Raw genomic sequence first — 43,685 nt, forward strand, 5'->3', positions numbered from 1 at the left:
CCTCGCACGGGGGGCCGGCCCGGTCCTGTGGTGCGGGGAGCTCACTGGTTGATGGTGTAGCTGTCCCCGTAGACCTTCCACTTCAGCGGAGGGGTGAGGTCGAAGTTGCCGTTGTTGAGGAAGACGCGCTGCTCCGTGTCGACCCGGGAGGTGTCGCTGTGCGCCTCTTCGGTCTTCATGGCCGCCTTGCGGGCGTCGAGGAAGGCGTTGATGTACGCCTTCTCGTCGCCGCCCTGCGCCGGGCTCTTGGCCTTGGACAGGGCGGTCCTGCGGATGCCGCCGAAGCTGACCTTGTCGTCGCCGGGGCCGTGCATCACTATCGCGTCGTAGTACGCGAACTGGCCGAGCGCGCGCAGCCCGTCGGCCTTGGCCTGCTGGACCGAGGGGTTGAAGTACACGCGGTCGCGCTCGTCGTTCTGGGCCTGCTGGAAGGCCGTGTCGGCGGCGGCGGTCCGCCAGGCGCTCTCGAAGCCGGAGCCGAGGCCGCTGTGCGAGTCGGTGCCGTTGACGTTGCGGAGCGCCGGGAGGTAGCGGGCGAGGACGTTGCCCGGCTTGCGGTCGGTGTAGAGCTGGACGAGGTCGAGCATGTCACCGGTGCCGGAGCAGAAGCCGATGATGCCGGCGGTGTAGCCGCGGCCGTCGCCGATGTCCTCGATGTACTTGTACTGGGCCTTCCAGTCCAGCGAGGAGTTCTCGGCACTGGACACCAGCTGCATCGCGATGTCCTTCTTGTGCGGGTCGTCGAGACCGGTCGCGGCGGCCTTGGCCGCCGTGGCGGCGTGTGCGGTCGCGGGAGCGGCGGCCGGGGCGGGGGCGGCGGACGCGAGCGAGCCGACGCCCACGGCGAGCACGCCCGCCGAGAGGACGGCGGTCGCGCAGAGCGCCACGCGCTTGCCGTTGACGGTGCGTGCATGACGGTGTGGGGGGATCTGCACGGGGGTCTCCGGAAGTCAGAGGTTAGGAAACCTTCCTAACAGCGCCACATTGAAGCATCGCTTCCTTCGAACGCCAAGAGGTCGAACAAAAACGCAGTGCGCCATCTGTGCGATGGGATAAGGCAGTTGACCCCGCACTGGGTCCACCGCGCCGGGCCGGCCGGCCGGATCCCCGCGGGCTCCCCGGCCGGTCCTGGTGGGGCCGGGCTGCCTGCCTCCCTCGGACCGCGCGGCTCCAAGCGGCTCCCGCATGCGCCGGGCGCCGCTCGGAGGCAGGCTGGACCGAGAGAGCCCGAGGAGGTGGTCCCCGTGCCCGACGGGATGCCTCCCGGCCTGCCGGGCCCGGACGACGGGGGGCCGGCCGGCGGTGCCCTGCTCTCCCTCGCCCTGGCCTCGATGATGGACGACGTCCACGCCCACGCAGGCGCGGTCTACCTGCTCGCACCCGACGAACCGGTCCTGGAGATGGCCGTCACCGCGGGACTGCCGCGCGCCTTCGCCGCCCCCTGGGAACGCATCGGGCTCGCCTCCCGGCTCCCCGTGGCCGACGCCCTGCGCGAGCGCCGCCTGGTCTGGATCGGCGGCGAGGACGAGATGGCGCGCGTCTACCCGCGGATCGCGCTGGTGCTGCCGTATCCGTACACCATGGCGGCGATGCCGGTCGCCACCGACGAGACCCCCTACGGCGCGATCTTCGTCACCCTGGCCGCCGCGCACCCGCCGGAACTCGGCGGCCTGGAACGCGACCTGCTCACCGCCGCCTGCCGCCGGCTGGCCCTGCGCCTGGAACGCGAGGCCGCGGCCGGCCGGCCGGTGCGCCGCGAGCCCGCCAGTCCGGACGCGGGGGAGATCGCCCCACGGACCGCGGCGACGGCCCTCGTCCAGGCCGAGCACATGGTCGCCCGCTTGCCGGAGGGGCTCTGCGCCCTCGACGTGCACGGCCGCGTCACGTTCGCCAACGCCGCCGCGGCCGCACTCCTCGGCGTCCCCCTCAAGGCACTGAACGGAGTCCAGCTCTGGACGGCGATGCCGTGGCTCAACGACCCGGCGTACGAGGACCGCTTCCGCGGGGCCCTGATCAGCCAGCGGCCCATGTCCTTCGTGGCGCTGCGCCCGCCGAACGACTGGCTCGGCTTCGGCCTCCACCCCGGTACCGACGGCGTGACCGTCCGGATCACCCCCGCCCCGACCGTCTCGTCCGACGTCCCCGGTGAGCGCGGTGAGCACGTTGGCCCCGGTGACCGGACAGGCCCCGGGCCGGACGGCCCGGCGCGGCTGGTGACCATCTCCCACCTGCTGAACCTGGCCGGCGCGCTGACCGAGGCGGCCGGGGTACAGGACGTCGTGGACCTGCTGGCCGGCGAGATCGTGCCCGCCATCGGCGGCCGCACGGTCGCCCTGCTGGCCTCGGAGGGCGGACGGCTGCGGGTGCTGGGGCACCGCGGCTATCCGGACCCGCGGATGCTCGACCACTTCGAGGGGCTGCCGCTGACCGCGCCCACCGCCACCGCGCAGGTGCTGGTGCGCGGGGCGCCGTCGTTCGTGGAGTCCCCGCAGCGCCTGGCGCAGCTCTATCCCAACCGGCCGGCCGTCAGTGACGGCATGGCCTCGTGGGCGTTCCTGCCGCTGATCGCCTCGGGGCGGGCGGTGGGCACCTGCGTGCTGGGCTACCCCGAGCCGCACGCCTTCTCCGCCGACGAGCGCGCCGTGCTGACCGCCCTCGGGGGCCTGATCGCGCAGGCGGCGGAGCGCGCCCGGCTGTACGACATCAAGCACCGGCTCGCCCACGGGCTGCAGGCGGCGCTCCTGCCGCACACGCTCCCGTCGCCACGCGGCCTGGAGAGCGCCGCCCGCTATCTGCCGGGCACCGAGGGCATGGACATCGGGGGCGACTTCTACGACATGACCGGCGTCGGTGACCGGGTGGCCGCGGTCGTCGGCGACGTCGAGGGCCACAACGTCAGGGCGGCGGGGCTGATGGGCCAGGTGCGCACCGCGGTGCGGGCCTACAGTGCGGCCGGGCAGTCGCCGGGCCGGGTCATGGAGTCCACCAACCGGCTGCTGGTCGACCTGGACGCCGGGCTGTTCGCCAGTTGTGTGCACCTCCACCTGGACCTGCCCGGGCAGCGCGCCCTGGTCGCCCGCGCCGGCCACCCGCACCCCCTGCTGCGCGAACCGGACGGCCGGGTGAGCGTGCTCGATGTCGCCGGCGGCCCGTTGCTGGGGGTGGAGGGGGACGCGTGCTACCCCACCACCGAGGTGCCCTTCCCGCCGGGCTCGGTGCTGGCCCTCTACACCGACGGCCTGGTCGAGGCCCCGGGCACGGACATCGACGACGCGCTCGCCGGCCTCGCCGGGCACCTCGCCCTCACCGGGCACCTGCCGCTGGAGGACGTCGCCGAGGGCCTGCTCGCGCACACCGCGGAGCGGCGCGGTCACACGGACGACGTCGTGCTGCTCCTGTTGCGCGCGCGGACTCCCGTGGCGTGACCGGCCCGGACACGCGGACGGGCGCCGCGCCGCCATGAGGCGGCTCGCGGCGCCCGTTCCCGGAGCGGCGGCTCAGCCCTGGCGGGCCTTGAACCGCGGGTCCCTCTTGTTGATCACGAACACCCGCCCGCGGCGGCGGACGATCTGCGAGCCGGGCGCCTTCTTCAGGGAGCGCAGTGAAGCACGTACCTTCACGGTGACTCCTTCCGTTGTCGGTGGCAGCGGATCCACCGGATCCACCCGATACGGGCATGTCAACGCATGCCGGGTCCCGCTTCTTCCCGAGCCCCCGACACGACGGGCTTCGCGTACGCGCGCGACACCATCCGGGCGGACCGGATGTCTGATCGACGCGCATGCTGCGGGCGCTCGGGCCGGCCCCCGCCGAGATCGAGCGGGACGCCCGGCGGCTCATCACCGAAAGCCGGGCCGTGATGGCCGGCGGGACGTCAGAGCCCGCTGGTTGAGGCGGTGTTGTCCTCGTCGGCCTCGTCGGCGTCGTCGCCGAGCGGGCCGGGACCGCTGAAGTCGGGACTCGAGAAGCCGGGCGACGCGAAGCCCGGGGACTCGAACGCGGGCGACGCGAAGCCGGGGCCGTGCGCGTCCGTCGGTCCGGGCTCCGGCAGTTCGGGCTCCGGCACCTCGTACTCCGGGACCGGCGGGGCCGGTGGCACGCGGCCCTCCCCCTCCTGGTCGGGTGACGTGGAGAAGCCAGGACTGGAGAAGCCCGGCCGGTGCCGGCCGTTCTCCTCCGGCGCGGGCTCCTCAGGGCGCTCGGTCATCGTCCCCTCCCTCTTCCCTCTTCCCTCTTCCTCGCGCTCCGCGCGGTCTCAGCGCCGCCGGCCGCGGTAGCCGGACCAGCGGGCACTGGTGCCCAGGCCACCGAGGTGGGCGGCGACCAGCGCGAGCCCGACCAGGAGCAGACTCGTCGGCGTGAACACCGCCTCGGTTTCGGTCCCGGTGGCGTTGATGATGAATGCGATCGCGAAGACGACGCTCGCGATGATGGCCAACATGGCTGACTCCCCAGGGGTTTCCGGGCGCCACGTCGCGCCCTGTCCTCCACCGGCTTCCCCGGGAGGGCGTCTCCAGTCGGCCGGGACCGGACAGCCGGTGCTCCGCGCCGTGACCGTGGGAGCGCGCACACCCTAAGATCCCGCGTTGACCCGACGATGAGCCAGCGCCGTCTCATCCCGCCGCACCCACGTGCTCCCGGAGTCCCCGCATGGCGTCGCCGCACGGCCCGCTCGACCACCGCTACCGCGGTGAACACCCGATCCGCACCCTCGCCTACCTCTTCCGCCACGACCGCGGCCGGCTCACCGTGGCGGTCCTGGCCTTCATGGTCAAGCACACGCCGATCTGGCTGACCCCGCTGGTCACCGCCCAGGTCATCGACGTCATCGTGCAGCACCGCCCGCTGTCCGGCATGATGCTGGGCACCGCCGTCCTGCTGCTGATGCTGCTCCTCAACTATCCCTTCCACCTGCTCTATGTGCGCTGCTGGTACGGCAGCGCACGGCGGATGGGCATGCGGCTGCGCTCGGCGCTCTGCCAGCGGATGCAGCAGCTGTCCATCGGCTACCACTCCCGGGTCAACTCCGCGGTCCTGCAGACCAAGGTGATACGGGACGTCGAGGCGATCGAGACGGCCGTGCAGCAGACCGGCGACATGGGCCTGTCGGCGCTCGCCACCCTCAGCGGGGCGCTCGTGGTCATCGCGGTGCAGACCCCGTCCTTCCTGCCCGTCTTCCTGGTCGTGGTGCCCGCGACCTCCGCGCTGGTGATGTGGCTGCGCGGGCGGCTGCGCGAGTCCAACGAGTCCTTCCGCCAGGAGGTCGAGCAACTCTCCTCCCGGGTGACCGAGATGACGACCCTGATCCCCATCACCCGCGCGCACGGACTGGAGTCCACGGCGCTGCGCCGCGTCGACGGCACCCTCAGCCAGGTGCTCACCGCCGGACTGCGCCTGGACCGGCTCAACGGCCGCTTCGGCTCGCTCGCCTGGATCATCCTCAACGTCCTGGGCACCTGCTGCCTGCTCGGCTCCGCCCTGGCCGCGTACCACGGCTGGCTCGGCGTGACCCCGGGCGACGTCGTCATGCTCACCACGTACTTCTCCTCGCTCACGGCCGCCGTGACCACCCTGCTCAGCCTCACCCCGGTGGTCAGCAAGGGCCTGGAGTCGGTGCGTTCGGCCGGCGAGGTGCTCCAGGCACCCGACCTGGAGCACAACGCGGGCAAGACCGGGGTGGACGCGGTCCGCGGCCGGATCGACTTCCAGGGCGTCGGCCACGTCTACGAGGACGCGGGGCGGCACTCCGTACGGGACTTCACGCTCTCCGTCCGGCCCGGGGAGACCGTCGCGCTGGTGGGTGCCTCGGGGGCGGGCAAGTCGACCGTGCTCAACCTCGTGATCGGCTTCCTGCGGCCCACCGAGGGCCGCATCCTGCTCGACGGGGCCGACATGGAGAGCCTGGACCTGCGCAGCTACCGCCGCTTCGTCTCCGTCGTGCCCCAGGAGTCGATCCTCTTCGAGGGCACCATCCGCGACAACGTCGCCTACGGCATGCCCGGCGTGGCCGAGGAGACGGTGCGGGAGGCGCTGCGTGCCGCCAACGCCATGGAGTTCGTGGAGCGGCTGCCGGCCGGGCTCGACACGGTCGTCGGCGAGCGGGGGGCCCGGCTCTCGGGCGGGCAGAAGCAGCGGCTGGCGATCGCCCGGGCGCTCATCCGGGACCCCCGTGTCCTCGTGCTGGACGAGGCGACCTCGGCGCTGGACTCGCGGTCCGAGGCGCTGGTGCAGCAGGCCCTGGAGCGGCTGGTGCGCAACCGGACGGTCTTCGTCGTCGCACACCGGCTGTCCACGATCAGGAACGCCGACCGGATCGTCGTCATGGAGGACGGCCGGATCACCGAGATCGGGACCCACGACCAACTGCTGGGCTCCGGCGGCTCGTACGCGGCGCTGCGCAGCGCCCAGACGGCCTGACGCGGCGGCGGCAGGCACCCGCCGGTGCCCGCCGCCGCAGGGTGTGCCGCCGAGGGTCAGCGGTGGTGGTGGTGCTTGGCGAAGGAGTGGTGGTGACGGTGGCTGTCGCGGTGGTGCCGGTGGCCGTGCCACTTCGGCAGGTGGCGGTTGTGGTGCCGGGCGTGGTGCCCGTGGCGGCCGTGGCCGTCGTGCGTGGAGTGCGAGGCGTGGGCGGCGTGGGTGCCCACCAGCTCCGGGGTGGCGGCGCCGGCACCGGCGGCACCACCCATGACGACGACGACGGCCACACCGACCGCGGTCGCGAAACGGGGAAGACGCATGGGGACCTCCTGTCTCTGCGGGTGCCGGGGGCACCCGCCGGGTTGGACAGGGCAAGCCTCGGCCCCGACGGTGCGGCAGCGAGAGCGGCACGCCCGTGATGACACTCGATCTGCTGGAATGTGGCGATTTCTGCAACCGGCGGCCGTCGGCCACGCGTGGCCCTCCCGCCGGCCCGCGGTCCGGGCGCCGGGAGCGTTTTCGTCTCGCAGGACGGGGCAGGCGCGACAGTGGCGGGCGTTGCCCTCCGGGCGGGTTCTCGCGACCGAGAATGCCCCTGCTCCGCCGTTGACCGTAGCGCGTCGTGGCATCTCGGCGAAGGCCCGTCACGCAGTGTGCCCGGACGGGGGCGAGGTCGTTCGTGTATGTACTATTTAAGTGGGTATGTCGTCACTTGAGAGGAATCGAGGAGGCACCGGACCGTGGACAACAGGAACGGCCATCCCATCAGCACCCGAATACCGCGTGACCAGCAGATACGTACCTGCCGGCCGGCCGTCGTGAAGGCGGGCAAGCGCGCCGACAAGCCGGAGCGGGAACAGGAGAGCAGCACGGACTGGAACATCGTCCGGGGCGAGGACTGATCTGACTCGGCCTACGCGCCCTATCCCGCCGACCAGGCGATACGCGGTGGACGAACGGCGGCGCACACGGGGTGCCCGCCGCCGTCCGTGAGGCCGAGTGTGCCGACGAGCAGCCCGGAACGGGCGGATCGTGCGAGCACGTCGCGGTCGACGGCGTCCAGCATCAGCTTCGCCCGGCGGAACATCGTGAAGCCGCCGGCAGCGTCCACGGCGCCCCACGACAGATAGACGAACCGACCGCCCGGCCCACCCTGCACATGCGGGCCCTTGAGGTCGACACCCTCCGGGGCGGGGGCGGTGACGCAGTCCAGGTTCCACGCGACCGACGCGGCGTCCGCGGGCTGGAGATCCAGCAACTCCGCGGGGCGATTGCGCCGTTGGATCCCGACATGGACGTCCGTGTACACGGAGCCCTGCGGGCCGCATGCCTGCGTCCGCCCGGGCAGGTCGTGGCCCTCGATCCTGATCCGCATCGCTTCTCGCCTCCCGCGCGGTCGTGGGCCGGGCCGGTGGCCGGACGGGCCACCGGGCGCGGTCATCCTACGGCGGCGGCCCGCGTCACCTCCTCCAGGGACGGTGGATCGGCGCCCCGGCGCGTGCACGTCAGCTCCGCCACCCGCGCGGCGAGCCCGAGGGCGGCCGCCACATCGGGGAACGCCGGGCCCCCGCGGGTGGCCGCGCACAGCCGGTGCCTGCCCGCGCGGTCACCGAGCAGCCCGGCGGAGAGCAGCCCCGCGAGCAGCCCCGCCATGAAGGCGTCACCGGCGCCGATGGTGTCGGCCACCGGGACCCGGCGCCCGGGCACACGGTGCCGGCCGTCCGGTGAGCAGTAGGCCTCGGCCCCGCTCGCGCCCCGGGTCAGTACGACCAGGCACGGTCCGCGCCGCGCCCAGTCCGCCGCGACGTCCTCCGGCGCCCGGCCGGGGCAGAGCCAGGCCAGGTCCTCCTCGCTCGCCTTCACGACGTCGGACAGGGTCACCAGCCGCTCCACACGCGGTCGTTCGGCCTCGGGCGGCCCGAGCAGCGCGGGCCTGAGGTTGGGGTCGTACGAGACGGTGTGGCCCGCCGCGCGGGCGGCCTCGACGAGTGCCAGGACCCGGGACGCGCCCGGCTCCAGGGCGGCGGCGATCGAGCCGGTGTGGACGTGGCCGGGGACGGCGGGCAGCCGGGGCGGCGCCGGATCCCAGGTGATGTCGAACCGGTACGCGGCGCTGCCGTGCCCGTCGAGGAAGGCGCGGGCCGTGGAGGTGGGGCCGTCCGCCGCCGACCCCGGGGCCAGTACGACCCCGGAGCCGGTCAGGTGCCGCCGCAGCAGTTCGCCGTACGCGTCCCGGCCGAACCGCGTGGCGAGTTCCACGCGGTGGCCGAGGCGGGCCAGGCCCAGGGCGGCGTTGGCGGGGCTGCCGCCGGGGTGGGCGTGCTCGCCGTCGGCGCCCACCACCACGTCCGCCAGCGCCGCGCCGACGACGAGCGTCGCGGGCGCGGCACGCGTGGCGGGCACGGTCACGGCTGCACCAGGATCTTGCGGCCCCGGCCCGCCGCGAACCGCTCGATGGCGTGGGCGTAGTCGCCCAGCGGGAAGCGGTCGCTGATGAACACCCCGGGGTCCAGCACCCCGGCCGCGAACAGTTCCGCGGCCCGTTCGTAGCTGTGCAGAACGGCCATCGAGCCGGTGATGGTGATCTCCTGGTTGTAGATCCGGTACGGCTCGATGACGGCTCGGGCCGCGTAGTCCGCGACGCCGAACTGCAGGAAGGTGCCGCCCCTGCCGACCCGTTCCAGGCCGTCCTGGATGGCGGCGGCGTTGCCGGTGGCGTCGATCACCACGTCCCAGCCGCGCGGGCGCATGATCTCTTCCGCCGACGCCGCCGTGTTGTCGCACCCCAGCAACCGCGCCGTGACGAGCCGTTCGGGATTGATGTCCACGACGTCGACGCTGGCGGCCCCGGTGCGCTTGGCCAGCTCCAGCATCATCAGGCCCATCGTGCCGGAGCCGTAGATCAGCACATGGGCGCCGAGCCGGCCGCGCAGCACGTCGTAGCCGCGCACCGCGCACGACAGGGGCTCGATCAGCGCCGCGTCGGCGGTCGCCACGTGCTCGGGCAGGACCACGCAGTTGGCGACCGGAGCGACCGCGAACTCCGCGGCGCCGCCCGGCTCGGTGACGCCGATCGCGGCCCACCGCTCGCAGAGGTTGCCCCGGCCCTGGCGGCAGTAGTGGCATTCACCGCAGTGCAGCGAGGGGTCGACCGCCACCCGCGCGCCGACCGCCACCTCCGTGACGGCCGACCCGACCGCGACCACCTCGCCGGCGAACTCATGTCCCGGGACGATCGGCAGCGTGGGGGCGAACTCGCCCTGCAGGATGTGCAGATCGGTGCCGCACAGCCCGCACGCCGACACGGCGACGACCACGTCCCGCGGCCCGGGCACCGGGTCCTCGACCGTGGCGAGCTCGATCTTTCCGGGCTCGGCGATGACCACTGCCTTCACTTGACGGCTCCCAGGGACAGGCCCTGGACCAGGCGGTCCTGGGCGGCGAATCCGGCGACGAGGACGGGCAGGGACACCACGACGGCCGCGGCGCAGACCTTGGCGAGGAAGAGTCCCTGACTGGTGACGAAGGAGGTGAGGAAGACCGGCGCGGTCACCGAGCGGACGCCGGTCAGCACCCGCGCGAAGAGCATCTCGTTCCAGCTGAAGATGAAGCAGATCAGCGAGGTGGCGGCGATGCCCGGCGCGGAGAGCGGGAGCACGATGCGGCGGAAGACGGTCGGCAGCCCGGCGCCGTCGATCGACGCGGCCTCCAGGATCGCCACCGGGATCTCGGCGAGGAAGGACCGCATCATCCAGACCGCGATCGGCAGGTTCATGGACGTGTAGAGCAGGACCATCAGCCAGATGTTGTCCAGCAGGCCCAGGTTCTGCGCCACGAGGTAGACCGGCAGCAGACCGGCGACCGCGGGCAGCATCTTGGTGGACAGGAAGAAGAACAGCACGTCGGACCACTTGCGCACGGGCCGGATCGACAGCGCGTACGCGGCGGGCACGGCCAGCGCCAGTACCAGCAGGGTGGAAACCAGGCTCGCGGTCAGCGAGTTGATCAGCGCGGGCCACGGGCTTGCGCCGGTGGAGGCGCCGAAGAACTCCCGGTAGCCGTCCAGGGTGAGCCCGGCCCCCAGTGAGGGCGGGTTCGTCGCGGCGTCCGTCTCGTGGTGCAGCGAGGTCAGCACCATCCAGACGATCGGCAGGACGAAGAGCAGCCCGGCGGCCCAGGCGACCAGCCCCCACAGGGAGCCGGAACGCCGCCTGGGGGCCGGCGGCGCGACGACGGCGCTCATGAGGACTCCTCCTTGAGCAGTGTCGACACCAGGCGCAGGGCGAGGGTGGCGACGACGATGGTCCCTGCCACCACGACCACGCCCGCGGCCGACGCCCGGCCGTAGTCGTGCGCCTTGTAGAAGGACTCGTAGATCGTGTACGGCAGGTTGGCGGTGCCGAGGCCGCCCGAGGTGAGGGTGAAGACCGCGTCGAAGTTCTGCACGACGTAGATCGAGCCGAGAAGGGCGGCCAGTTCGAGGTAGCGGCGCAGATGAGGCAGCGTCAGGTGACGGAAGACCTGCCAGGCGTTCGCGCCGTCCACCCGGGCCGCCTCCACCGCCTCCGTGGAGCGGCTCTGCAGCCCGGCGAGCAGGATCAGCATCATGAACGGGGTCCACTGCCACACCAACGAGGCCGTGATCGCGCCCAGCGGCATGGAGGTGATCCAGTCCGGCTGCGGCGGGCTGTCGCTGCCGAAGAGCTTCCACAGCCAGGTCAGCGCGCCGTTGAACAGCCCGTACTCCGGGTTGTAGAGCGCGTGCTTCCACAGCAGCGCGGAGGCCACCGGGACCAGCAGGAAGGGCGCGATGAGCAGGGTGCGCACCAGCCCACGGCCCCGGAAGCGGCGGTCCAGCAGCAGGGCGAGGAGCAGCCCCAGCAGCAGGCTGACCAGGACGACGCCGGCCGTCAGCCACACCGTGGTCAGTACGGAGTTCCGCAGATCGGCGTCGCCGAACACGTCGGCGTAGTTGCTCAGTCCCGTGAAGCCGCGGCGGTCGGGGTAGAGGGCGTTCCAGTTCATGAAGGAGATCACCAGCGTGGCCACGAAGGGCAGTTGCGTGACGATCACCATGAACACCAGGGCCGGCATGAGCGGTGCGCGGCGGCCCCAGGCCGCGGCCCGCTCCAGGCCGGGCGGCCGGGTGGCCGCCGGCCGCGCCGGGGCCCGGCTGCGCGCCTTCTCCGTGATGGTGCCGGATGTACCGGTCATGTCCGAATCACCCGTTCCGGTACTGCGCCGCGACCTTCTCGGCCAGTTGCTGGGACTTGTTCAGCGCGGCGTCCACCGAGGTGCGTCCGGCGATGGCGGAGGCGATCTCCTGGGAGACCTTGGTGCCGAGGTCGGGGAACTCCGGGATGTCGACGAACTGGATGCCCAGGGTCGGCCGGGGCTGGGTGCCCGGGTCGCGCGGGTCGGCGCCCGCGATGGCCTCCTCCGTGGCCTTGGCGAACGGCCCCGCGACCTTCAGGTAGTCGGCGTTCGCGTACGTCGAGGTGCGCTTGCCGGCCGGGACGCGAGCCCAGCCGAGCTTCTTGCCGACCAGTTCCTCGTACCCCTTGCCCGAGGCCCAGGCGACGAACTTCGCGGCGTCGTCCTGGTGCTTGCTCGCCTTCTGGATGCCCCACGCCCAGGTGTACAGCCAGCCGGAGTTGTCGGTTTTCACCACGGGCGCCGGCGCGTAGCCGACCTTGCCGGCGACGGGGGAGTCGGCGCTGTCGAGGATGCCGGCCGCCGAGGTGGCGTCGTACCACATGGCCGTCTTGCCCTGCTGGAAGGCGCCCAGGCACTCGGCGAAACCGGCCTGCGGGGCGCCCGCCTCGCCGTGCGAGCGGACCAGGTCGACATAGAACTTCGTCGCCTCCTTGAAGGCCGGCGCGTTCACCTGCGCCTGCCAGTCCTTGGTGAACCACGTCCCGCCGAAGGTGTTGACCACGGTCGTCAGCGGCGCCATCACCTCGCCCCAGCCGGGCAGTCCGCGCAGGCAGATGCCCTTCATGCCGGGCTCGGCCCCGTCCGCCTTCGCCGCGAGGTCCGCGACCTGCTGCCAGGTGGGGTGGGCGGGCATGGTGAGGCCCTTGGACTCCAGCACGTCCTTGCGGTACATCAGGAACGACGACTCGCCGTAGAACGGCTCGGCGTACAGCTTGCCGTCGGCGCCGGTCAGGCTCTCCTTCATGGACGGCAGGATGTCCGCCTGGTCGAAGTCCGGGTCCTTGGCGACGGTGTCGTCCAGCGGCGCCAGCCAGCCGTTCTTGCCGTAGATCGGCGCCTCGTAGTTGCTGATGGAGGCGACGTCGTAGGTGCCGGCCTGGCTGGAGAACTCCTGGCTGATCTTGTCCCGGACGTCGTTCTCGGGCAGCACCGTGAAGTTGACCTTGATGCCGGTGCTCTTGGTGAAGTCGGAGGCGGTCAGTTTCTGCAGGTCCAGCATCTGCGGGTTGTTGACCATCAGGACGTTCACCGAGCCGCCGCCGGATCCGTCGTCGGAGCTGCCGCTGCCGCCCGCGCCGGCGCAGCCGGTGGCCAGCAGGGCGGCGCACGCCGCGACGGCGGTGAGGCGGGGGACTGCGGTGCGGGCGACGGCGGGGCGCCGTCGTGTCGTTCCGGGGTCGAAGGCACGCATCGGGGAGGCCTTTCTCTGGATGGGTCCCGGCGGCGCGCGCCGTGTCCGGGGCGCGCGAGGGTGTGCCGGGCCGGCCCGCGGCGGCTCGCACACGGGCTGGGGTGGGGAACGGATCGATCAGACGCGGATGACGCTGGGTCCGAGCAGTGAGTAGCGGTGGGCCTCCGCGGCCGGCAGGCCCGTGTCGGTCACGACGGTCTCGAAGTCGCCGATCTCCGCGAACCGGCAGAAGCTCGAGACGCCGAACTTGGTGTGGATCCCGACCAGTACGCGCCGCCGCGCGGAGCGCACCGCCTGCGCCTTGACGTCGGCGACGACCGGGTCGGGGGTGGTCAGCCCGAAGTCGCGGGAGATGCCGTTGGCCCCCATGATCGCCAGGTCGATGACGAACGAGGACAGCATCTGGGTCGCCCAGGAGCCGACGGTGGCCAGGGTGCGGCCCCGTACCCGGCCCCCGAGCAGCAGCACGGTGGTCTCGGAGGACTGGGCGATCGCCGCCGCGGTCGGGAGCGAGGCGGTCACCACCGTCAGCGGCCGGTCGGTGGGGAGCAGGGCGGCCAGCAACTGCTGTGTGTAGCCCTCGTCGACGAACACGGTCTCGGCCTCGCCGAGCAGTTTCACCGCGGCCGCGGCGATCCGGCGCTTGCTCTCCACCTGATGGGTCTCGCGCCGGGCCAGATCGGTCTCGAAGCCCGCGCTCTCCACGGGGTAGGCGCCGCCGTGGGTGCGGCGGACCAGCCCCCTGCGCTCCAGTTCGCTGAGGTCGCGCCGGATGGTCTCCGGCGCCACTTTGAAGTCCGAGGCCAGCGCGGTGACCTCCACCTGGCCGGACTGCCGCACCAGGGCCAGGATCCGGTGCTGCCGTTCGTCGCCCCGCATGTCCCGCACCTCCCTGGTCCGCCGGTCCCGCCGGTCGCGTGCGCCCTTCGCCGACGCCCCACAACCCTTCGGGCAACTTCGGGCATCCGGTGCCCGTTTCGGCCCGCCTGAGATTTATACCGCCGCGGGGCGCGGGCCGGTCAGCCCGTACAAGGGCAGACTCTGCCCGGATCTGCCCGTTTCCCGGTACGGTGAACCCCAGCTCAGAGGGCGTCCGGCGGCATCCGGGCAGTGAGTTTGCCGGTTTTTCTGCGTTTGACTCGCCGCCGGGACCCTGGTGGCCGGACGAACGGAGCGGCAGGACGATGACTACGTGGCGGCACACCCTGGACCGGGCGGGCATCGCCGACCCGGCGCTGCGCGACGCCTACACCGCCCAGCGCCGCCTGGTCGCCCGCTTCGACCGCGCCGCCTCCGCCGGGATCCGGCTCCTGCTGCCGGCGGACCTCGTGCCCGACGTCGTCGCCGCCACCGCGTTCATGCACCACACGGACAACCTGCTCGACCGGGGACCGGACGGCCGGGCGGCCTTCACCGCGTGGGAGCGCCGCGTGCGCGAGGCCCTGACGGGCGACGGCGGCGATAGCGACAGCGACAGCGGCAGTGATGGCGAGTTGCTGCTGCGGGCGCTCGCCCACACCGTCTCCCGGCGGCCCGTGCTCGGTGACGTCGTGGCCGAGTACCTCGTCGCCGCCCCGGCCGACGCCGGCTGGCGTGGCTTCGCCACCGAGGCCGACTTCCAGGCCTACGTGGACGCGTACTCCCTGCCCGCGTTCCTCCTCGTCGCCCGCCTGCTCGCGCCGCCCACCGGATACGCCGGCTACCGCGCCGCCTGCCGTACCTTCGTCGAGGCCGCCCAGCGCCTGGACTTCCTCGAGGACGTCGCCGAGGACCTGCGCGCCGGCCGCCTCGGCATCCCCGAGGACGCTCTCGCCCGCCACGGGCTGACCCGTGCCGCCCTCGAACGCGGCGAGCGGGCGGGCGACTTCGCGGGCCTCGTGCACGAGGTCGCCGCGGCCACCCGGCGCGGCCTCGCCGACGCCCGCCGTCTGATCGACCTCGTCCCCCGGCCCCACCGGCCCATGACGCGCGCCCTCGTCGACCTTCAGGGCCACCGGCTGCGCGCCGCGGAACGCAGCGGCGCCGCGTTGCTCGAGGGACCCGCCCGGCGCCCGGTCGCCAGCGCACTGGGCACCCTCGCCGGGGCCTACGCGAGCACACTCCGCCGTCCCGCGGGACGCTGAACGGGCCTCCCCCTCGCGGGCGGGCGGCCCGCGCCGTCCATTCGGTCCGCCGGCCGATGAATTTCCCGTCGGTGAGAATTACCCATATGGGAACGGCGTGTTTCCTATTCCGTCGGCGTGCCACATCTCCCGGCACTTACTATAAGGTTCAAGCATCGGAGGCCGGGCGGCGGGGGAGCCGCCCCGGCCATGCCCCGTGGACCGGCAAGGGCGCCGCCGTCGCGGGAGCCCCGATTCCGAATTGCAGGCGGTACGCCGGCGAGGTTTGTGGGCACAGGTGCCGGGTGACCGGCGGGCCGTACCCCTCCATTCCCGTCGCCGGCGGATCGCGCGTACCGTCTTTGCCAGGTGGGGAGTTCCTTCGTGGGGCAGCATCAGCATCTCTATTCGCATGGCGTCTATCCCTTGCTCGCCTACCTCATGGCGGCCGTGGGTTCCGGACTCGGGCTCGCCTGTGCGGCCCGTTTCCACGCCCGCGGTCTCGCCCGGGGCTGGTCGTGGCTCGCCGCCGGGGCGCTGACCCTCGGGTCGGGCATCTGGGGCATGCACTTCATCGCCATGCTCGGCTTCGCCGTCGACGACATCGAGTTCCACTACGACGTGCCGCTGACCATCGTCAGCCTGATCGTCGCCATCGTGATCGTCGGCCTCGGGATGTTCGTCGCCGGAGTGTGGCGTTCGTGGACCGGGCTGCTCATCGGCGGTGTCGGCGCCGGGCTCGGTGTCGCCGCGATGCACTACATGGGCATGGCGGCCCTGCTGTTCCCGGGCGATGTCGTCTACACCACCTGGCTCGTGGTGCTCTCCGTGGTGATCGCCGTCGCCGCCGCGACCGTGGCGCTGTGGTTCACGCTGCGGGTGGAGGGGACCTGGGCGACGACCGGCGCGGCCCTGGTGATGGCCGTCGCGATCAGCGGCATGCACTACACGGGGATGGCGGCCGTGAACGTGCGGAATGTGTCGGGCGTCGTGAGTGACGGCGGTGTCAGGGGCCTGGTTCTCGTCGCACCGCTCATCATCGGCCTCGGTCTCGAGCTCATGCTGATCACCTTCGCCGTTCTCATGAGCCCCGTCAGGGAGACGCAGAACGGCGCGGCGGCCTCCGCTGAGGAATTCGCGGGAGTGCGCCGGAATGGCGGACCCGTTTCCCAGCCTGTCCCGTCGGCGGCTTCGGCGGCGCACCACGGCCCGGGTTCCGGTCCGGGTACGTACGACCAATTCGGCGACGCCCGGCATGACCCGTACCGCGAATCCCGGGAATTCGGGGGCTGAAAGCGAACAGAGGCGGGATAGGCGGGATCGAGCAGTTGATGGCCTGTCAAATTTTTCCGGTCCGTCGCCACTCGGTCCCGCCGATGGCCTCCGCCAGTTCGCCGAGGGCCGTGAAGTCATGGCCGCTGACGAAGGCGTCGCAATGGGGGAGGGCCGCGGCCATGCCACCCGCCAGTGGGAGGTAACCCGGCGCCGCCTTACGGGGGTTGACCCAGACGACGCGATGGGCGAGCCGGCGCAGCCGGGCGGTCTCGCGGCCCACGGCGGCCGGGTCCTCGCCCTCCCAGCCGTCGGAGAAGATGACGACCACCGCCCCCCGGGCCATCCCGCGGCGGCCGAAGAGGCGGATGAACTCGGCCAGCGCGTGGCCGATGCGGGTGCCGCCCGACCAGTCGGGCGCAGCCGTGCCGGCCCGGCGCAGCGCCGCGTCCACCCCGTGCCGGCCGGCCCGCCGGAGCACCGGGGTGAGCCGGGTCAGCCGGGTGGCGAAGACGAAGACCTCCGCGGCCACGCCCACGGCCGCCGCGCGGGGGAAGAGCCGCACGTACGCGCGGGCGTACGGCTCCATCGAGCCCGAGACGTCGCAGAGCATCACCAGCGGCCGGCGCCGCGAACGGTTGCGGGACCTGGCGAGGCGCACGGGCTCGAGTCCCGTGGAGCGGATCGCCCGCAGCGTGCGGCGCGGGTCCACGCGCGGGCCGTGCGGGTCGGCGTCCCGCCGCCGGGTGCGGCGCAGCGGGGTGCGCAGCACGATGAGCTCCATCAGGCGGTCGAGTGCTTCCAGTTCGCCCGGGTCGAGGGCGGCGAAGTCCTTGTGGGCCAGGGTCTCGGCGATGCTGCCGAGGGTGGGCAGCACCCCGGCCGCCCGGTCGGGGCCGCTGCCGCCGGCGGTGCCGGCCGCGCGCGCCCGGGCGGCACCGGCGGGCGTCGTGCCGGGCGCGTCACGGACGCCGGGGGAGGGGGCCCGTACCTCTTCCGCCGCGTCGGGCGGCGGCGCGGGGGACCGGCCGGGAGGGACGGCGGCCGGGCCGCCGAGGCCGCCGAAGACGGCGTCGAAGACCCGCTCGAACGGCGCGACCTGCTCCCGCCCGGTGACGAACGCCAGCCGCGCCGCCCAGTACAGCGCCTCGCGGTCGACGGGCGGCACGAGTCGCAGCGCCCGCAGGAAGCACACCGCCCGGTCGGGGGTGACCGGGACGCCCCCGCGCCGCAGGGCGGCGCCGAGCCGGCCGCCGAACTCGGCGGTGTCGAAGAGCGGGAGCGGCGCCGCGTGCGGCTCAGCTGTCACGGCCGCTGCCGACCAGCCAGTCCAGACCGCGCTCGCGCACCAGTTCCTGGTCCTCGCGGTACTTCAGCAGGGTGCCCAGGGTCGCCGCCGCGGCCTCCGGCTCCAGCCGGCGCACGCCCAGCAGGGCGAGGGCCGAGAGCCAGTCGATGGTCTCGGCGATGCCCGGCGACTTCTGGATCTCCGCAGTGCGCAGCCGCCGTACCGCCGCGGACACCTCGTCCGCGAGCCCGGCCGATGTGCCCGGCACCCGGCGGCGCACGATCCGCACCAGCCGCTCGGGCTCCGGGTAGTCGATCCAGTGGTACAGGCAGCGCCGTTTGAGGGCGTCGTGCAGGTCCCTGGTCCGGTTGGAGGTGAGCACCACGACCGGTGGCACCAGGGCACGCACGGTGCCGATCTCCGGGATGGTGACGGCGGCCTCCGCCAGCACTTCCAGCAGGAAGGCCTCGAAGTCGTCGTCGGCGCGGTCGATCTCGTCGATCAGCAGGACGGCCGGCTCCGGGCCGGGGTGGGTCAGCGCGGTCAGCACCGGGCGGCGCAGCAGGTACTCCTCGGTGAACAGATCGGTCTCGGCGAGGCGTTCGCCGCGCACCTCCGCGAGGCGGATGCCGAGGAGCTGGCGCGCGTGGTTCCACTCGTACAGCGCCTCCGCCGCGTCCAGGCCGTCGTGGCACTGCAGGCGGACCAGCGGTCCGCCCAGGACGCCGGCGAGGGCCTTGGCCGCCTCGGTCTTGCCGACGCCGGACTCGCCCTCCAGCAGCAGCGGCTGCGGCAGCCGCAGCGCCAGGAAGAGCGCCGTGACGAGTCCGGGGTCGGCGAGGTAGCCGCGTTCGTCGAGGGCATGGCGCAGGCTGCCGGTGTCCGGGACGCGTGCCTCGGCGAATCCGCTCACCGTGCCTCCGCATAGCGGCCGGGCGCGGCCTCGAACGCGGTGCGGCAGCCCTCGCAGCAGAACCAGCGGCGCTCGCCGCCCGCGTCGGTGTGCGGGGTGTCCGCGGTGGCGGCCACGGACATCCCGCACACCGGGTCCGTCGCCGTGGGCACGGCGGGTTCCGGTGGCTCGACGGCCTCGGCCGCCTCGGCCGCCTCGGCCGGGGCCGGCCCGCGCACCGAGGCGACCACCTCGGCGAGGATGGACAGCGCCACCTCGCCGGGCGTGCGCGCGCCGATCCACAGCCCGGCGGGGGTGCGGACCCGGCCCCGCTGCTCCCGCGTCAGCTCCAGGCCCGCCAGGACCGCCGCCCCGCGCCGGGGGCTCGCCACGAGGCCCACGTACGGAACTCCCGCGCGGACCGCGGCCGTCAGGGCCGCGTCCTCGTCGCGGCCGTGGGAGGCCACCACGACGGCCCGCACCCCGGTCAGTGCCTCCTCGGTGAGCCCGTCGCCGGCGGGCCCGGCGATCTCGTAGCCGAGGGCCGGCCCGAACGCGAGGAGCGCCCGGGCGATGGGCGTGCCGCCCAGCACGACGACGCGCGGGACGGGGCGCCGCGGCTCCAGGAAGATCTCCAGCTCGCCGCCCGACAGGCAGGGGTTGCGCAGGCTCAGCGCCCCCTCGTCGGCCTCCGGCTGTCCGGGGGCGCCGTCCTCCGGCGCCTCCGGGGAGATGCGCAGCAGGAGCGCCTCGCCGCTCGCCAGCGTCCGCAGCGCCTGCGCGCGGACCGTGGCCTCCGCGCAGACGCCGCCGACGAACCCCTCGATGCGGCCGTCCGCCAGGACCACCGCCGTGTCCCCGGGACGCGCGCTCGCCGGCCGGCGGGCGCGCACCACGGTCGCGCGGACGAACGGGACATGGCGGGCGGTGAGTTCGGCGATCCGCTCGTCCAGCACGGGTGTGCCGCTCACTGCGGTGCCTCCACCTCGCCGTGCCGCATCGCCTGCCAGACCCGGCCCGGGGTCAGCGGCATGTCGGCGTGGCGCACGCCGATCGCGTCGAGCACCGCGTTGACCACGGCCGGGGGCGAGCCGACGGTGGCGGACTCGCCGATGCCCTTGGCCCCGATGGGGTGGTGGGGCGACGGGGTGACCGTGTGGCCCAGCTCCCAGGCGGGCACCTCCAGCGCGGTCGGCAGCAGGTAGTCCATGAAGGAGCCCGACAGGCAGTTGCCGTCCTCGTCGAAGCCGATGAACTCCATCAGCGCCATGCCGACGCCGTCCGCCAGCCCGCCGTGCACCTGCCCCTCGATGATCATGGGGTTGATGCGCGTGCCGCAGTCGTCCACGGCGATGAAGCGCCGCACCTTCACCGCGCCCGTTCCCCGGTCCACGTCCACCACGCAGATGTACGCGCCGAACGGGTACGTCAGATTGGGCGGGTTGTAGACGGTGGTGGCCTCCAGGTGGCCCTCGACGCCCTCCGGCAGCTCCAGCGCGCCGTGCGCGGCCAGGGCGATCTCCTGGATCGTCCGGGTCATCGACGGATCGCCCTTGACCGACCAGTGGCCCTTGCCCCACTCCAGGTCGTCGGGGGACACCTCCATCATCGCCCCGGCGATGATCCGCGCCTTGTCCCGCACCTTCCGCGCCACCAGCGCCGCGGCGGCGCCCGACACCGGGGTCGAGCGGGAGCCGTAGGTGCCCAGGCCGAAGGGCGTCTGGTCGGTGTCGCCGTGCACGACGTCGATGTCCTCGGGCGGGATGCCCAGTTCCTCGGCGACGATCTGGGCGAACGTCGTCTCGTGGCCCTGCCCCTGGGTCTGCACGCTGAGCCGCACCACCGCCTTGCCGGTGGGGTGGACGCGCAGTTCGCAGCCGTCGGCCATGCCCAGGCCCAGGATGTCCATGTGCTTGCGCGGGCCCGCGCCGACCGTCTCGGTGAAGAACGACAGCCCGATGCCCATGAGTTCGCCGCGCTCGCGCCTGTCGGCCTGCTCCTTCCGCAGCTCCTCGTAGCCCGCGAGGTCCATGGCCTTGCGCAGGCACGCCGGGTAGTCGCCGGAGTCGTACTCCCAGCCGGTCTTGTTCTGGTACGGGAACTGCTCCGGCCGCAGCAGATTGCGCATCCGCAGGTCCGCCGGGTCGGTGCCCAGTTCGGCCGCCAGGCAGTCCACCATGCGCTCGATCAGGTACACCGCCTCGGTGACGCGGAAGGAGCAGGCGTAGGCGACGCCGCCCGGGGCCTTGTTGGTGTAGACGCCGGTTACCTCGCAGTGCGCGGCCTCGATGTCGTACGAGCCGGTGAAGATGTGGAAGAAGCCCGCGGGGTACTTCGTCGGCTGGGCCGTGGAGTTGAAGGCGCCGTGGTCGGCGAGGACCTTGACCCGCACGCCCAGGATGCGGCCCTCGCGGGTCGCCGCGATCTCCCCGGTCATGTGGTAGTCGCGGGCGAAGGAGGTGCTCATCAGGTTCTCGGAGCGGTCCTCCACCCATTTCACCGGCTTGCCGGTGACGATGGAGCCGACCACCGCGCACACATAGCCCGGGTAGATGCCCACCTTGTTGCCGAAGCCGCCGCCGATGTCCGGGGCGATCACCCGGATCTTGTGCTCGGGCAGCCCCGCGACCATCGCGTACAGCGTGCGGTGCGCGTGCGGGGCCTGGGTGGTCGTCCAGAGCGTCAGCTTCCCGTCCACCGGGTCCATCGAGGCGACCGCGCCGCAGGTCTCCAGCGGCGCCGGGTGCACGCGCGGGTAGAGCATGGTCTGCTCGACGACGACGTCGGCGCGGGCGAACACCTCCTCGGTGGCGGCCCGGTCGCCGGCCTCCCAGTCGAAGATGTGGTTCCCGGTGCGGCCCTCGATGTCGTCACGGATGACCGGTGCGCCCGGATCGAGGGCGCGGCGGGCGTCGATGACGGGGGCGAGCGGCTCGTACTCGACGTCGATCAGCTCGATCGCGTCCCTGGCCGCGTAGTGGTCCTCGGCGACGACGAAGGCGACCTCCTGGCCCTGGAAGCGCACCTTGTCGGTGGCCAGCACGGCCTGGGTGTCCATCGACAGCGTCGGCATCCACGCCAGCCCGAGCCCGGCCAGCGTCTCGCCGGTGATCACGGCCTTCACCTTGGGGTGCGCCTCGGCGGCGGACGTGTCGATGGACACGATCCGGGCGTGCGCGAACGGGCTGCGCAGCACCGCGCCGTGGAGCATGCCCGGCAGCTTCACGTCGTCCACGTACCGGCCCTTGCCGCGGACGAACCGCGGGTCCTCCTTGCGCTTCAGGCGGCCGTACCCGATGGGCCGCTCCTCGGCAGCGGGGGCGGCGGGCGTGGCGGGCGTGGTGGGCTCCTCGACGGTGGTCATGCCTGGCTCCCCGCTTCCTCGCGCCGGCCGGACTCGTCCGCGGCGGCCCACCGGATGGCCTTGACGATGTTGAGGTAGCCGGTGCAGCGGCACAGCTGCCCCGCGATGGCCTCGCGGATCTCCTGCTCGGAGGGGTCCGGGTTGCGGTCAAGCAGCGCGCGGCCGCTGAGCATCATCCCCGGGGTGCAGAAGCCGCACTGCAGCCCGTGCTCCTCGATGAAGCCCTGCTGCACGGGGTCCAGCCCGTCCGCGTTCGCCAGACCCTCGACGGTGCGGATCGCGTGGCCCTCGGCCATGGCGGCCAGGACCGTGCAGCTCTTGACCGGCTCGCCGTCCATCAGCACCACGCAGGTTCCGCAGTTGCTGGTGTCGCAGCCCCAGTGCGTCCCGGTCAGCTCAAGGTCGTCGCGCAGGAAACGGACCAGCAGATGACGGGCCTCCACCTCGCGGGTGTGGTCCTCGCCGTTGACGTTGACGGTGATCCGCACGTGCGTCACCCCTTCTCCGGAGCCGTGGGCGCGGCGGCCCGCTCGACGGCGCGCCGCAGGGCCCGCCTGGTCAGTTCGCCGGCCAGATGCCGCTTGTACTCGGCCGACCCGCGGCTGTCGGTGACCGGCGAGCAACTCGCCGACGCCACCCGGCCGGCCTCCTCGAACAGCTCCGGCGAGGGCGCGCGGCCCTCGAGGAGTTCCTGCACGGCCACCGCGTGCAGTCCGTCGGCGCCGACGGCCGCCAGGCCCACGCCCACGTGCGCCATGCGCCCGTCGTGCAGGGTGAGCGCGACCCCGGAGGCCGCCACCGCCCAGTCCCCGGCCTTGCGTTCCAGCTTCTCGTAGGCGCTGCCGCCCCCGGCACGGACCGGGAACCGCACCTGGGTCAGCATCTCCCCGGCGCCGACCGCGGTCTCGTACGGTCCCCGGTGGAACTCGGCCATCGGCACGACCCGTTCGCCGTCGGGCCCGCGGACCACGGCGACCGCGTGCAGGGCCGCGCACACCGCCGACAGGTCCTCCGACGGATCCGCCTGGCACAGCGATCCGCCGATCGTGCCGCGGTTGCGCACCGGCGGGTCGGCGATCACCCGCTCGGCGTCCTGGACGATGGGGAAGTACCGGGCGATCAGCGGCGACTCCAGCAGCGTCCGGTGCCGGGTCAGGGCACCGACCCGCAGCTCACCGCCGACTTCGTCGATGTGGTCGAGTTCGGTGAGGTCGTTGATGTCGACCAGCACCTCCGGACCGGCCAGCCGCAGCTTCATCATCGGGAGCAGGCTGTGGCCCCCGGCGAGGACCCTGGCCTCCTCGCCGAAGCGTCCCAGCAGCTCCAGGGCCTCCTCGACGCTCCGTGCACGTTGGTACTCGAACGACGCGGGTACCTGCACGGCACCCTCCCTCCCTGCCCGGACGGACCGGGTCGCTACGGGTCCTGTGGGGTCGACGACGGGTCGATGACGGGTCGATGTGGGGGGAACCCTGGCCCCGCGCGGGACGGCGGTCAACGGCGTCTGAAGAGAATGGTTAATCCGGAGGGGGAACAGTTGACGCTCGAACAGATGTAATGGCTCCCATGACGCTTACGCAGCTCCGGGCTTTCGTCGCGGTGGCCCGTCTGGGGTCCGTCAAGGCCGCGGCCGCGTCGCTGGGCGTCACCGAGCCGGCGGTGTCGGGCGCGGTCGCGGCGCTCCGCCGCGAACTGGGCGACGTCCTGTTCATCCGCGCGGCGGGCGGCATCAGCCTCACCCCGGGAGGGCAGCGGCTCGCGGCGGGCGCCGCCGAGATCGTCGGCCTGGCCGAGGAGACCAGGCACCGGGTGCGGCAGGCCGGTACGGGTACCGCACAGTTAAGGGTCGCCGCCACCGAGACCGGCGCCGAGCAGGTACTCCCGGCCCTGCTCGCCGCCTTCGGGCGGCGGCAGCCGGAACTGGACGCCGACACCCTCGCCGTGCCCGTCGGGGTGTTCGGCGAACTCCTCAGGGACCGCAGGGCCGACGTCACCATCGGGCCCGCGCCCGCGCCGCACCCGTCGATCGAGTCGGTGCCGTTCCTCCGCTTCCAACTCGTCGTCGTCGCGGCGCCGGACCACCCGCTGGGCAGGCGGAGCACGCTCCCGCCCACGCTGCTCGGGCGCGAGCCGTGGCTCCTGGGCCCGGCCGGGATGGACCCCGACACCCTCGCGGGCGCGTTCCTCGGCCGCGTCGGCGTCGAACCGGCCAGGGCGACGGCCTTTCCCAGCGTCACCGCGGCCCTCAACGCCGTCGCCTCGGGCGACGGGGTGACCGTCGCCCTGCTGCACGTGGTCCGCGACGACCTGCGGCGGGGCAATCTGGTGGTCCTCGACGTCGCCGGCATGCCCGTCAACGGCATGTTGTACGCGAGCACCCTCGCGGCCGACCGCCGTTCGGCGGTCGCCGCCGCCCTGTGCCGCTTCGTCACCACGCCCGCCGCCACCCAGGCCGTGCTCGCCCGTTCCAACGGCGTGCCGCTGACGGAGTTCCGGCCGCCCGTGCACGTCACGTTGTGGAGCTGACCCCCCCCTCGGTCCGGCGGCTCTTAAGCGAACACTGAACTGCGCGTTGACGCACCGGGGTGCCGGGCCGAAGGTGTGGGCACCCGCCACGGGACCGGGCGGAGCAGCCACCGGAAGAGAGGCCCTGCCGCGATGGACTTCACCAACGCGTTCCGAGTGAGTCTGCCGCCGGCCCAGGCGTGGGAGCTGCTCACCGACGTCGAGCGGATCGCCCCCTGCATGCCGGGCGCCCAGCTGACCGGCCGGGACGGCGAGGCGTACCAGGGCGTGGTCAAGGTGAAGGTCGGCCCTATGACGATCCAGTACAAGGGCGTCGCCGAGTTCGAGGAACTGGACGAGGAAGGCCGCACCGCAGTGCTGCGGGCGCGCGGCCGGGACAGCCGGGGCCAGGGCAACGCCGACGCGCGGATCACGGCCCGGCTGGCCGCCGACGGTGAGGCGGCCACCGCCGTCACGGTGGAGACCCGGCTCACGGTCACCGGCAAGGTCGCCCAGTTCGGCAAGGGGATGATCGAGGAGATCAGCCGGAAACTGCTCGCGCAGTTCGTGGACGCGCTGGAACGGCAACTGGCCGCCGAGCGCGCACCCGCGGCGGTCGGCGCGGCCGCCGCCCCTGCCCCCGCAGTTGCCGGCGCTGCACCGGTCGAGGCTCCTCCCGTGGACACGGCCGGCGAGGACGCCGCCGCCGCGGGACCGGCCCCCGGCTCCACGCCCGCGCCGCGGGCACCCGCCGCATCCGCCCCGGACCAGGGCACCCCCGCCCCCGCCCCGGTGCCACCCGCCGCCGAACCCGAGCCGCTGGACCTGCTGGGCGTCGCCCGGGGAGCGGTGGTCAAACGGGTCGTGCCGCTGGTCGTGGCGCTCGCCGTGCTGGTCGTCCTCGTCGTCTGGCTCACCCGATAAGGACCGCGATGCGTGAGCTGATCGGCCCCTTGCGGGCCTGGTACACGGAGGGCGGCACCATCGGACTGGCCACCGTGGTGGCCGCCTACCGCAGCGCCCCGCGCCCACCGGGTGCGGTGATGGCCGTGGCGGAATCCGGGGAGGTCGCCGGGAGCGTGTCGGGCGGCTGCGTCGAGGCGGCGGTGTACGAGGTGGCGCGGGAGGTGCTGCGGACGGGCACTGCGCAGTTGGAGCAGTACGGGATCAGCGACGACGAGGCGTTCGCCGTCGGCCTGACCTGCGGCGGCACGATCGAGGTCTTCGTCGAGCCGGTCTCCGCGGCCACCTTCCCCGAACTCCCGGGCGTCCTGGACGCCGTGGCGGCCGGCCGGCCCGTCGCCGTGGCCACCACCGTCTCCGGTGCGGACGCCGGCGCCCGGCTGGTCGTGCGCCCCGGGGACCGGGCGGGCGGTCTCGGCGACGCGGAACTCGACGCCGTCGTCGCCGCGGACGTCCGTACGATGCTCGCGCGCGGTGCCAACGGGCTGCGAAGGTACGGGGAGCGGCGGGTCTTCGTCCGGTCGTTCGCCCCGCCGCCGCGGTTGCTCGTGTTCGGCGCCACGGACTTCGCGTCCGCCCTCGCCCGACAGGGCGCCCTGCTGGGCCACCGGGTGACGGTGTGCGACGCGCGTCCGGTGTTCACCACGGCGGCCCGCTTCCCCGACGCCCACGAGGTGGCCGTCGAGTGGCCGCACCGCTACCTCGCCGCCGAGGCCGCCGCGGGGCGGACCGACACCCGCACGATGGTCGCCGTCCTCACCCACGACCCCAAGTTCGACGTGCCGCTGCTGGAGGTCGCCCTGCGGCTCCCCGCACTGGGCTTCGTCGGGGCGATGGGCTCCCGCCGCACGCACGAGGACCGCCTCGAACGCCTGCGCCGGGCGGGGCTGACACCGGCCGAACTCGCCCGGCTCTGCTCGCCGATCGGGCTGGACATCGGTGCGCTGACCCCGCAGGAGACGGCCGTCTCGATCGCCGCCGAGATCATCGCGGGGCGCCGCGGCGGCAGCGGCGGCCCGCTCAGCGCCACCGAGGGCCCGATCCACGCCGCCGCCCACCGCGCCCCTGCGGCGGTGGGCGGCGGCGCGGGGCCGGGTCAGCTCCCGGGCACGGTGTCGGTGAAGGCCGTGCCCGCCGAGCGGTAGGCGGCGACCCGGGCGGCGACCTGCGCCGGGGTCAGGACCTGGTCCTTGACGAAGTAGACCCAGTCGACCTGCTGGTCGTACGAGCGCGCGGTGCTGCCGGTCTGGCCGGTGAGGTCGATCAGCCAGTGGTTGAAGTCGATCCACTGACTGGTCTCGGGCAGGTACGGCTCGCCGTGCGTGCCGAAGACCTGGCCGTCGATGGAGTAGGTGATGGCGCTGTTGTCGATGGTGACCTGCAGGTCGTGCCAGCCGTCGTAGGAGGCGCGGTTCTCCGAGTGCGTGTTGACGGCGTTCCAGGGGTCCGGGTTGTAGGTCTCCCAGGACGTCGTGTACATGATGTTGCCCGGCTCGCCCCAGCCGCCGTTGGGCAGGTACTCGAAGTCCTGCTCGCTGTAGTCGGGGTCCATGGGCGCGTTCAGCGGGGTGAAGGCGAAGAACGTCTGGACGATGTGGTCCCCGTCCGGGCCGCCGGCCGCGGTGTCGTCGAAGCGGACCCGCGCCGCGTAGGTGCCGTTGCGGAACTTGCGGGCGCTGGTCTGGAGCTCGGTCTCCTTGGTGCCGGCGGCGGTGCCGTCGGTGGTGAGGCGGAGATTCATGACCTTGTCGGCGCCGGTGCCCGCGACGAAGGTGACGTCCTGCGGCGACCACGTGGCGCCGGGCACGCCCGGCCCGCCCTGGCCGGACTTGACGGTCCAGCCGTGGCTCTGCAGGGCCGGGTCGCTGCTGGAGGCGTAGCGGAAGTCGTCGAAGAGGGCGGGCGCGTTGGGGTCGGTCGGCGGCGTGGTCGGCGGGTCGGTCGGGGGATCGGTGGGGTTGTTGCCGGCCGGGGCGGTGCCCCAGACGACGGAGCCGCCGCGCTGCAGGGTGACCTTGGTCCAGTCGGCGTACGCGGTCTGCGCGCCGTTGAAGGAGTAGTCGTCGGACTGCGTGAGCCGCTGCCAGTCCGCGCGGTAGAAACGCAGCTGCATGTCGCCGGTGTTCTGACCCGGGGCGAGCGTGCCCGCGCCGGAGGTGAAGCCGATCTCCAGGTAACGGTCGGCGGTCGCGGTGGGGTTGGCGAGGGTGCCGAAGGTGCCGGTGATGTTGGCACAGCCCTTGACCGCCCAGGAGCAGGCGAAGCGGTACGCGGTGCCGGCGCTTTCGGCCTTGAAGTAGTAGCGCAGCGTCACCTCGCTGAGCGGGACACCGGTGCTCCCGGTGTTGGTGATCTCGAACCAGGGCTCGGCCTGGTCGGCGGTCGCCCCGGCGGCGCTCGTGCGGTACTGGGCGCTGAGGGTGCCCACCGCGGCGGACGCGGGCAGGGCGGTCAGCCCGGCACAGGCCAGACCGGCCGCGGCGACGACGGCCATGGCGGTGCGGACCCGGACGGATCTGCGCCCAGGGCCGGTGGTGCGGGACGTTCCTGACATGGTGATCCCTTCCAGTCGGTGGAGTGCGTGGGGCTTACCACTTGGCAACTGGTCTTCCACTGGTAAGGGAAAATGGCATAGACCTGATGGGGGGTCAAGAGCCCCGAACGCGGGGAACTGGCGCCCTACGTGGATGGGTTGGACCGGAACCACTGGTGAACTGGTCAGCAACTGGCTAGCCTCGCACCGTGCGGCGCCGCGCCGTACGTCCGGGTACCGGACAGGGAACGGGGGCTGATTCATGACGGGCGAGGCGCCGCGGTCGCCGCTCAAGCGGGAGAAGGTCCGTGACCATCTGCTGGAACTCGTCGAGTCCCAGGCGCCCGGCACGCCGATCCCGTCCGAACGCGCTCTGTGCGAGCGGCTGGACGTCTCGCGCCCCACGGTGCGCTCCGCCGTCGACGAACTCGTCAACACCGGCCTGCTGGTGCGCCGGCACGGAAGTGGCATGTACGTCGCCCCCGCGAAGATCACCCAGGAACTCGCCCAGGGCGAAGCCGCCTTCACCCTGTCGCAGGCCGGGGGCGACTGGCTCAGCCGTGTGCTGGAGTTCGCCACCGTACGGGCGGGCGCGCGGGTCGGCCGCAAACTGCGCATCTCCCCGGCCGCAGAGATCGTCTACATCGCGCGGCTGCGGCTGGTCGACGGCGAGCCCATGGCCGTGGAGTACCTGCACGTGCCCGCCGTCCTGGTGCCCGGACTGCGCGCCGCCGACATGGAGTCGGGGGACTTCTACGCCTTCCTGCGCGACCGGCACGGCGTCCACGTCCACGAGGCCGTCCAGTCCATCGAGCCCACGGTCGCCAACGAGGAGGAGGCGCGGCTGCTCGCGGTGCCCGTGCTCTCCCCGGCCCTGCTCTTCGACCGCCTCACCTGCGACGCGCAGGGGCAGCCCGTGGAGTACGTCCACTCGCTCTACCGCGGCGACCGCTACCGCATCGTGTCCCGGCTCGCGCTGGCCGGCACGGTGCCCCCGGGGCCCGCGCCGGCCGGGCACCACCCCGGAATGCCCCCGGACGAGCGCGCCGCCCCGGCCGGCACGCTCGCCTCCCTCGTCGGGGACGTCCAGCCCCGGTCTAGCTGAAGGGGTCCAGGGTGATGTACGCCTGCTGCGGATTGCCGTCGTTGACCAGCGACTCGTGGTTGCCGACGTCGTCGAAGGCGAAGGCGTACGCCTTGCCGTCGGCCATCCGGTCGTGGATGGCGCGGGCGTAGTGGTTGGTGACGGCGTCCTGGTAGAAGTTCGCCGCGCTCGTGTCCGGCTGGTTGGGGTTGACCAGCAGCGTGGAGCGGTTGAAGCCGGCGCACAGCGTGCGCGAGATCGGGCCGCGTACCAGGTCGTTGGGGGCGTCCAGCAGCTTGTAGCAGCCGAAGACGCTGTCGGCGTCGGGCTTCTGGAAGGAGGTGACCACCGCCCCGGAGGAGTTGGTGAAGTTCATGACGTTGCCCGAGACCCGCCCGAAGTACTTCGTGCCGGGCTGGTCCCCGAAGGGCGTCACGGTCAGGGTGGAGGAGGTGTACTTCTGCCAGACGCGGTTGACGTAGTCGTCCATGATTGTGCGCGGCAGCGCACCGGTCTCGATGCCGTGGCCGGGGGACAGGGCGCGCAGCACGGTGCCGTCGGAGCGGGTCTGGATCAGGCCGGCCCAGCCGCCGGGCCGGGCCCGCAGGGCGTCGAAGAACCCGGTGTAGCCGCCCGGCTTGAAGTGCCCGGTGCTCTTCACCGAGCCGTCGGCGAGCCTGACGCCGACCGCGTACGGGGCCGAGACCATGTCCACCTGGGTGCTGTTTATCCACAGTCCGGCGTCATTGAGCGTGTACTCGGTCCAGTTGAAGAGGATGTCGCGGTTCGGGTCGCTCGGGTTCTGGACGGCGGGCTGCACCAGGCCGCCCGTCGTCACCTTGAAGACGAGCTTCTGGCCGTACGAGAAGTAGAGCCGTCCCGAGAACTTGGGCATGCGGATCGTGACCGACTGGCCGTTGGCCGGCCCGGCGATCGAGGCATCCGGTGCCGGCGTCGGCGGATTGCCGCCGGCCGGCCAGGCGTGGAACGTGCCGTTCGCGTCGGCCCAGCCCTGCCGGCCGCTCGACAGCTCGGTGCCGAGGTCGTACAGGTACACCGGTCCGGACCGGCCGGAGTTGTTGGTGATCGTCAGCGGGATGGTGGCCGGCACCGCGGCCTCGGCACGGGACGTGGTGCCGAGGGCCGTCAGGCCCACGGCCACCAGCAGCGCGGCGAACAGCACCGCGAGGACTCTGCGTTGTGCGACTCGGGCGTGCACGTGGTTCCTCCTTGTGTGGGGGGTGGAGGATGCGGGCGCTCCGATGAGAGCGCTCTCAAATTTCCGCGCCGGGGAGCCCGCTGTCAATCCGCTGTTCCCAAGTCGTTTGTGCGGAACCTGTGTTCACGCGCCGCCGGGCGATCCCGTGCCCGCGGTGTGGCGCAGCCAGACGCAGGCGTCCGGCTGCGGGGTGTTCCACTCCGCCGCCAGGGCCGCGGCGACCGGGGCGAAGCCGGCGGCGCGGTAGCCGCGCAGGGCCGGGGCGTTGCCGGGGTGCACGCGGACGAAGACGTCGCCCCAGCCGGTCGACTCACGGGCACGGGCGGCCAGGGCGCTCACGAAGCGGCGGCCGATGCCTCTGCCGCGCGCGCCGGGCGGCACGATCACGCGGGCCACCTCGACCTCGGTCTCCCCGGGATCGACCCAGAGTTCGCCGTAGGCGACGAGCGCGCCCGCGTCGTCCCGCGCGACGTAGGCTTCGACGTCCTCCTCGTCCCGCCAGGCCGCGACCACCTGGGGTGTGACGGGGAAATCCCGCCGCGCGCCGCGCGGCCGGATTCAGCGCCCGCCCGGCGACGCCGCGGCGGCGGCGACCTGGCGCAGCGTACGGCCCGACCGGGCCGAGCGGGCGCGGCGCGGGTCGGTCGTGCTCCGTGCGGAGGCGTACCGGTCGGCCTTCTTGACCAGCAGCCAGGTCTCGCCGCGGCCGTCAGCGCCCGCGGGGCGGGTCCGGGTCAGGGCGTAACCACCCCGCAGCTTCGTCCCGTTGAGCCGGAACGAGGCATGGCCGTGGGCGAGCGCCGTCGCGAAAGGGCCGTCGGTGAGGGGCCGGAACGTCCCCGTGTCCCACACGATGACGGTCCCGCCGCCGTACTCGCCCTGCCCGATGACGCCCTCGAAGTCCGCGTACTCCAGCGGGTGGTCCTCGGTGGGCACCGCCAGGCGCTTGTCGTGCGGTTCGCCGGACGGTCCCTTGGGCACGGCCCAGCTCCTGAGCACACCGTCCACTTCGAGGCGGAAGTCGAAGTGCGTCGTGCTCGCGTCATGGATCTGGACGACGAACCGGGGCTCGCCGTCCGGATCCCGTCCGCCGCCGCCCGCCGGCTCGGGGGTGCTGTCGAAGTCCCGCTTGCGGTGATACTCCGTCAGCGCTTTCCCGGCGGGCATGACGTGATTCCTCCCGCGGTCAGGTGGCGGGCGCGGGGCTGGGGCCCGGGTCCGGCAGGGGCCCCGGTTCCGGACCGGGACCGGGCGGCGTGGGGTCCGGCGGCACCGGATCGGGGCCGGGGCGCGGCGGCTGCGGCGGTACGGGGTCGGGGCCGACGGGCGGCGGCACGGGGCCGGGCGAAGGGCCCGGGCCGGGGCCCGTGGGACCCGGCGAGGGGACGGGGCTCGGGGGCACGGGGTCGGTCATGACCTGGTCCTCCTCGGAAGTGGATCGAGGTGTTCTGCCGTTCTCCACGGTCGGGTACCCGGTGGCACGGCGGTGACACGGCCCGTTCCGGTGGTGCTCACGCCGCGGCGGCGAAGAGCTCCTCCGTGCCGGAGAGCGACAGCAGCCGTCCCACCTGCCCGCTGACCGCGCTCAGCGTGACCGTGCGCCCGCTGTCCAGGGCGTGCAGGCGCACGCGCAGCAGGGCGTTCAGCCCGGCGCAGTCGCAGAAGGAGACGCCGCGCAGGTCGACGTCGATACCGGCGGTGCCGTCCGCGCCGTCGCCGAGCGCGGACTCCAGGGCACGCCGCAGGTCCTCGGCGCAGTCCTGGTCGATCTCGCCGGCGACGACGGCCAGCGGCCGGTCTCCGGCCCCGCCGAAGCGGACGGTGAGCCGGTGGGCGGCCCATGCCGGGCGGGGTGAGGGGAGGGGTGGCACGTGGAGCTCCCAGTGGGGTGGAACGCTCGATCCCTTTCAGGGTCGGCCCGCCCGCCGGTCCCGTCAAGCGATGCAGGGCGCGGACCGGCCCTTTCACGACACCGCCACGCGGTGCCGACCGGTCGTCCTCAAGATCCGCCGGCCTCTTCGCCCGTCCCCGGTAACAGGCGGCGGGCCGCGCGCAGCGCCGCTTCCACGTCGGGCGTCCCGGTGGCCGCGCACAGAGCGACTGCGAGGTCGTCCCTGTGCCGGCCGGCCTGGTCGTCCTCGCCCGCCGGCCGTGCGCACAGCGACTCGTACCGTTCGACGAGCATGTACAGGACCACGGGATGCGCCACCAGCATGATCGGACTCCTTCCGTCGTCAGCCGGGCGGGCGGGCCGACGAGGGGTCATCGGAGTTCGGCTACCCGTCATCCCCGCACCCAATCGGGGTAGACGGCGGGCATGGGTGGCGAGCCGCGGAGGTGCCGGCATGGAGAGCTCGGAACTGTCCGACCGTGAGAGGCGCACGCTGGCGGGCATGGAGCGCCTGCTCAGCGCCGATGTGATGCTCGAACGGCGGCTGCGCACGATGTGCCTGACGCGCCGTGACCGCACGCTGGACGTCCTCCGCGACGGCGGGACGTGGCGACCCCGGGTGCTGCTCGTGGCGCTGCTCGTCACCGCCACGCTCGCCCTGTTCGTCGCGACCGTGCTGACGCGGCAGCCCGGCGTCGCGGCGGCCTTCGGGCTGGTCTGGCTGCTCACGCTCGCGGTGGCCTTCCGGCGGCCGGCAATGACCCGCCGCCGGAACGCCGGGCCGCGCGCCCGGTGACCGCCGCGCGGGCCGGACACCACGCCCCGGGGCTCAGCGGACCGCCGGCCTGCGCTCCTTGCGGGGAGAGGTCGGTGACGACGGGGCGTGCGGCCGGCTCCGCGCCCGGCGGCGCTTGATCGCCCGCCGGTCGTCCTCGGACGTACCACCCCAGATCCCCGGGTTCTGCCCGCTGTCCAGGGCCCACTGGAGGCACTGCTCCTCCACCGGGCACCGCTCGCAGACCGCCTTGGCCCGCTCCTCCTGAGCGGCCCCCGGCCCTGACGTACTGACCGGGAAGAACAGGTCGGGATCCTCGTCGGAACAAGCGGCGTTTCGCCACCAGCCCATGGCAACTCCTTCCGGAGAACGCGTACGGAGTGCTGCGGACGTAATCGTGAGACGTCGCGTACCCGGTCGCCGGGGAGCCATGCGGGCCGAATGCCCAATGCCCAATGCCCAATGCCGAATGCCGAACGGCCGTGGCGGGCCGGCGCATGACGGGCACCCCGGCGACGGAAACTCGGATGCGGGTGGCGCACGGCGACCCTAGGCTGCGCTCGCGGGTGCGGGGCGGGCAGGCCTCGTATCGTCCGTCAGCGGAACGGAGATGCACGGGTTATGACCAGTCAGCTGTTCGCGATCTGTTTCCACGCGACCCGGCCGTCGGGCCTGGCGCGGTTCTGGTCCGGCGTCCTGGGCTGGGAGTTGGCCGACGGTCCGGACGACGTCGCGATCCTGCCCCCTAATCCCGCCGGGTTCCGCATCCGTTTCCTGCCGAGCCAGGAGCCCAAGCTCGGCCAGAACCGGGCGCACTTCGACCTGACGAGCGCCTTCCCCGAGGATCAGGAGCGGACGGTGGCCAGGGCGCTGGCACTCGGCGGGCAGCACATCGACGTGGGCCAACTCCCCGAAGAGGGCCATGTGGTGCTCGCCGATCCGGACGGCAACGAGTTCTGCGTCTGCGAGGCGGGCAACAAGTTCCTCGCCGACACGGGCTTCATCGGAGCGCTGTCCTGCGACGGGACCCAGGCGGTCGGCTATTTCTGGAGCGAGGCGCTGCGGTGGCCGCTCGTCTGGGACCAGGACCAGGAGACGGCGATCCAATCGCCGGACGGCGGCACGAAGATCACGTGGGGTGGTCCCCCGGTCGCGCCGAAGACCGGCACGAACAGGTTGTACCTGGAGTTGGCGATCCCCGCCGACGCCGACTGGGAGGCGGAGGTCGACCGCCTGATCTCGCTCGGCGCGACGCGCACCGGCGCCGGCGGGGCTGACGGGGCTGACGGCGGCCGGGTGCTGATGCTCGACCCCGACGGCAACGAGTTCTCCGTGCGGACGTCCCGGTGACCGGGCTTCACCGGGAACTTCCGAGGATGCCCCGGCCTTCAGGCCGGGGAGGAATCGGACCCCTGCGGAGCAGGGAAGGGAACGGGGCTTCGCCGTCAGGGCGAAAGACCGCCCACACGGTCGGGTAAGCTGATCGCTGTGCGTTGCGAGAACCAAGCAGCGCGTACACCGTGCTGATCGAGAGCCAAGACAGCACATGCACCTCCTGGATTTGCTTCATCAAACCGGGCTGGTCTCAACCCGGCTGGTGCTGATCGTGTAAGAGCTGACGGACCGCAGGTCTCCAGCCCACGTGAGCCAGGAATCCCCCTGCTTCAGCCGGGGGAGGATTCAAAGACGCGCGTTGCCCCCGCACCGGAGGTGAGCTGTCCGGGCGATCATGGAGGGGGCGGCCAGTCGGAGGGCAGCGTGTAGTACCAGCCCGGACGCCACGCCGGGGGCGCATGGAGGAGTTCTTCCAGCGGGGTGCCGGCGAGCAGGTGGTCCAGCGCCCACCGGTTGGCCGAGTGGGCGATCACCAGGATGCGCGCGTTGTCCCATGCGGTGGCCAGGTCGCGGAGGAAGGCGCTGGTGGCCTCGGCGACCTGACGGTAGCTCTGGCCGCCGGGAAAGGGCTCGTCCAAGCGCCGGGTCCGCTGGGCGGCGACGAGCGAGTACGGGCTTCCGTTCAGGGCGCCGTAGTCGCACTCGCGCAGCCGGACGTCCTGGTGGATCGGTGGGCGGCCGTCGGGGAACGCGATCCGGGCCGTCCGGACGGCGCGGTGCAGGTCGGAGGTGAACACGGCCGCGAATCCGCCGCCCGAGCGGCGCTCGCCCAGTTCACGGGCCTGGCGGCAGCCCAGTTCCGACAGCTCGCCCGGGAGCAGGCCGGTGGCGATGCCCGCCTCGTTGTCGGTGGTCGTGGCGTGGGTCTCGTAGACGATCTCGACTGCCATCGGGGACTCCGGACGTTCTCGACAGATCGTGCCGCATCGGACGGAACATTGTCGCCGCGTCAGCCCCGCACCGGGAAGGACGCCTGGAAGGCGAGTCGGCGTGCCGCCTGCTCGCCGATCCGGGACAGGACGTCGTCGAGCGCGAGGAACTCCTCCCAGCGCGGGCTTCCGTTCGCCTGCGCCAGGTGTGCCACGAGACGGTCCTCCAGATCCGGGACCCGCTTGTTCTTCCACACCTTGTCGGCCGTGCTGACCAGCAACTCCTCGACCGTCACCTCCGCACGCGCCCACGACGCGTGGGTGCCGGCGAAGCGGGCGAGGTCCGGGGGGAATCCGTGCGCCAGCAGCAGCCCTCGGCCCGCCTCCTCGTGCGCCGAACCCGGGCCGGACAACTCGGCCTCGTGAACGGTCTTGCCGATGTCGTGCGTCGCCGCGCCGAAGAGCACCGCCTCGCGGTCCAGCGGGAGGCCGGGGCAGCGCTCCCGCGTCCAGTCGGCCAGCTCGTGCGCGACGTCGTGGACGGCCCGCAGGTGCGCGGCCAGGCGTGGCGGGGCCTGCAGACGCAGCAGGAGAGCGGTGACCGCGGGCGGCAGCGGGCGCATCGGCGGGTCGCCGGGGTCACTGAGGGCGCGGTCCAGCGGGCTCGGTGGCTTCATGGCGGTCAGCAGCGTAGGGGACGCTCTCCCGGACGGGCCCGCGGTCCGTGATTTCGCGCCGCTTCCTGTGAGAATTGCGTCCCCACCGTTGGAGGATCACGCATGCCCCACCAAGCGCACGGCGCGACGACCCCGGACGCGCCGCCGATCACCTGCGACGAGCCCGGTTCCTTCGCCTGGAACGTCTTCCAGGTCCGCCACCCGGTGCTGATCGGACGGATCCTGGAGTCCGTTCCCTACGGCGGCGCGCAGCGCCAGGCGTGTGCCGCGCTCCTGGAGGAGTCACGCCACGGCACCGTCGCCCCGCTGCCCGCGGACGCCCGGGACGCGGCCGTGTGGGAGGGGTGGGGGCAGGGGATGTACGGCAGAGCGTGGCCTGAACTTCCGTTCCTGTGGGCGGAGTCGTACTTCTACCGGAGGCTGCTGGAGGCCACCGGATACCTCGCCGACGGGCCCTGGCACGGCCTCGACTTCTTCGCGCCGTTCAAGGACGCCGAACTGGACGGCCACGGATTCGCCGGAGACCTCGCGGCCCTGGACGACCTGGCCGCGCTGACCCAGGACGAGCGTGAGCACCGGCTGCTGACCGCGGCCGTCTGGGGGAACCAGGCCGACCTGGGCTTCACCATCGCGGGCGAGCCGGGAGGCGCCCCCGAGCCGTCCGGGACGTACGTGGCCGACGAGTCCGGCCGGCTGTGGCCGCTGCTGGACGGCGGGCGGGTCGTCGTGGTCGCCGACAACAGCGCCCGCGAGATCCTGGCCGACCTCGTGCTCATCGACCATCTGCTGGCCACGGGACGCGCCGGACAGGTCGAGCTCATGCTCAAGCCCCGCCCGTACTTCGTCTCCGACGCCACACCCCGCGACGTGCTGATGTGCCTGCGCCGTATGACACACGCGCCCGGCGCCGCCGGGTCGATCGGGCACCGGCTCGCCGACGCCCTGCGCGCGGACCGCCTGACGCTGTCCACGCATCCGTTCGCCTGCGCGCCGCTGCCCTACGACGCCCTGCCCGGCGACCTGCGCGACCGTTTCGCGGCGGCGGCCGTCACCGTCATGAAGGGCGACCTCAACTACCGCCGCCTGGTGGGCGACCGGCAGTGGGCCGCCACCGTGCCGTTCGCGGACGTCACCGCGTACTTCCCCGGCCCGGTCGCGGCCCTGCGCACCCTCAAGTCGGACACCCTCACCGGGCTCGACGCGCGGACCGTCGCCCGTCTCGACGGCACCGGCACGCCCTGGCGCACCAGCGGCACCCACGCGCTGATCCAGGTGGGGACGCCCGGCTAGCGGTATCGGCCCGGAAAGGCCGTCAGCGCCCCGCGGACGCCGAGGCGAGCCCGGGCGGCGCCGCCGCGAGCGCCGACCGGATCGCCTCGACCAGCGCGAGCGCGGCCTCCTCGGTCAGCTCCACGGCCACCCGCGCGGACGGCCCGAGCTCCGGGTTCATGAAGTCGATGTTGACGGTGTGCTCGAAGGGCGCGTGCTGCGGATGGTCGACGTAGACCATCGCGTCGGTGAGCGCGAAGTAGCCGTGCGCGCCCTTGCCGCTGCCCTCGATGCGGATCTTCTCGGTGAGGTAGGTGCACATCAGAGGTGCTCTCCGAAGAACGTGAGGATCCGGGACCAGCCGTCGACGGCCGCCTGCGGCCGGTAGCTCGGCCGGTCGACGGCGAAGAAGGCGTGGCCCGCGTTCTCGTAGGTGTGGAACTCGTACGGCTTGCCGTGCGCCTTGAGCTCGGTCTCCAGCTCGGCGACGTGCTCGGGCGAGGGGTAGCTGTCCTCGGCGCCGAACAGCCCGAGCAGCGGCGCGCGCAGGTCCTTCGTCAGGTGCAGGAGCGGCTCGACCTGGAGGGGGAAGCCCTCCGGCGGCCGGCCCGCGACGAAGGCGCCGTAGCAGTCGACGGCCGCCTGCACGTCGAGCGAGGCGTCCACCAGGAACGCCTGCCGCCCGCCGGAGCAGTAACCGATGACGCCCACGCGCCCGTTGGACGACGGCAGCCCGCGCAGGTACGCGGCCGCACCCGCCACGTCCCCGAGCAGCCGCTCGTCGGGCACGCCGCCCCGGGCGCGCGCCGTCGCGGCGGCGTCGTCGGGGGCCGCGCCGGGGGCCTCACGGCTGTAGAGGTTCGGGCAGACGGCCGCGTAGCCCTCCGCGGCGAAACGGCGGGTGATCTCCTTCGACGGGCCGTCGTAGCCCGGCATGTGGTGGATCACCACCACGCCGCCCAGCGGACCGGAGGTCATCGGGCGCGCGGCGTACGCCTCGATCGGGTCATTGCCGTGGCCGGTGACGGTGATCGTCTCGGCCAGGATTGCGTCGTACATGAAAGGGGTTTCCTTCCGAGGTGACGGATGATCGCCACGATAGTCCGCCGTTCCGGAAGGCTCTCTCCCAGGTACGCGGTTCCTCGGGCAAGCGCCCCGACGGCCGTACGGACCCGTGCGCTGACCAGGGAGGATGATGTTTCGCATCGCAGAGATGGAAACACTTGGCGATGCTTGACACGTCAATGACGCCTTTGTCCCACTCACGTGGTTGGCGGATACAACTGGCGTTCGCCTCTTTCGCGAGATGGTTCCAGATCGGAAGTGTGTTTCATGAGCCTTTCACCGATCGACTTGCCACCCGATGATCCGCATCGGAACAAGCGTCGCGCGTTCTACGTGCCGTCAGGGCAAGGCCCGACGGTGTGGTCCAGCGCGTCGTCCGTACCGCTGGGAAGCGGTTGTTCGGCCCAGATGGTCTTGCCGCGCACCTCGTAGCGGGTGCCCCACAGCTTCGCGACCTGGGCGACCAGGAAGAGACCGCGGCCGCCCTCGTCGGTGTCCTGGGCGCGGCGGACGCGCGGCGAGGTGTTGCTGCCGTCGGAGACCTCGAGGATGAGGGTGCGGTCATGGATGAGGCGCAGGCGGAGCGGAGGGCGGCCGTACCGGATCGCGTTGGTGACCAGTTCGCTGACCAGCAGTTCGGTGGTGAACGCCAGCTCCCCGAGCCCCCATTCGGCCACCTTGCCCATGGCCAGCGTCCGTGCCGGCCCGACGGCCTCCGGCTCGGCAGGCAGCTCCCAGGTGATGTGCCGGCCGGATTCCAGCCCGCGCACGCGCGCGAGCAGCAGCACGTCGTTCTTCCCGGGGGAGCCGGCACCACCGGGGTGCACGCGCCTCAGGACCGCCTCGCCCGCGTCGCCGAGTGAGTCGCGTCCGCCGCCGGCGCGCAGGGCCGCCGCGATGTCGGGGTCGGACAGCGCCTCCCGCAGCCGCGCCGAGCCCCCGCCGGGATCCCCGGCGCCAGGCGTGGCGAGCAGACCGCCGGTGTAGAGGGCCAGCACGTCGCCGTCGGCGAGGGTCACCTCGCCGGACTCGTACGGGACCGCGCCGTCGCCCAGCGGGGCCCCCACGGGTACGTCCACGAACGAGGCCGGTCCGCTCGCCCCCACGAGCACCGGCAGCGGGTGGCCCGCGGCGGCGAAGCGGCACTTGCGCGAGATCGGGTCGAAGACCGCGAACAGGCAGGACCGGGCGACCGGCTCGGGGCGCTCCAGCGGGGCGGGCCGGTCGTTGAGGGTGCGCTTGACCTGGTCGTCGAGATGGGTGAGGAGCTCGTCGGGCGACAGATCCAGATCCGCCAGGGTGCGCACCGCCGTCCGCAGCCGCCCCATCGACACCGCCGCGTAGAGGCCCTCGCCGCCGGCGTCGCCGATCACCATCGCGACCCGGGCGCCGGAGAGCGGGATGACGTCGAACCAGCTTCCGCCGAGCACCACTTGGTCGCCGTACGGCAGGCAGCGCGACACGCTCTCCACGCCCCGCAGTTCGGGCAGGTCCTGCGGCAGCAGGTTGCGCTGCAGCATCAGCGCGGTGGTCCGTTCCCGCGTGTAGCGGCTGGCGTTGTCGATGCACACCGCGGCGCGGGTCACCAGATCCCGCGCCAGCGGCACGTCGTCGTCCTCGAAGGGGTGCGCGCGCCTGATACGGACGAAGACCGCGGAGCCGAGCGGCGCGCCGCGGGCGAACATCGGCACCAGCAGCCAGGAGTGGACGCCGTAGCGGGTGGCCAGGTCGGCGCGCACCGGATCGGTCGCCGCCAGTGCGGCCCTGACCTGCTCCCCGGTCAGCCGCACCGGCTCCCCGTCGGCGAGGGCGCGCCGGGTGGACGAGGCGGGCGCCGAGGCGAGCGCGTCCACGTCGCCGATGGCGACGACCGATTTGGCCAGGCCGCCGGCGTACATGGTGCTCGCCGCCCGCCGGAGCACGACCGCGTCGCGCGGTGGCCCGGTCACCGGCTCGGCGCCGCCGAAGACCGGGTCCAGCAGATTGACGTAGGCCAGGTCGGCGAAGCGCGGCACGGCCACGTCGGTGAGTTCCTGCGCCGTGGTCAGGACGTCCAGCCGGCTGCCGATGCGGGCGCTCGCCTCGTTGACGAGGTCGAGGCGCTCGCGGGCGCGGGACTCCTCGGTGGTGTCGCTCACCATGTGCGCGAGTGCCACCACGTCACCGGCCGCGCCGCGCAGCGGCAGAATGGTCTCCTCCCAGACGGTGTCGCAGTCCGGGTCGCGCGGATCGCGGCCGTGCACCTCGGTGGCGATCAGCGCCTTCCCCGTGGCGAGCACCTGCCGCTGCCGGCTCTCCAAGGCGTCCATGTCGAGCAGACCCGGCGGCGCGGCCTCCCGCATCGTCCGTCCGACGATGTCCTTGAAACCCGGCGCGCGACTCTGCGAGGCGTTCTGGGCCAGGAAACGCAGGTCCCGGTCGAAGACGTCGATGATGAACGGCGACTCGGTGAACACACCCTGCAGCAGAGCGTGACGCAGGTCCTCTCGGCGTACCGTCTCGGCGTTTTCGGCCTGCAGAAGCCAGTGCTGCCGCCCCGCCATGACGAGCGGGTGCGCCCACAGCACCACCTCGACCCGGCGGCCGTCGAGGTGGCGCAGACCGGCCACGCCGAGCACGGCCGACCTGTCCTCGCGCCGCTGCCCCAGGATCCGGGCGGCGTCGGAGCCGGCGTGCAGCAGCCCGGCGGCGGGTGTCCCCAGTACCTGCTCCGCCGTGCGCCCGAGCATCCGGTGCGCGCCAGGACTCCAGCTCACGATGACGCCGCGGTCGTCGAGCACGGCGTACGCGTCACCCTTCACGGGCGAATCGCCCGGAGCGTCAGGGAGCACCGCGCCGCCCATGTCCGCGGGGCCGATCCGGGCGGCGGGCCTCCGTACCAAGGACCTCCACAGGTCAATACTGCCTTCCGCCAAGATCTGCAGCACCCGCTGGCGGCCCCCGCCGCGGTCACGGCCCGCCCCGGCCCCCGCACCGATGAGTTCCGCGCGCGGCCGCGGTCCTACCGGGCAGGAACACCGACATCCGGACCGGAACCCGGACCGACATCCGGACCGAAACCCACACCGATCACCAGGAGCCTTCATGACACAGCAGCTCCACGGTCCCGGCACCGCCGGGCAGCCCGATCTCCGTCCCGCCGCGCTCGGCGTCGCCGCGGTGCTGGAGCGTATCGACGACGGCATGCTCGACGACCGCACCCCCTGCCCGGAGTACACCGTCGGCCATCTGATCGGCCACGTCGCGGGGCTGTGCGTGGCCTTCCGCGACGCGGCCCGCAAGGATTTCGGTCCCACCACCGACAGCGCTCCCGGCAGCGCCCTCCCGCCGGACCCGCCGGACCAGTGGCGCGGCAGGCTCCCGGGCCTGCTGGCCGACATGGCGGACGCCTGGCGCGGTCCGGCCGCATGGGAGGGGCACACCCGCGCCGGAGGGGTCGACCTGCCGGCCGCCGCGGCCGGGTGCTTCGCCCTCAACGAGCTTCTGGTGCACGGCTGGGACCTGGCCCGCGCCACGGGCCAGGACTACCGGCCGGACCCTGCGGGCCTGGAGGCGGCGCTCGCGCTGCTCACCCCGTTCACCGCGGAATCGGACGGTTCCGGGCCCTTCGGCCGTCCGGTCCCCGTGCCGCCCACGGCGCCTCTGCTGGACCGGGTGATCGCCCTCACCGGCCGGAACCCGGCGTGGCGTCCTTCGCGCTGAGCGGCTTGCGTCCCCACGCCGAGATCATCGGGGAGGTGGCGAGGTCGAGGCTGCCGGTGGCGACGTGGGCCAGATGACGGTCGATCTCCTCGTCCGTGGCCAGGCCCGCCGCCACCAGCCGGCCGCGGATCTGCCGCACCGTGGCCGCCTCCAGCACCGTGCAGGCGGGTGAGGTGATCGGGAAGTACGCGTCGGCGCGCACGTCCTCCAGACCCGCCTCGCGCAGCACCCTGGGCAGCGTCCTGCCGTACGCGAGATCGGCGCCCCGCTCCGCCATGAGTGTCCGGAATCCGGACCTGAGGCGGTTGGCGAGCTCCTGCGCGGGCCCCGACTCGTCCGGGCACAGCAACGGCTGCAGTCCCGGGTCTGCGTCCTCCAGCAGCAGCGCTCCGCCCGGCCGCAGCGCCACGACCATCCGCCGCAGGGCCTCGGCGCGGTCGGTGACGTGCACCAGCACCAGCCGCGCGTGGACCAGGTCGAAGCCGCCGTCCGGCGGCGGGTCGGCGGCCACGTCGTGACGCCGTACGTCGATCACGCCGCCGGCCGCCTCCTTCGCCCACGACACGTCGATGTCGGTGGCGACCACCGTGCCGCCCGGCCCGACACGCCGGGCCAGCCCGAGCGGCACGGACGGCCCGCCCGCGCCCACTTCCCAGCAGCGCATCCCGGGGCCGATGCCCAGGGCGTCGACGTGCCGGAACGTCACGGGGTCGAAGAGCTCGGCGAGCGCGCCGAAGCGGACGCCCGCCTCTGATTGCCGGTTGTCCAGCAGGTAGCCGCTGCCGGGCTCGCGTGTCGCCATGACGCGATTTTCGCAGATGGGGCCGTTACAAAGGCCCTCAGGGCCCGCCGTCAACATCGCACACGGGTCCGTTACCCCTGTGGGTGACACGCCGTCGCGTGGATGACGTGCGCCCGGCCGGTCGATGTATCCGGCAATGACATGTCGTGTCCTATGACATTGACAGATGTCGCCTACAGACGAGGGTTACGGATATGTCCGCATTCCGTAACGTGAAGCGGATCTTCCGGATTTCGCCGTCGCGGCAGGTCAGAGTTGGGTCATCGGCCAACCGCCGAGGTATCCGTACCGCGTCACCGGAACACGGGAGTTCCGGGACGCACCCTGATGAGGGGGCATCATGTCTGCTTCGTTCAACGCCCGTCGCGTCATCGCCACCGTCCTCGCCTCCGGCGCCGTCGTGGCGGCCGCCGCCATGCCGGCCTCCGCGGACAACGGCCGTGGCCACGGACACGGCCCGGCCCCCCGCTCCGCGGTGTCGATCGGCGAGGTCCGGCAGGGCGATGGCGGCGACCGTCACGTCCGCTCGAACCGCGCGCTCAACTCCGAGTGGGTCGAGGTGGTCAACCGGGGCCGCGACTCGGTGAACCTGCGCGGCTGGACGCTGACCGACAGCGACGGCAACCGCTACCGGTTCAACTTCGTGCGCCTCGCGGGCCACTCCAAGGTCCGTGTGCACACCGGCCAGGGCCGTGACAGCCGGTTCGACGTCTTCCAGGACCGCCGCAACGACGTGTGGGACCGGCGTGACAGCGCCACCCTGCGCAACGACCACGGCCGCGTCGTGGACACCAAGGAGTGGGGCGGCCGCCGTCACCGCTGAGCCCAGGCCCGGTAGGGCCCGATGAACGAGCGGCGGTGGGCGCGCGTCAAGCGCGGGGCGCCGCGCGTTTTGGGGGGCCGGTCAGCCGCGGGGGGGGCGCGGGGGGGGGGGGGGGGGCGGGGGGGGGGGGGGGGGTGGTGGGGTTCCGGG

Annotated in this window: 45 protein-coding genes and 1 pseudogene; 15 read left to right on the forward strand and 31 right to left on the reverse strand. The window is 73.0% G+C overall.

Annotated elements, in window-relative coordinates:
• Window positions 1-41: 41 nt before the first annotated feature.
• Complete coding sequence (locus ACFWVC_RS32580; protein ID WP_384296009.1) at window positions 42-935, reverse strand: chitosanase; 894 nt, start codon at window positions 933-935, stop codon at window positions 42-44.
• 321 nt (window positions 936-1,256) lie between these two features.
• Between ACFWVC_RS32580 and ACFWVC_RS32585 the strand changes: the two genes are divergently transcribed.
• Window positions 1,257-3,425: a PP2C family protein-serine/threonine phosphatase gene (locus tag ACFWVC_RS32585; RefSeq protein ID WP_384296134.1), complete on the forward strand. Its 2,169-nt coding sequence runs from the start codon at window positions 1,257-1,259 to the stop codon at window positions 3,423-3,425.
• 72 nt (window positions 3,426-3,497) lie between these two features.
• Here ACFWVC_RS32585 and ykgO read toward each other — a convergent pair whose 3' ends face one another.
• The 3 genes from ykgO to ACFWVC_RS32600 all read right to left on the reverse strand — a co-directional run bounded on the left by ykgO (window position 3,498) and on the right by ACFWVC_RS32600 (window position 4,441).
• The gene (gene ykgO / locus ACFWVC_RS32590) at window positions 3,498-3,620 is read right to left on the reverse strand and encodes a type B 50S ribosomal protein L36 (protein ID WP_319665974.1); all 123 of its coding nucleotides are present in this window, start codon (window positions 3,618-3,620) and stop codon (window positions 3,498-3,500) included.
• A 254-nt stretch (window positions 3,621-3,874) separates the two neighbouring features.
• Entirely contained in the window at window positions 3,875-4,207 is a 333-nt protein-coding gene (locus tag ACFWVC_RS32595; RefSeq protein WP_384296013.1) for a hypothetical protein, read from the reverse strand.
• A gap of 48 nt (window positions 4,208-4,255) precedes the next feature.
• Window positions 4,256-4,441 carry a hypothetical protein gene (locus tag ACFWVC_RS32600; protein ID WP_384296017.1) on the reverse strand — a complete coding sequence of 62 codons (186 nt, stop codon included), beginning with the start codon at window positions 4,439-4,441 and terminating at the stop codon, window positions 4,256-4,258.
• Between the two features lie 209 nt (window positions 4,442-4,650).
• On the opposite strand from ACFWVC_RS32600, the gene ACFWVC_RS32605 reads away from it, so the two are divergent.
• Window positions 4,651-6,417, forward strand: coding sequence for an ABC transporter ATP-binding protein (locus ACFWVC_RS32605; protein ID WP_384296020.1), 1,767 nt, complete (start codon window positions 4,651-4,653; stop codon window positions 6,415-6,417).
• Between the two features lie 56 nt (window positions 6,418-6,473).
• Here ACFWVC_RS32605 and ACFWVC_RS32610 read toward each other — a convergent pair whose 3' ends face one another.
• Window positions 6,474-6,737 (reverse strand): hypothetical protein, encoded by a 264-nt coding sequence (locus ACFWVC_RS32610; RefSeq protein WP_384296023.1) that lies wholly within the window; start codon window positions 6,735-6,737, stop codon window positions 6,474-6,476.
• Window positions 6,738-7,157: 420 nt separating this feature from the next.
• Between ACFWVC_RS32610 and ACFWVC_RS32615 the strand changes: the two genes are divergently transcribed.
• Entirely contained in the window at window positions 7,158-7,319 is a 162-nt protein-coding gene (locus ACFWVC_RS32615) for a hypothetical protein (protein WP_384296027.1), read from the forward strand.
• 20 nt (window positions 7,320-7,339) lie between these two features.
• Here the strand turns inward: ACFWVC_RS32615 and ACFWVC_RS32620 are convergent, their stop codons facing one another.
• The 7 genes from ACFWVC_RS32620 to ACFWVC_RS32650 all read right to left on the reverse strand — a co-directional run bounded on the left by ACFWVC_RS32620 (window position 7,340) and on the right by ACFWVC_RS32650 (window position 13,924).
• Complete coding sequence (locus ACFWVC_RS32620) at window positions 7,340-7,792, reverse strand: DUF5990 family protein (RefSeq protein WP_384296029.1); 453 nt, start codon at window positions 7,790-7,792, stop codon at window positions 7,340-7,342.
• 62 nt (window positions 7,793-7,854) lie between these two features.
• Window positions 7,855-8,826: a carbohydrate kinase gene (locus ACFWVC_RS32625; protein ID WP_384296033.1), complete on the reverse strand. Its 972-nt coding sequence runs from the start codon at window positions 8,824-8,826 to the stop codon at window positions 7,855-7,857.
• The gene (locus ACFWVC_RS32630; RefSeq protein ID WP_384296036.1) at window positions 8,823-9,812 is read right to left on the reverse strand and encodes a zinc-dependent alcohol dehydrogenase family protein; all 990 of its coding nucleotides are present in this window, start codon (window positions 9,810-9,812) and stop codon (window positions 8,823-8,825) included. The genes ACFWVC_RS32625 and ACFWVC_RS32630 overlap by 4 nt, the downstream gene beginning before the upstream one ends.
• A complete protein-coding gene (locus ACFWVC_RS32635) occupies window positions 9,809-10,660 on the reverse strand; it encodes a carbohydrate ABC transporter permease (RefSeq protein ID WP_384296038.1) in 852 nt (283 codons plus the stop codon). Before ACFWVC_RS32635 ends, ACFWVC_RS32630 begins: the two co-directional genes overlap by 4 nt.
• Window positions 10,657-11,631: a carbohydrate ABC transporter permease gene (locus ACFWVC_RS32640; protein ID WP_384296041.1), complete on the reverse strand. Its 975-nt coding sequence runs from the start codon at window positions 11,629-11,631 to the stop codon at window positions 10,657-10,659. The genes ACFWVC_RS32635 and ACFWVC_RS32640 overlap by 4 nt, the downstream gene beginning before the upstream one ends.
• 7 nt (window positions 11,632-11,638) lie before the next feature.
• On the reverse strand, window positions 11,639-13,045 hold the full coding sequence (locus ACFWVC_RS32645; protein ID WP_384296044.1) for an ABC transporter substrate-binding protein: 1,407 nt from the start codon (window positions 13,043-13,045) through the stop codon (window positions 11,639-11,641).
• A 117-nt stretch (window positions 13,046-13,162) separates the two neighbouring features.
• The gene (locus ACFWVC_RS32650; protein WP_384296046.1) at window positions 13,163-13,924 is read right to left on the reverse strand and encodes a DeoR/GlpR family DNA-binding transcription regulator; all 762 of its coding nucleotides are present in this window, start codon (window positions 13,922-13,924) and stop codon (window positions 13,163-13,165) included.
• A 305-nt stretch (window positions 13,925-14,229) separates the two neighbouring features.
• Here ACFWVC_RS32650 and ACFWVC_RS32655 point away from each other — a divergent pair, with 305 nt between their 5' ends.
• Window positions 14,230-15,168 carry a phytoene/squalene synthase family protein gene (locus ACFWVC_RS32655; protein WP_384296049.1) on the forward strand — a complete coding sequence of 313 codons (939 nt, stop codon included), beginning with the start codon at window positions 14,230-14,232 and terminating at the stop codon, window positions 15,166-15,168.
• Between the two features lie 363 nt (window positions 15,169-15,531).
• Window positions 15,532-16,440: an MHYT domain-containing protein gene (locus ACFWVC_RS32660; protein WP_384296052.1), complete on the forward strand. Its 909-nt coding sequence runs from the start codon at window positions 15,532-15,534 to the stop codon at window positions 16,438-16,440.
• Window positions 16,441-16,486: 46 nt separating this feature from the next.
• Here ACFWVC_RS32660 and ACFWVC_RS32665 read toward each other — a convergent pair whose 3' ends face one another.
• The 6 genes from ACFWVC_RS32665 to ACFWVC_RS32690 are packed head-to-tail and all read right to left on the reverse strand — an operon-like array spanning window position 16,487 to window position 23,344.
• The gene (locus ACFWVC_RS32665; protein ID WP_384296054.1) at window positions 16,487-17,728 is read right to left on the reverse strand and encodes a VWA domain-containing protein; all 1,242 of its coding nucleotides are present in this window, start codon (window positions 17,726-17,728) and stop codon (window positions 16,487-16,489) included.
• Window positions 17,718-18,620 carry an AAA family ATPase gene (locus ACFWVC_RS32670; RefSeq protein WP_384296058.1) on the reverse strand — a complete coding sequence of 301 codons (903 nt, stop codon included), beginning with the start codon at window positions 18,618-18,620 and terminating at the stop codon, window positions 17,718-17,720. The genes ACFWVC_RS32665 and ACFWVC_RS32670 overlap by 11 nt, the downstream gene beginning before the upstream one ends.
• Window positions 18,617-19,570 (reverse strand): XdhC family protein, encoded by a 954-nt coding sequence (locus tag ACFWVC_RS32675; protein ID WP_384296061.1) that lies wholly within the window; start codon window positions 19,568-19,570, stop codon window positions 18,617-18,619. Before ACFWVC_RS32675 ends, ACFWVC_RS32670 begins: the two co-directional genes overlap by 4 nt.
• The gene (locus tag ACFWVC_RS32680; protein WP_384296065.1) at window positions 19,567-21,963 is read right to left on the reverse strand and encodes an aerobic carbon-monoxide dehydrogenase large subunit; all 2,397 of its coding nucleotides are present in this window, start codon (window positions 21,961-21,963) and stop codon (window positions 19,567-19,569) included. The genes ACFWVC_RS32675 and ACFWVC_RS32680 overlap by 4 nt, the downstream gene beginning before the upstream one ends.
• Window positions 21,960-22,451: a (2Fe-2S)-binding protein gene (locus tag ACFWVC_RS32685; protein ID WP_384296068.1), complete on the reverse strand. Its 492-nt coding sequence runs from the start codon at window positions 22,449-22,451 to the stop codon at window positions 21,960-21,962. Before ACFWVC_RS32685 ends, ACFWVC_RS32680 begins: the two co-directional genes overlap by 4 nt.
• A 5-nt stretch (window positions 22,452-22,456) precedes the next feature.
• Entirely contained in the window at window positions 22,457-23,344 is an 888-nt protein-coding gene (locus tag ACFWVC_RS32690) for an FAD binding domain-containing protein (RefSeq protein WP_384296072.1), read from the reverse strand.
• A gap of 185 nt (window positions 23,345-23,529) precedes the next feature.
• Between ACFWVC_RS32690 and ACFWVC_RS32695 the strand changes: the two genes are divergently transcribed.
• The 3 genes from ACFWVC_RS32695 to ACFWVC_RS32705 all read left to right on the forward strand — a co-directional run bounded on the left by ACFWVC_RS32695 (window position 23,530) and on the right by ACFWVC_RS32705 (window position 26,576).
• Entirely contained in the window at window positions 23,530-24,489 is a 960-nt protein-coding gene (locus ACFWVC_RS32695; protein WP_384296075.1) for a LysR family transcriptional regulator, read from the forward strand.
• Window positions 24,490-24,621: 132 nt separating this feature from the next.
• Window positions 24,622-25,392: an SRPBCC family protein gene (locus ACFWVC_RS32700; RefSeq protein ID WP_384296078.1), complete on the forward strand. Its 771-nt coding sequence runs from the start codon at window positions 24,622-24,624 to the stop codon at window positions 25,390-25,392.
• Window positions 25,393-25,400: 8 nt separating this feature from the next.
• On the forward strand, window positions 25,401-26,576 hold the full coding sequence (locus ACFWVC_RS32705) for an XdhC family protein (protein WP_384296082.1): 1,176 nt from the start codon (window positions 25,401-25,403) through the stop codon (window positions 26,574-26,576).
• On the opposite strand, the gene ACFWVC_RS32710 is transcribed toward ACFWVC_RS32705, so the two are convergent.
• Window positions 26,528-27,985 carry a cellulose binding domain-containing protein gene (locus ACFWVC_RS32710; RefSeq protein ID WP_384296083.1) on the reverse strand — a complete coding sequence of 486 codons (1,458 nt, stop codon included), beginning with the start codon at window positions 27,983-27,985 and terminating at the stop codon, window positions 26,528-26,530. The genes ACFWVC_RS32705 and ACFWVC_RS32710 overlap by 49 nt on opposite strands.
• 241 nt (window positions 27,986-28,226) lie before the next feature.
• On the opposite strand from ACFWVC_RS32710, the gene ACFWVC_RS32715 reads away from it, so the two are divergent.
• Window positions 28,227-29,069: a GntR family transcriptional regulator gene (locus tag ACFWVC_RS32715; RefSeq protein WP_384296085.1), complete on the forward strand. Its 843-nt coding sequence runs from the start codon at window positions 28,227-28,229 to the stop codon at window positions 29,067-29,069.
• On the opposite strand, the gene ACFWVC_RS32720 is transcribed toward ACFWVC_RS32715, so the two are convergent.
• The 5 genes from ACFWVC_RS32720 to ACFWVC_RS32740 form a co-directional block, all read right to left on the reverse strand.
• Window positions 29,062-30,267, reverse strand: coding sequence for a glycoside hydrolase family 64 protein (locus tag ACFWVC_RS32720; RefSeq protein WP_384296088.1), 1,206 nt, complete (start codon window positions 30,265-30,267; stop codon window positions 29,062-29,064). The two genes, ACFWVC_RS32715 and ACFWVC_RS32720, sit on opposite strands and share 8 nt — an antisense overlap.
• Window positions 30,268-30,390: 123 nt before the next feature.
• Window positions 30,391-30,780, reverse strand: a complete 390-nt coding sequence (locus ACFWVC_RS32725) for a GNAT family N-acetyltransferase (RefSeq protein WP_384296092.1) — start codon at window positions 30,778-30,780, stop codon at window positions 30,391-30,393.
• 45 nt (window positions 30,781-30,825) lie between these two features.
• Entirely contained in the window at window positions 30,826-31,434 is a 609-nt protein-coding gene (locus ACFWVC_RS32730; RefSeq protein WP_384296095.1) for a DNA polymerase ligase N-terminal domain-containing protein, read from the reverse strand.
• A 344-nt stretch (window positions 31,435-31,778) separates the two neighbouring features.
• Window positions 31,779-32,138: an STAS domain-containing protein gene (locus ACFWVC_RS32735; RefSeq protein ID WP_384296098.1), complete on the reverse strand. Its 360-nt coding sequence runs from the start codon at window positions 32,136-32,138 to the stop codon at window positions 31,779-31,781.
• Window positions 32,139-32,266: 128 nt separating this feature from the next.
• On the reverse strand, window positions 32,267-32,482 hold the full coding sequence (locus ACFWVC_RS32740) for a DUF5133 domain-containing protein (protein ID WP_384296102.1): 216 nt from the start codon (window positions 32,480-32,482) through the stop codon (window positions 32,267-32,269).
• A gap of 130 nt (window positions 32,483-32,612) precedes the next feature.
• Here ACFWVC_RS32740 and ACFWVC_RS32745 point away from each other — a divergent pair, with 130 nt between their 5' ends.
• Window positions 32,613-32,954, forward strand: a complete 342-nt coding sequence (locus tag ACFWVC_RS32745; RefSeq protein ID WP_384296105.1) for a hypothetical protein — start codon at window positions 32,613-32,615, stop codon at window positions 32,952-32,954.
• Between the two features lie 33 nt (window positions 32,955-32,987).
• Here the strand turns inward: ACFWVC_RS32745 and ACFWVC_RS32750 are convergent, their stop codons facing one another.
• Entirely contained in the window at window positions 32,988-33,284 is a 297-nt protein-coding gene (locus ACFWVC_RS32750) for a WhiB family transcriptional regulator (RefSeq protein WP_384296108.1), read from the reverse strand.
• 270 nt (window positions 33,285-33,554) lie between these two features.
• Between ACFWVC_RS32750 and ACFWVC_RS32755 the strand changes: the two genes are divergently transcribed.
• Both ACFWVC_RS32755 and ACFWVC_RS32760 read left to right on the forward strand, forming a co-directional pair.
• Window positions 33,555-34,283: a VOC family protein gene (locus ACFWVC_RS32755; RefSeq protein ID WP_384296111.1), complete on the forward strand. Its 729-nt coding sequence runs from the start codon at window positions 33,555-33,557 to the stop codon at window positions 34,281-34,283.
• A 225-nt stretch (window positions 34,284-34,508) separates the two neighbouring features.
• Window positions 34,509-34,697 (forward strand): annotated as a pseudogene (locus tag ACFWVC_RS32760) (hypothetical protein); the annotation flags it as partial.
• Here the strand turns inward: ACFWVC_RS32760 and ACFWVC_RS32765 are convergent.
• On the reverse strand, window positions 34,661-35,218 hold the full coding sequence (locus ACFWVC_RS32765; protein ID WP_384296114.1) for a histidine phosphatase family protein: 558 nt from the start codon (window positions 35,216-35,218) through the stop codon (window positions 34,661-34,663). The pseudogene ACFWVC_RS32760 and the gene ACFWVC_RS32765 overlap by 37 nt on opposite strands.
• 59 nt (window positions 35,219-35,277) lie before the next feature.
• A complete protein-coding gene (locus ACFWVC_RS32770) occupies window positions 35,278-35,874 on the reverse strand; it encodes an HD domain-containing protein (protein ID WP_384296116.1) in 597 nt (198 codons plus the stop codon).
• A 102-nt stretch (window positions 35,875-35,976) separates the two neighbouring features.
• Between ACFWVC_RS32770 and ACFWVC_RS32775 the strand changes: the two genes are divergently transcribed.
• Entirely contained in the window at window positions 35,977-37,164 is a 1,188-nt protein-coding gene (locus tag ACFWVC_RS32775; RefSeq protein WP_384296119.1) for a damage-control phosphatase ARMT1 family protein, read from the forward strand.
• A gap of 22 nt (window positions 37,165-37,186) precedes the next feature.
• On the opposite strand, the gene ACFWVC_RS32780 is transcribed toward ACFWVC_RS32775, so the two are convergent.
• The 3 genes from ACFWVC_RS32780 to ACFWVC_RS32790 form a co-directional block, all read right to left on the reverse strand.
• Window positions 37,187-37,465 carry a DUF6295 family protein gene (locus ACFWVC_RS32780; RefSeq protein ID WP_384296122.1) on the reverse strand — a complete coding sequence of 93 codons (279 nt, stop codon included), beginning with the start codon at window positions 37,463-37,465 and terminating at the stop codon, window positions 37,187-37,189.
• On the reverse strand, window positions 37,465-38,202 hold the full coding sequence (locus ACFWVC_RS32785; RefSeq protein ID WP_384296124.1) for a dienelactone hydrolase family protein: 738 nt from the start codon (window positions 38,200-38,202) through the stop codon (window positions 37,465-37,467). The genes ACFWVC_RS32780 and ACFWVC_RS32785 overlap by 1 nt, the downstream gene beginning before the upstream one ends.
• A gap of 335 nt (window positions 38,203-38,537) precedes the next feature.
• A complete protein-coding gene (locus ACFWVC_RS32790) occupies window positions 38,538-41,009 on the reverse strand; it encodes a SpoIIE family protein phosphatase (RefSeq protein ID WP_384296126.1) in 2,472 nt (823 codons plus the stop codon).
• A gap of 283 nt (window positions 41,010-41,292) precedes the next feature.
• On the opposite strand from ACFWVC_RS32790, the gene ACFWVC_RS32795 reads away from it, so the two are divergent.
• The gene (locus ACFWVC_RS32795; protein ID WP_384296128.1) at window positions 41,293-41,910 is read left to right on the forward strand and encodes a TIGR03086 family metal-binding protein; all 618 of its coding nucleotides are present in this window, start codon (window positions 41,293-41,295) and stop codon (window positions 41,908-41,910) included.
• On the opposite strand, the gene ACFWVC_RS32800 is transcribed toward ACFWVC_RS32795, so the two are convergent.
• Window positions 41,873-42,712: a methyltransferase domain-containing protein gene (locus tag ACFWVC_RS32800; protein WP_384296130.1), complete on the reverse strand. Its 840-nt coding sequence runs from the start codon at window positions 42,710-42,712 to the stop codon at window positions 41,873-41,875. The two genes, ACFWVC_RS32795 and ACFWVC_RS32800, sit on opposite strands and share 38 nt — an antisense overlap.
• Window positions 42,713-43,052: 340 nt before the next feature.
• Between ACFWVC_RS32800 and ACFWVC_RS32805 the strand changes: the two genes are divergently transcribed.
• Window positions 43,053-43,535 carry a lamin tail domain-containing protein gene (locus ACFWVC_RS32805; protein ID WP_384296132.1) on the forward strand — a complete coding sequence of 161 codons (483 nt, stop codon included), beginning with the start codon at window positions 43,053-43,055 and terminating at the stop codon, window positions 43,533-43,535.
• Window positions 43,536-43,685 lie beyond the last annotated feature (150 nt).

Origin of the sequence: Streptomyces sp. NPDC058691, assembly GCF_042714775.1 — a bacterium.
Classification (GTDB): Bacteria; Actinomycetota; Actinomycetes; order Streptomycetales; family Streptomycetaceae; genus Actinacidiphila.

What these genes read in the sequence shown, in the direction of transcription:
- ACFWVC_RS32585 (WP_384296134.1), top strand. Translation starts at nt 1,257, where the DNA reads ATGCCTCCCGGCCTGCCGGGCCCGGACGACGGGGGGCCGGCCGGCGGT.
- ACFWVC_RS32595 (WP_384296013.1), bottom strand. Translation starts at nt 4,207, where the DNA reads ATGACCGAGCGCCCTGAGGAGCCCGCGCCGGAGGAGAACGGCCGGCAC.
- ACFWVC_RS32600 (WP_384296017.1), bottom strand. Translation starts at nt 4,441, where the DNA reads ATGTTGGCCATCATCGCGAGCGTCGTCTTCGCGATCGCATTCATCATC.
- ACFWVC_RS32605 (WP_384296020.1), top strand. Translation starts at nt 4,651, where the DNA reads ATGGCGTCGCCGCACGGCCCGCTCGACCACCGCTACCGCGGTGAACAC.
- ACFWVC_RS32610 (WP_384296023.1), bottom strand. Translation starts at nt 6,737, where the DNA reads ATGCGTCTTCCCCGTTTCGCGACCGCGGTCGGTGTGGCCGTCGTCGTC.
- ACFWVC_RS32620 (WP_384296029.1), bottom strand. Translation starts at nt 7,792, where the DNA reads ATGCGGATCAGGATCGAGGGCCACGACCTGCCCGGGCGGACGCAGGCA.
- ACFWVC_RS32635 (WP_384296038.1), bottom strand. Translation starts at nt 10,660, where the DNA reads ATGAGCGCCGTCGTCGCGCCGCCGGCCCCCAGGCGGCGTTCCGGCTCC.
- ACFWVC_RS32640 (WP_384296041.1), bottom strand. Translation starts at nt 11,631, where the DNA reads ATGACCGGTACATCCGGCACCATCACGGAGAAGGCGCGCAGCCGGGCC.
- ACFWVC_RS32645 (WP_384296044.1), bottom strand. Translation starts at nt 13,045, where the DNA reads ATGCGTGCCTTCGACCCCGGAACGACACGACGGCGCCCCGCCGTCGCC.
- ACFWVC_RS32650 (WP_384296046.1), bottom strand. Translation starts at nt 13,924, where the DNA reads ATGCGGGGCGACGAACGGCAGCACCGGATCCTGGCCCTGGTGCGGCAG.
- ACFWVC_RS32655 (WP_384296049.1), top strand. Translation starts at nt 14,230, where the DNA reads ATGACTACGTGGCGGCACACCCTGGACCGGGCGGGCATCGCCGACCCG.
- ACFWVC_RS32680 (WP_384296065.1), bottom strand. Translation starts at nt 21,963, where the DNA reads ATGACCACCGTCGAGGAGCCCACCACGCCCGCCACGCCCGCCGCCCCC.
- ACFWVC_RS32695 (WP_384296075.1), top strand. Translation starts at nt 23,530, where the DNA reads ATGACGCTTACGCAGCTCCGGGCTTTCGTCGCGGTGGCCCGTCTGGGG.
- ACFWVC_RS32700 (WP_384296078.1), top strand. Translation starts at nt 24,622, where the DNA reads ATGGACTTCACCAACGCGTTCCGAGTGAGTCTGCCGCCGGCCCAGGCG.
- ACFWVC_RS32705 (WP_384296082.1), top strand. Translation starts at nt 25,401, where the DNA reads ATGCGTGAGCTGATCGGCCCCTTGCGGGCCTGGTACACGGAGGGCGGC.
- ACFWVC_RS32710 (WP_384296083.1), bottom strand. Translation starts at nt 27,985, where the DNA reads ATGTCAGGAACGTCCCGCACCACCGGCCCTGGGCGCAGATCCGTCCGG.
- ACFWVC_RS32715 (WP_384296085.1), top strand. Translation starts at nt 28,227, where the DNA reads ATGACGGGCGAGGCGCCGCGGTCGCCGCTCAAGCGGGAGAAGGTCCGT.
- ACFWVC_RS32730 (WP_384296095.1), bottom strand. Translation starts at nt 31,434, where the DNA reads ATGCCCGCCGGGAAAGCGCTGACGGAGTATCACCGCAAGCGGGACTTC.
- ACFWVC_RS32740 (WP_384296102.1), bottom strand. Translation starts at nt 32,482, where the DNA reads ATGCTGGTGGCGCATCCCGTGGTCCTGTACATGCTCGTCGAACGGTAC.
- ACFWVC_RS32745 (WP_384296105.1), top strand. Translation starts at nt 32,613, where the DNA reads ATGGAGAGCTCGGAACTGTCCGACCGTGAGAGGCGCACGCTGGCGGGC.
- ACFWVC_RS32750 (WP_384296108.1), bottom strand. Translation starts at nt 33,284, where the DNA reads ATGGGCTGGTGGCGAAACGCCGCTTGTTCCGACGAGGATCCCGACCTG.
- ACFWVC_RS32755 (WP_384296111.1), top strand. Translation starts at nt 33,555, where the DNA reads ATGACCAGTCAGCTGTTCGCGATCTGTTTCCACGCGACCCGGCCGTCG.
- ACFWVC_RS32765 (WP_384296114.1), bottom strand. Translation starts at nt 35,218, where the DNA reads ATGGCAGTCGAGATCGTCTACGAGACCCACGCCACGACCACCGACAAC.
- ACFWVC_RS32770 (WP_384296116.1), bottom strand. Translation starts at nt 35,874, where the DNA reads ATGAAGCCACCGAGCCCGCTGGACCGCGCCCTCAGTGACCCCGGCGAC.
- ACFWVC_RS32775 (WP_384296119.1), top strand. Translation starts at nt 35,977, where the DNA reads ATGCCCCACCAAGCGCACGGCGCGACGACCCCGGACGCGCCGCCGATC.
- ACFWVC_RS32780 (WP_384296122.1), bottom strand. Translation starts at nt 37,465, where the DNA reads ATGTGCACCTACCTCACCGAGAAGATCCGCATCGAGGGCAGCGGCAAG.
- ACFWVC_RS32785 (WP_384296124.1), bottom strand. Translation starts at nt 38,202, where the DNA reads ATGTACGACGCAATCCTGGCCGAGACGATCACCGTCACCGGCCACGGC.
- ACFWVC_RS32795 (WP_384296128.1), top strand. Translation starts at nt 41,293, where the DNA reads ATGACACAGCAGCTCCACGGTCCCGGCACCGCCGGGCAGCCCGATCTC.
- ACFWVC_RS32800 (WP_384296130.1), bottom strand. Translation starts at nt 42,712, where the DNA reads ATGGCGACACGCGAGCCCGGCAGCGGCTACCTGCTGGACAACCGGCAA.
- ACFWVC_RS32805 (WP_384296132.1), top strand. Translation starts at nt 43,053, where the DNA reads ATGTCTGCTTCGTTCAACGCCCGTCGCGTCATCGCCACCGTCCTCGCC.